Genomic DNA, 56,732 nt, shown 5'->3' on the forward strand with positions numbered 1-56,732 from the left:
GAGGCGGGCAAGGCCGTGGTCGTCGGCGGTGTCGCGCAGGCCCCGACCGACCTGATCACCGCGATCGCCGCGTCCGCCTCGCCGGAGGTGGACGAGGACGGGCTGGCGGTCGTCGAGCGTTCGGCGTGCCCGACCTGCGGTTCGTGCTCCGGCATGTTCACCGCGAACTCGATGAACTGCCTCACCGAGGCCCTGGGCCTGTCGCTGCCCGGCAACGGTTCCACGCTGGCCACCCACGCCGCGCGCCGCGAGCTGTTCTCCGGCGCCGGGCGCACGGTCATCGATCTGTGCAAGCGCTGGTACGGCGAGGACGACGACTCCGTGCTGCCCCGGTCGATCGCCACTCGCGAGGCGTTCGAGAACGCGATGGCTCTCGACATGGCCATGGGCGGCTCGACCAACACGGTGCTGCACATCCTCGCCGCCGCGCAGGAGGGCGAGGTCGACTTCACGATCAGCGACATCGACGAGATCGGCCGGCGCGTGCCGTGCCTGTCGAAGGTCGCGCCGAACTCCGACTACCACATGGAAGACGTTCACCGGGCCGGCGGAATCCCCGCCATCCTGGGTGAGCTGTACCGCGGTGGCCTGCTGAACACCGGTGTCCACTCGGTCCACTCCCCCGACCTCGACTCGTGGCTGAACGAGTGGGACATCCGCGCGGCTTCGCCGTCGGCCGCGGCTCTGGAGCTCTTCCACGCGGCGCCGGGCGGCGTGCGGACGACGAAGGCCTTCTCGACGGAGAACCGCTGGTCGTCGCTGGACACCGACGCCGCCGGCGGCTGCATCCGCGACGTCGAGCACGCCTACACGAAGGACGGCGGCCTCGCGATCCTGCGCGGCAACCTCGCCGAGAACGGCGCCGTCATCAAGGCCGCCGGCATCGACGAGGACCTGTGGCACTTCGAGGGCCCCGCGCGCGTGCTCGAAAGCCAGGAGGAGGCCGTTTCGGCGATCCTCAACAAGGAGATCCAGGCGGGCGACGTGCTGGTCATCCGCTACGAGGGCCCCGCCGGCGGGCCGGGCATGCAGGAGATGCTGCACCCCACGGCGTTCCTCAAGGGCTCGGGCCTGGGCAAGAAGTGCGCGCTGATCACGGACGGCCGCTTCTCGGGCGGCTCGTCCGGCATCTCCGTCGGCCACATCTCCCCGGAGGCAGCGGCGGGCGGCCTGATCGGCCTGGTCGAAAACGGCGACCGCATCCTGATCGACGTCCACGAACGCCGCCTCGAACTCCTCGTCGACGCCGAGATCCTGTCGGAGCGGCACTCGAAGATGGAGGCCGCGGAGCGTCCGTGGCAGCCGAAGGACCGTCAGCGTCCGATCACGGCGGCGCTGCGGGCGTACGCGCGAATGGCCACGTCCGCGGACACGGGCGCGGTGCGCGACCCGAACAAGTGAGCTTGACGCTTCGCTGAGAAGGGCCGTCCATCCTCGATGGGGTGGACGGCCCTTTTCGTTCGTCGCCGCTGAGTGGCGACGGCGCGTCTGCGCTGGTCGGGGGCCTCTCGCCACCCAGCGGCAACAGCAGGTCTGCGCAGGCCGGCGACCTCTCGCCGCCCAGCGACGAGAGCGGATCTGCGCTGATCGACGGCCTTTCGCCACCCGGTGGCCACGGTTGATCTGCGACGGTCAGCGGTTTTCGCCACCCAGTGGTGACAGCGGACCTGCGCAGGTCGCCGACCTCCCGCCACACAATGGCGACAGCGGGCCTGCGCCCGTCAGCGACCTCCCGCCGCTCAATGGCGACAGCGAGCCTGCGCTGATCGAGGGGTTTCGCCACCCAACGGCGACGGCGGGTCAGCGCTCGCCAGCCCCTCTCGCCAACCGGCGGCGAACCACAGGTCAGCGCGTCAGAACGATGACCACCACCGAGGCCGCGGCGGCCAGCAGCAGCGACACGATCCCGAGGGGCAACGGCCGCTTGCGCCACGGCGTGTTCTTCTCCAGCGAGATCCGGCCGGCACCGGTGAAAATCAGGGCGAGGGCCACGACGCCGACGAGGAGCTCGAACTCCCAGCCCCGGCCGTCACCCTGGAAGAAGCCACCGTGGAACTTCGCGAACACGGCGCTGGCGGCGACTCCCAGGATCCCGGCGGCCGCGAGCGGCGTGAAGAGGCCCACGAGCAGTAGCGCGCTGCCGCCGACCTCGACGATGCCGGTGATCCAGGACAGCAGCGTGGTCTGCTTGTGGAAGCCGAACGTCTCCAGCAGGTGCGCGAACCCCGTGATGCCGGGTCCCCCGAACGCGCCGAACAGGTGTTGCAGGCCGTGCGCCCCCACGATCGCGGCCAGGCCCAGGCGCAGGATCAGCAGGCCGAGGCCCAGGCCGCCCTGGCGGACCTCGTCGTCGTTGTCGTTCGTCGTGTCCCCGACCCCGGACAGCAGGCCGCTCTGGTAGTCATCCCCTTGACTGGTCACGCGCGAAGGGTAGGGGATCCCGACCCCGGCCGCGAGCGAGCGCGCCGAGGTCAGGGACCCCTTCGCGTCAGTATTCGCCGCGCACGAGGTTCTCGGGCAGTTCGCCGCCGGCGTAGCGCGCGATCTCGGCCGCAGCGACGGCGTACGAACGTCGCCGCACACCGGCGACGGCCCCGCCGATGTGCGGCGTGAGCAGCAGGCCCGGCGCGCTCCACAGGGGGTGGTCGGCCGGCAGCGGCTCGGGGTCCGTCACGTCGAGCGCCGCCCGCAGACGCCCAGCCGTGAGCTCGGCCAGCAGCGCGTCGGTACGCACGACCGGTCCCCTCGCGGCGTTGACGAGGACGGCGCCGTCGGGCATCGCGGCGAGGAACTCGGCGTCGACCATTCCCCGCGTGCGCGACGTGAGGGGGACCATCAGCACCGCGATGTCGTGGTGCGGCAGGAGCTCGGGCAGCTCGGCGACGCCGTGGACGCCGTCGCGGGCCGACATGCCCACCATCGTGCAGCGGACGTCGAACGGTTCGAGCCGGCGTCGCAGCTGCCGCCCGAGGTCGCCGGCGCCGATGATGAGCGCGCGTTGCCCTTGGAGCGTCTCGGCGGGACGGCGTTCCCAGTGGTGCTCGCGGTGGGCGTCGGCGAAGACGTCGAGCTTCCGGTACATCGACAGCAGCACGGCGACGACCCATTCGGCCGTGCTCCCGCCGTGCGCGCCGCGGCAGGTGGAGAGCAGGACGCCGTCGGGCAGCTTGCCGACCCAGTCCTCGGCGCCGGCCGAGAGCAGCTGCACCAGCTTGAGGTTGGGCAGCTCGCGCCACAGCTCGTCACCCGCCGGGTGCCGGCCGGGGATGAGCACCTCCGCCTTCGCGGCTTCCGGCGGCACGGGTTCGCCCCATTGGTAGCGCACGGCCTGCACCATCGGGAGCTCCGAGAGCGCCTGGACACCCTCGTCGTCGGGGACGAGCACGGTGAGCGTCATGATCGCCACGTTAGCCACTTACTCCCCGCTCACGCGGACGCACCTAGGCTGGAGCATCATGCGTACCCGGTACCGGTGGTCGGCGCCGCTGGCCCTCCTCGCCTGTGGCGGACTTCTGCTGTCGGGCTGCGCGCGGTTCGACGACACCGCGGCCGGCCAGACGTTCAGCCCCGCCCCGGTGCCCAGCCCCGAGTCGCCGCCCCAGGTGCAGGACCCGGGCGACCCGTCGGGCGACGGCCAGGGCCAAGGTCACGGCGGTCAGCAGCAGGCGCCGACGCCGATCCCGCCGCCACAGGGCTGCAAGGACTTCGACAAGGCCGTCATCGCCACCTGCCTGGACACGGTCGCGGCCGTCGCCGGCCTCCCGGGCGACGGCTCGACCCCCGCGGCTCTCGCCGGTGAACGGAAATCCGGCCGCGTGCTCCTCGCCACGGCAGGCCGCGACGCGGCGCCGTTCGAGCAGCTCGACGTCGTCGCCACGGGTGACGGCGGCCTGACGTCGCTGGCGCTGTCGCCGAGCTACGTCGAGGACCAGCTGGTCTTCGCGTACATCACGACGGCAACCGACAACCGCGTCGTCCGCTTCGCCAAGGGCCAGCCGCCGAAGCCGGTGCTCACAGGCATCCCGAAGGGCGCCACCGGCAACCGTGGCGCCCTCGTCGGCGACGGCCGCGGAGCCCTACTCGTCGCAACTGGCGACGCGGGCAACCCCGCGTCCGCCGCCGACCCGAAGTCGCTGGCTGGCAAAGTGCTGCGCATCGACACGTCGGGCAGCCCGGCCGCCGGCAACCCGACCGCGGGCTCCGCCGTGTTCGCCTCGGGCCTCCACGCCCCCGGCGGCCTCTGCACCTCCGCCGACGGCAAGCGCGTGTGGGTCACCGACCAGACCGCCGGCCCGGACGCCCTGTACCGCGTGCAGGCGGGCCAGCCGCTGGCGACGCCCGCGTGGACCTGGCAGGACAAGCCAGGCCTCCGGGGCTGTGCCGACTTCACCGACCTGAACGGCCTCCTGGCCATCGCGTCGTCCACCGGTCTGCAGAGCCTCCCGGTCAACCCGGACGGCGCCGTCACCGGCAAGCCGACCGTCACCCTCGACGGCAAGGGGACGCCCCCCACCACGTACGGCCACCTCGCCGCCATGAGCATGATCAGCCCTCAGCTGGCGGTCGCCGGCACCACCAACAAGGACGGCGGCACACCCGTCTCCAGCGACGACCGCGTTGTCCTCATCACGATCGTCCAAACCAGCGGCACGCAGGGGAAGGACTGAGGTCCGCTCCTCGCTTGACCTGCGAGCTTGGGTTGTCGCCACTGAGCGGCAACACGGCCGCGCCGGACTTCTTGTCGCCCGATGACCGGCGGCGGACCGCATCGGCCGTCGCCATTCAGTCGCCATTCAGCGGCGACTACGGTTTCGCCCCTCACCGACAACCGCGGTGTCGCCCCTCACCGGCGACGGGGTGCCACCACTCGAAGGCAGCTGCGGTTAGCCAGCCAAAGACGACAGCGGCGTGGCCGCTCAACGGCGAAACCGCGGAGCCCGGCTTTCTGCCCGCAACGCCCGGATGTCCAACGTCGCTGCGGCAACCGACACCAACGCGGCCAACAGCCCGAGATACCGCCCGACCCCCGGGTTGATCATCACGCCGGCCGCTTCCAGAAACGCCCGCTGGTCACTGTCGAAAACCCAGTCCAGCGTCGTCCAGCCGATCACCATGAGCAGCAGCGCCGCCAGACCCGCGACGAGCCACAGGTGCGGCAATCCACTGATCCGCACCTTCCGGACCTGCCCGAAGACCACCACCACGATCCCGGCTAGCAGCACCACCAACGGCGGGAACCACGAAAAGAAGTCCGAGTGCCAGGCCGACCGCACGACGTCGTCGTGGGGCAGGGAGTTGAAGGCGTCCCGGACGTCGTCCGTCGCGGTGTCGGCCGTGAGGACCGTCCAGGGCAGGAACAACGTCACGAGCGCGAGCAGCCCGGCCCCCAGACCGAGCCACTCGCGCCACGTGACGCGTTTGACGGAGAACGCCACTCAGGAACCGACGCGCTCGACGATGAGCTCGCGCACGCGCTTGGCGTCGGCCTGGCCCTTGGTGGCCTTCATGACCGCGCCGACGATCGCGCCCGCCGCGGCGACCTTGCCGCCGCGGATCTTGTCGGCGATGTCGGGCTGGGCGGCCAGCGCCTCGTCCACGGCGGCGATCAGCGCGGAATCGTCCGAAACAACCTTCAGCCCGCGCTTGTCCACGACCTCACGCGGCGAACCCTCGCCCGCGAGCACACCCTGCACGACCTCCTTGGCGAGCTTGTTCGTCAGCTCCCCCGAGGACACGAGCGCGATCACCTCGGCCACCTGCGCCGGCGTGATCGCCAGCTCGGCGAGCTCGACCTCGCGCGTGTTCGCCTCCTGCGCCAGCGTGTTGACCCACCAGCCGCGCGCCTCGTCCGGCTTCGCGCCGGCCTCGACCGTGGCCGCGACGAGGTCGACGGCGCCGACGTTCAGCAGGTCGCGCAGCGCCTCGTCCGACAGGTTCCACTCGGTCTGGATCCGCTTGCGCCGCTCGGCCGGCATCTCCGGCAGCGTCTTGCGCAGTTCCTCGACCCACTCACGCGAAGGCGCGATGGGCACCAGGTCGGGCTCCGGGAAGTACCGGTAGTCCTCGGCGGTTTCCTTGGTACGGCCGCCGGAAGTGGTTCCGTCGGCCTCCTGGAAGTGCCGCGTCTCCTGCTTGATGGAGCCGCCGTCCGCGAGGATGGCCGCCTGGCGCGTCATCTCGTACCGCACCGCGCGCTCGACGCTGCGCAGCGAGTTGACGTTCTTCGTCTCCGTGCGCGTGCCGAACTCGGTGGCGTTCTTGTCCATCAGGGACACGTTCGCGTCGCAGCGAAGGGACCCCTGGTCCATGCGGACGTCGGACACGTCGAGCGCTCGCAGCAGGTCACGCAGCGCCGAAACGTACGCCCGCGCCACCTCCGGGGCCCGCGCGCCCGTGCCCTCGATCGGTTTGGTGACGATCTCGATCAGCGGCACGCCGGCACGGTTGTAGTCCAGCAGCGAGTAGTCCGCGCCGTGGATGCGACCGGTCGCGCCACCCATGTGCAGCGACTTGCCGGTGTCTTCCTCCATGTGCGCGCGCTCGATCTCCACGCGCACGATCTCGCCGTCGTCGAGCGTCACGTCGAGGTAGCCGTTGAAGGCGATGGGCTCGTCGTACTGCGACGTCTGGAAGTTCTTCGGCTGGTCCGGGTAGAAGTAGTTCTTCCGCGCGAACCGGCACCACTCGGCGATCTCACAGTTGAGCGCAAGGCCGATACGGATCGCGCCTTCCACGGCCTTGCCGTTCACCACGGGCAGCGCGCCGGGCAGGCCGAGGCACGTGGGGCACGTCTTCGTGTTCGGCTCGCCGCCGAACTCGTTGGCGCAGCCGCAGAACATCTTCGTGTTCGTGTTGAGCTCGACGTGGACCTCGAGCCCGAGCACCGGGTCGAACCGCTCGATGACCTCGGCGTAGTCCATCAACTCGGCCACGGCAGTCACTTCGTTCCTCCCAGCTCCGGGACCTTGTGCACGAGCGATCCGCCGGCGGCGGCGTCACGCGCGGCCTCGTACGCGGCGCCGACGCGATAGAGCCGGTCGTCGGCGAGCGCCGGGGCCATGATCTGCAGGCCGACCGGCAGGCCGTCCTCGTCGGACAGTCCACTCGGGACGCTCATGGCGGCGTTGCCCGCGAGGTTCGACGGGATGGTGCAGAGGTCGGCGAGATACATCGCCATCGGGTCGTCCACGCGTTCGCCGATCTTGAACGCCGTGGTCGGCGTGGTCGGCGAAACCAGGACGTCCACCTGCTCGAATGCGGAGGTGAAGTCCTGCGTGATGAGCGTGCGCACCTTCTGGGCCGAACCGTAGTAGGCGTCGTAGTAGCCCGACGAAAGCGCGTAAGTGCCCAGCATGATGCGGCGCTTCACCTCGGCGCCGAAGCCCTTTTCCCGGGTCAGCGACATGACTTCTTCGGCGCTGTGCGTGCCGTCGTCGGCCACGCGCAGGCCGTAGCGCATCGCGTCGAACCGCGCGAGGTTCGACGACGCCTCGCTCGGCGCGATCAGGTAGTACGCGGGCAGCGCGTACCCGAAGTGCGGGCACGAGACCTCGACCACTTCGGCGCCCAGGGCGCGCAGCTGCTCGACGGCGGCCTGGAACGACCGCAGCACGCCGCCCTGGTAGCCGTCGCCGCCGAACTCCTTCACCACGCCGACGCGAACGCCCTTGAGGTCCCCGTTGGCGCCCTCGCGCGCCGCCGCGACGACCGGCGGGACCGGTGCGTCGATCGACGTCGAGTCCAGCGGGTCGTGCCCGGCGATGACCTCGTGCAGCAGCGCGGCGTCGAGCACCGTCCGCGCACAGGGGCCGGCCTGGTCCAGCGACGACGAGAACGCGACGAGGCCATACCGCGAAACCCCGCCGTACGTCGGCTTCACGCCGACCGTCCCCGTGACGGCGCCCGGCTGGCGGATCGAGCCACCGGTGTCCGTCCCGATGGCCAGCGCCGCCTCGAACGCCGCGATCGACGCCGACGAGCCACCGCCCGAACCACCCGGGATGCGGGCGTGGTCCCACGGGTTGTGCGTGGGGCCGAAAGCGGAGTTCTCGGTGGACGAACCCATGGCGAACTCGTCCATGTTCGTCTTGCCGAGGATGACGATGCCGGCTTCGCGCAGCTTGCGCGTGACGGTCGCGTCATACGGCGGGATCCACCCCTCCAACGTGCGCGAACCGCACGTGGTCGGGATGCCCTCGGTGGTCAGCACGTCCTTGAGCGCCAGCGGCACGCCCGCCAGCGACGACTGGGGCTGCTCCCCCGCGGCCAGCTTCTCGTCGACGGACTTGGCCGCGCCGAGCGCGCCTTCCGTGTCGACGTGCAGGAACGCGTGGACGTGGTCGTCGACCTCGGCGATCCGGTCCAGGTGCGTCTGCGTGACCTCGACCGCGGAAACCTCGCGCGCGTGGATCTTCGCCGCCAGCTCGGCGGCGGTCAGCTTGACGAGTTCACTCACTGTTCTTCTCCCAGAATCCGCGGCACCCGGAACCGGCCCTCTTCGGCGGCCGGCGCACCGGCCAGCGCCTGCTGCTGCGTCAGGCAGGGGCGGAGCTCGTCCTCGCGGAAGACGTTCGTGAGCGGCACGGAGTGCGAAGTCGGCGGAACGTCGGCCGCGGCGACCTGGCTCACCTTCGCCACCGAGTCCAGGATCTGGTCGAGCTGGCCCGCGAAGACGTCCAGCTCGTCATCGGTGACGGCCAGCCTGGCCAGCTTGGCGAGGTGCGCGACCTCGTCTCGGGAAATGTTGGGCACGCGGGTGACTCCCGGGGTGTGCTGTGCGGGTGCGGTCGGAAGCTGCAAGTCTATGGTGACGGCGCCGGACGGCTCGACCGGGTTACGGCCGGACCTGCTGTGACCCGGGTGTCCCGTTCCCCGGACGGCGGGTCCCCGGCACTACCCGGTCTGTCACAATCGGCGCCCGGTTACCGCGTTCCGCGACAAGGCGGAACGCCTGAGGCGAGAGGGGCGTGTGGTGTCGTTCCTGCTGCGGGTCCAGCTTCCGGACTCCCCCGGCACCCTCGGCGCCGTCGCGACGGCGCTGGGCACCGTCGGCGCCGACATCCTCAGCGTCGACGTCGTGGAGCGCGGCGGTGGGGTCGCCATCGACGACCTCGTGGTCGAGCTCCCGTCCGGCCGCCTGCCCGACGCCCTCATCACCGCGGCCGAAAGCGTCGAGGGCGTCGAGGTCGACGCAGTCCGGCCGTACGCGGGCATCCTCGACACCCACCGCGAGCTGGAGCTGGTGGAGGAGATCGCGGCGCAGCCGAAGGCCGGACTCGATCTGCTGGCAGAGGGTGTGCCGAAGATCATTCGCGCCGGCTGGGCGGTCATCGTCGAACACCGTGAGTCGGGCACCCGCCGGCTGGCCTCGTCGAGCGCGGCGCCCGAGAACCCGTTCACGGACCTGCCCTGGCTGCCCCTCGAACGCGCCACCGTTCTCGACGGCGAGGAGGACTGGATCCCGGACACGTGGAAGGAGCTGGGCACGGAGCTCGCGGCCACGCCGCTGGGCAAGCCGGGCAAGGCCCTGCTCGTCGCCCGTCCCGGGGGGCCCAATTTTCGCGCCGCCGAGGTCGCCCGCCTGGCCCACTTCGCCGGCATCGTCGCCGTCGTCCTGGACGGCTGACGCTCCCTCGGATTCCGGCACTGACCTGCGGTTCGCCACCCAGCGGCGAGAGCCTCGCCCCGTGGACCTCTCGGTGACCAATGCCTTCCGGCGGCCGCGGTCGGTCGTCGGCATTGGCCACCGAGAGGCGACGGTATGCCGTCCGACAGCTGCCACGGTCCGACCGCGCGAGCATGGTCGAAGATCCGATCGATGGCGGCAAACGGCGGCCCCGCTCAGCCCACCCGCGAATAGCGGCGGCTCCGTCGTCACGAGGCCGACCGGCGGACACGCGCGGCACCCACTATTGGGCGCCTCGAGTCCAACAGGCGGCACCCGAGACCCTCGCGATTCGCCGTCAGGAGGCCGTCAAGCGACGCCGGCGGCCCCCGCGATCGCCGCCACGACGCCAACACACGACGCGTGAATTCCACGCGATTCGCCGCCACGACGCCGCCAGGCGAACACCTGCGGCCCCCGTGATTCGCCGACAGGAGCTCAGGCGGCGCCCACCCCAGGCAGCCGTCAAGTCCTGCCCGAACCGTCGTCACTCAGCAGCAAATCCCCCTGACCAGCCGAAACAATGTGTAAATCGTACTCGTAAGCGATCAACCTGACGCTCGGAAACGGCCACCAGTCCCGCTCGGGCAACCTCCGAAACCCGATGCGTTCGTACAGCCGATGAGCCGCCCGCATCTCGTCGAGGCTGCTCAACACGATCTTCTCCAACCCCAGATCCCGCGCCCGCCTCAGCTCCGCCCGCGTGAGCGCCTCGCCGATCCCCCGCCCCCGCGCGGGCCCGGCAACGGCCAGCATCCGGAACTCCAGCTCACCCTCACGCGAAATCTCCGCGTACGACGTACCTGGCCGCACCACCGCGACGGTCCCGAGCACCGGCCACCAGCAGCTCGGCTTGCTCCGCCCGCCGGGCGACGTCGCGCAGCTCGGTCTCTTACCCGACGTCCGCGGAAAGCGGACCGGCCAACCGATACGCCTCGACCGTCAGCTCCCCCACCGCCGCGAACTCCTCGACCCCCGCGGCGGCCTGATCTCGACGTCACTCATCCACCGGCTCCTCCTCGGCACCGGTGTCCAGCGCCACCTCGGCAGCCGCGTCGGGCCCTTGCTCCAGCAGCACGCGGAAGCCGTCCTCGTCGAGCACCGGCACCTTCAGCTGCACGGCCTTCTCGTACTTCGACCCCGGCGCCTCACCCGCCACGACGAACGCCGTCTTCTTCGACACCGACCCCGCCGCCTTGCCGCCGCGGGACATGATGGCCTCCTTGGCCTCGTCGCGCGAGAACCCGTCGAGCGAGCCCGTCACCACGATCGAGAGCCCTTCGAGGTGCCGCGGGATCGAGTCGTCGCGTTCCTCTTCCATCCGCACGCCGGCGCGTCGCCATTTTTCGACGATCTCCCGGTGCCAGTCGACCTCGAACCACTCCTGCACGGCGTGCGCGATCGTCGGCCCCACGCCGTCGACGTCGGCGAGCTCCTCCTCGCTCGCGTCCTCGACGCGCTGGATCGACCCGAACTCGCGCGCCAGCGCCTGCGCCGCCGTCGGCCCGACGTGGCGGATCGACAGCGCGACGATCACCTTCCACAGGGGACGGTCCTTCGCCGCGTCGAGGTTCGCCAGCAGCTTGCGCGCGTTGGCCGAGAGGTCGCCCGCCTTGGTGCGGAACAGTTCCACCTCCGACAGCGCGTCCTCGCCGAGGTCGAACACGTCACCCTCGTCGGCGACCACGCGCGCGTCGAGCAGCGCGACGGCCGCCTCGTACCCGAGCACCTCGATGTCGAACGCACCACGCCCGGCCAGGTGGAACAGCCGTTCGCGCAGCTGCGCGGGGCAGAACCGGGTGTTCGGGCAGCGGATGTCCTTGTCGCCCTCCTTCTGGTAGGCGAGCTCCGTGCCGCATTCCGGGCAGTGCGTGGGCATCACGAATTCGCGCTCGGCGCCCGTCCGCGCGTCGACGACCGGCCCCATCACCTCGGGGATGACGTCGCCCGCCTTGCGGATCACGATGCGGTCGCCGATCAGGACGCCTTTGCGTTTGACCTCTTCGGCGTTGTGCAGCGTCGCGCGCGCCACCGTGGAACCCGCCACCTTCACCGGCTCCGTTACGGCGAACGGCGTGACGCGCCCCGTGCGCCCGACACCCACCTGGATGTCGAGCAACGTCGTGATCGCCTCTTCCGGCGCGTACTTGTACGCGATCGCCCAGCGCGGCGCGCGCGAAGTGGTGCCCAGCCGGCGCTGCTGCGCGACCTGGTCGACCTTGATCACGACGCCGTCGATCTCGTGCTCGGCGTCGTGCCGGTGCTCGCCCCAGTACGCAATGTGGTCGGTGAGCTCCTTCGCCGTGTGCAGCACGCGCGTGTGCGGCGAGACGGGCAGCCCCCACGCCACCAGCGCGTCGTACGCGTGCGACTGCGTGACCGGTTCGAAGCCCTCGCGCTTGCCCAGGCCGTGGCAGATCAGCCGCAGCCGGCGTTCCTTGGTGATGCGCGGGTCCTTCTGCCGCAATGATCCCGCGGCCGTGTTGCGCGGGTTCGCATACGGTGGCTTGCCCGCCTCGACCATCTTCGCGTTGAGCTCCAGGAAGTCCTCGACGCGGAAGAAGACCTCGCCGCGCACCTCGATGAGCTTCGGCACGGGGAAGTCGTCGGTGCCGGTGAGCTCGTCGGGGACCTGCTCCAGCGTGCGGATGTTGAGCGTGACGTCCTCGCCCGTGCGGCCGTCGCCGCGGGTGAGGCCGCGGGTGAGCTTGCCGTTCTCGTACAGGAGGTTGATGGCCAGGCCATCGATCTTCAGCTCGGCCAGGTACTCCGTGGAGCCGATCTCCTTCTCGACGCGCTCCACCCAGGTGAGGAACTCCTCGGTGTCGAAGACGTTGTCGAGGCTCAGCATGCGTTCGAGGTGGTCGTACGCGTTGAACTCGGTGGAGAACGTGCCGCCGACGTTCTGCGTCGGCGAATCCGGCGTGACCAGCGCCGGGTACTGGTCTTCGATCGCCTGCAGCTCGCCGAGGAGCGCGTCGAACTGGCCGTCGGACACGATGGGCGAATCCAGCACGTAGTAACGGAACTGGTGCCCGCGGACGTCCTCGGCGAGGGCGCCGTGGCGTTCGCGCACGTCGGCAGGGACGTCGGTCACGTCCTGCACCCCTTCGGAGGGCGCGGCCGGCTGGTCGTGGGGAAGGTCGCTGCTCACGGGTGGTAACACTAGCCGGAGGTGCCGACAGTTTCGTCTTCTTGCTCGTCCAGGCCCCGGACCAGGTCACGGAGCTCCAGCAGGCTGATCGTGCCGGCCGGCTCGGTCTCCGCCGTCTCGACGCGGCGTAGCCGTTCGGCGGCGACGCGTTCGCCGAGCGTCGCGTCCAGCGGCAGGAACGTCATGGTGGTGCGCGCCGCCGGCTCCAGTTCGGCCAGCGCGGGGTGGTAGACGGCCACGTCGACGACGCCCTCGTCCACCTGCGCGACGACGCGCACGTCGGCCAGCGCGATGTGGTGGTCGCCGAGGTTCACGGTGACCTCGGTCGGGTCCGGGACCGGCGGGACGGAGTCGTGGTGCTCCCAGATGGCGTCGTCCGGCGGGGCGGCGGCCTTCCAGGCGTCGGTGAACGGCCGCAGCTGCGGGTCTTCCTGCCCGGTGACGACGAGGGCGTAGATCGCTTGACGGCCGCGTTCCAGCGAGAAGTGCAGCCGCGGGTGCAGGGCCTCGACGAGCACGCACAGGTCGTGTTCCACGCGGTGGGGTTCGCGGTCGCCCAGGGCCGCGTTGACCTCGGGGAGCAGCTCGAACCAGCCCTGCCAGAACCTCACCGCGGCCGCCTCGACGTCGGACGGCACGGGCTGGGCGGGCCAGGGCGTGCGCGGGTCGGGCGGCGCTGCCGGGTCTTGACCTTGGCTTTGGCGCGCGCGACGGCCGCGGAACAAACGCATGGGACATCCCCCGTTGTCGATCGTTCCCGACACGCTACTCCGGGCTCACCACGTCTCGGGCGGCTCCACGAAGGCCTTGCCGACGTCCCGGGTCAGGGCGAGCGCGCGGCGCATCCACTCGTTCGTGGCGCCGGCCATACCGCAGGTCGGCGTCGGGACGGCGCGCTCGGCCAGGATCGACCGGTTGAAACCCAGGCGGTCCACGAGCCGGAACGCCGGCTCGGCGACGTCCTTCAGCGTGGGGCGCGTGCCTGGGTCCAGCGCCGGCACGAGCCCGAGGAACAGCGACGTGCCGCTGTCCCACGTCTCCCCGATCGCGTCCAATGTCTCGGCCGACGCCTTCCCGAGCAGCGTCAGGTCGAACGCGATCGCGTCCGCGCCGGCCCTGCGCAGGAGTTCGAGGGGCGGCTTCGGCGCGCAACAGTGCACGACGACGGGCTGCTCCGTGATCGCCCGGACGCCCTCGATCATGGTCGTCAGGAGGTCCCGCGCCTCCGGCTCGGGCACGGCCGGCACGTTCCCGTAGCCCGACGGCGTCGGCAATCCCCCGCCGAGCACCGCCGGCAACGACGGCTCGTCCAGCTGCACCACGATCGGCGCGCCGATCCGCGCCTTCAGCTCCGTGACGTGCTGAGCCAAACCGTCCAGCAGAGAGGACGTGAAGTCCCGCATGGCGCCACGGTCAGTGAGCACGCGGTGCCCTCGCGGCAACTCGATGCCGGCGCCCAGCGTCCACGGCCCGGCCACCTGCGTCTTGAACACGGGCGGCAGGACGCCCGCCTTGTCTCGGGCTTCCTGCACGGCATCGAGATCCCACTGCAGGAGGTCTCGCCCCCGCCGGTGATCGTGCCCGGGCCGCCCCGCGACGCGGTATCCGCTCGGCACGACCTCGACGGCCAGATCTACAAGCAACGCAGCGGTTCGCCCGAGCATGTCGGCCCCCACCCCACGCCCCGGCAACTCCGGCAGGTGCGGGAACTCGGGCAGCTCCCCGAACACGACGGCGGCCGCCTCACCCGGGTCCGCTCCGGGCATCGAGCCGATCGCGGTGGCCGCACCGTCGGGCCAAGCTCGTTCAGTCACGGGCGAATTCTCGCCGAACGCACCCCGACGCCTCCCACCGCCCTCTCCAGGGTCACCCGACTGAGCCGGACATTCGCCGCATATCCCTTTGCCAGCCCCGAATTCGAGGAGACAGCGATACTCTGGATGGCCATGACGAGCTCCTCGCCATCACCGCCGGGCCGGCACCCCGACGAGGTGAGTCCCACCCGGCTACCCAGGTGGGACGACGGGCCGCGCATCCCGGAACGCCGCTCCGCCAGCCGATCCTTCGGCGGCACTCTGTTCACCGAGACCGTCCTGCTCGTGAGCCGCCGAGCCGAACTCGCCGAGACCGACGAGGAGTTCAGCGTCCTCGATCGCGGCGGCGCCCGCATCGGTGGCGTGGCCGACGTCAGCCAGGGCTTCCTCCACAAAGCCGCTCGCCTTTTGCCGAAATACGACCAGTACGTGACCCACAAATTCGAAATCCGCGACGCCAACCACAGCACCGTCCTGAAAGTGGCCAGGCCATCCAAGGAACTGCGCACGCGCTTCGTCGTCACCCGCGCCGACGAAACCCCGATCGGCGAAATCGTCCCGACCCGCGCTCCGGGGGACACTCGCTTCACCCTCGTCGTCGAGGGCCGCACGGTCGGCCGCGTCGCCACCGCTGGCCGGCACCCGTGGGACGTCGTTATCAGGAACCACGCCGGCTCCGAGGTCGCCCGCGTCGGCGCCCCGCCGGCCGGCCTTTCGCCGATCCGCGGCGACTCCTACCTCGTCGAAACCCCGCACCAGCTGCCGGAACCCCTGGCCAGCATGGTCGTCGCCACGACCCTCACGATCGACACCGCCCTGACCCGCGCGACTGCCTGAGCACGTGACCGTTGTCTCAGGCCGTCCAGGTGGACACCACGCCGGTGACGGCCCAATGTGAGGCGAGAGGCCGGGACGCCGGAGTCCTGCCTGGACGGAGGTCACCGTGGAGCCGTTGCCCGAAGACAGCAACCGGAATTGGACAGAGCCCGGCGTCTACGAAGTGGCCGCCGGCGTCTACCGGATCCCGTTGCCGTTGCCGAACGACGCCCTCCGCGCAGTGAACGTCTACGCCGTCACCGACGGGACCACCCTCGCCCTCGTCGACTCCGGCTGGGCCCTCACCGAAGCCCGCCAACTTCTTGCCGAAGCCCTGAAAGGCATCGGCGCCGAACTCGGTGACGTGCGCGAGTTCCTGGTCACCCACGTGCACCGCGACCACTACACGCAGGCCGTGGCCATTCGGCGCGAATTCGGCAACAAGATCGCCTTGGGCCAACTCGAGGAACCTTCACTCAAGATCACCGCCGACCCGGACCAGCTGCCGCTGCAGGCCCAGGTCGAACTCCTTCGCCACTCAGGCGCCGACGAGGTTGTCGCCGCCCTGGGGAAAATGTTCGCCGACATCCCTCGCCGCACGGATTTCGACCTGTGGGAAGACCCGGACGAGTGGCTCACCCCCGGCCGCCGCCAGGTCCTGCCCAACCGGGAGCTCGAAGTGGTCCATACCCCAGGCCACACCACCGGCCACGTCGTTTTCCTCGACGAGGCTGCCGGTTTGTTGTTCTCGGGCGACCACGTCCTCCCCCACATCACGCCTTCGATCGGTTTCCAGCCTGTGCCGGCCGAGTTACCGCTCAACGACTACCTCGACTCACTGCGCTTGGTCCGTGCGCTGCCCGATCAGCGCATGCTCCCGGCCCATGGCCCGGTGGCCGACAGCGTGCACACACGGATCGACGAGCTCCTCGAACACCACCGCCAGCGCCTCGCGAAGATGGCCGCCCAGATCGACGCCGGCGCCAGCACCGCGTTCGAAACGGCGAGCAGGATGGGCTGGACCCGCCGCGGCCGCACGTTATCCGAGATGGATGCGTTCAACCAAATGCTCGCCGTCCTCGAAACGGGCGCACATCTCGACCTTCTCGTGTCACAGAACAAGCTGAAAGTCCAGCAGATCGACGGAGTTCGCCACTACCGGACGAACTGACGCTCCGGCCGGACCAACCACAACGCCGACATTGCGCTGGAATTGACCACCATGCCCGACCTCACCGTGCGAAAAGCCCGTCGCGATGACGTTGAAGCCATCGTCCGCATGCTCGTGGACGACCAACTCGGCGCGACCAGGGATTCAGCCGACGACCTCGAGCCTTACCTTCGCGCGTTCGAGGCCATCGACGCCGACCCGCAGCAGCTTCTGATCGTCGCGACGTCGAGCGACGAGCCCGTGGCGACGCTGCAGCTGACGATCATCCCCGGCCTCGCCCGCCGGGGCGCCCTCCGTGGCCAGATCGAAGCGGTGCGCGTTCGCAGCGATCAGCGCAGCGCAGGACTCGGTCGAGCGCTCGTCCAATGGGCGATCGAAGAATGCCGTCGACGGGGATGCGCCCTGGTGCAGCTGACCTCCGACACCTCCCGAAACGCGGCGCACAGGTTCTACGAGCAACTGGGTTTCACCGCCAGCCACACGGGTTTCAAGCTGCACCTCTGACCTCTCCGACCGTCCATTCGGAACAGATTCCCGGCCCTCACGCCTGGGGCTCATCCACGGTGACACGAAGCGACCGCGATTCCAAGAAAATGGCACGAACGGCCCGTTCGTGCCATCTTGATGATCGATCACCGACTCTTGCGTATCGTCGCCGCCATGACCAAATCGACACCGGCGCACCCGGCAGCCGACGATTCCAGCACCGCCCCCGAAACCGCTGACCTCGACTTCCTTCTCCGTGCCATGCAGGCGAAACTTGAGATCTTCGAGCGCTTGCAAGGACCGCAGCTGATGCAGGTGGCCAAGGACGCAAGCTTCCAGATCGCGCGGTTGCAAGCGCTGCAGCTGCACTGTCTCGCCGGCCTGCGAAGACGAAGATCGGACGCACGTGAACTCGCCTCTGAAGTCGCGTTGGCCCTCCACCTCACGGACAACCGCGCCGGCGCCATGATTTCCGCGGCCGAGGCGTTGACGAACCGTCTCCCGCGGACCTTCCGCCTCATGGACAACGGATTCGTCGATCTCTACCGTGCCATGAAAGTCACCGATGGCACCGTGTGGCTGTCCGACCACCACGCACGGATCGTCGACACCCTGCTCGAAGACCGTCTGGCCGTCAAGAACCCGACACAGATCCGCAAAGCCACCGCGTACGCGGCGATGAAAGCCGATCCCGAAGGCGCCGCGAACCGCGTGACACAGCGGCGCACCGAGCGGCGGACGGTATTACACCACCAATCCGAGGGCATCTCGCAGCTGTCCATCGACAACGCACCAACGGAGAAGGCCACCGCCGCTTATCTCCGTATCGACAAAATCGCCCGAACGCTCAAGAAGAACGATGAGAAGCGGACGCTCGACCAGATCCGCGCTGACGTCACGCTCGACCTCCTGCTGACCGGCAAAGGCGGGGTTCCCGAGCAGACCGAGGTTTACCTCTACCTCGACCTTCACACCTACCTGGGTCTCAACGACAAACCTGCCGAGATGTCCGGGCACGGGCACGTCCCGGCCGAACTCGCCCGGCACATCGCCACCGGCCCCAACACGACATTGCGCCGGATCATCACCGACCCGTTGACCGGGCAGGTGATCGAAGTCGGCAAGTTCCGCTACCGGCCGAGTATCGACGTCGGCGAGTTCGTGCGGGTGCGGGACCGCGAGTGCCGTCAACCCGGCTGCCCGCGCCCTGCGCATGACTGCCTGACCGAACGGACACCGACGAAAGCCGACTCGGCAACCGACGCCGACGGAACCCTGAGCTACTGCCTCCGCCACCGTCGCCTCAAGAACCGCGCCGATTGGCATTACCAGGTGATCGACGATGGGAAGCTCGTCATCACGACGCCGACGGGCCAAGAAGTCGAGAGCATCCCACCGCCGCTCCATGAGCCCGACCTGCAGGTCGAGCACCCTGAGCAGACGCGCAAGGGGGCTTGAGCGCCGAGGTCAGCGCGTGCTGTAGATCTTCGCGCTGCCGAGGACAAGGTCACCTACGCCGGCGTCTGGCCGATACAGGACCACGACCTGCCCCGGAGCAACGCCTCGCAACGGCTCGCGCAGCTCGATACTGACGTGCTCGCCATCGGCCTCGGCGACGGCCTCGGCAATGCCGCCGTGCGCGCGCACCTGCACAACGCACTCGGTCGGACCATCGAGCGCGCGCCCGTTGGGCCAGATCGCCCGGTCGGCCTCGATCACATCGACGCCAAGACCGGTCGACGACCCGACCTTCACCGTGCCCGAAACTGGCTCGAGCGAGAGCACATACCGGGGCCGCCCGTCATCGGCCGGCGCGTCGATGCCGAGACCCTTGCGCTGTCCGACGGTGAAGCCGTGCACACCCGTGTGCTGCCCGAGGACGGCGCCGGTCTCGGCGTCCACAAGCTGACCTGGACGCTGCCCGAGCCGGTTCTCGAGGAACTGCTTGGTGTCGCCGTCGGGAATGAAACAGATGTCGTGACTGTCGGGCTTGTTCGCCACCGAAAGACCACGCTGCTCCGCCTCGGCACGGACATCCGTCTTCCACGAGTCGCCCAGCGGGAACATCGCGTGGCTGAGCTGCTCCGGCGTGAGGGACGCCAGCACATACGACTGGTCCTTGCCTTCGTCGGCACTCCGGCGAAGCTCAAGCACGCCGTCGACGGTCTCGAGGCGTGCATAGTGGCCGGTGGCAACGGCGTCGAAGCCGAGAGCCATCGCCTTCTCCAACAACGCCTCGAACTTGATCTTCTCGTTGCAGGTCACGCACGGATTGGGAGTCCGGCCCGCTGCGTACTCACCGACGAAGGTCTCCACGACCTCTTCGGTGAAGCGCTCGGCAAAGTCCCAGATGTAGAAGGGAATTCCGAGGATGTCGGCTGCGCGGCGGGCATCGTGCGAGTCCTCGATCGTGCAGCAGCCACGCGAACCAGTCCGAAGCGTGCCCGGTTTCGCCGACAGCGCCAAGTGCACGCCGACGACCTCGTGGCCGGCGTCAACGGCCCGCGCCGCGGCGACGGCCGAGTCGACGCCTCCGCTCATTGCGGCCAGTACTCGCATCGCTTACACCTCTTGCTTCTGGGTCTGCTTGCGCATGCCGGCAAGTCCCGCCTGCCGAGCCCTGGCGACGACCCCGCCAATCTCCCGCGCGAGCGCGGTCACGTCTTCCAGTGTGGATGTGTGGCCCAGCGAGAATCGCAGTGAGCCACGGGCTGCCGCGGCGTCGGCGCCCATCGCAAGCAGCACGTGGCTCGGCTGGGCGACACCTGCGGTACAGGCTGAGCCGGTCGAGCATTCGATTCCCTTGGCGTCGAGCAGCATCAGCAAGCTGTCGCCGGCACAGCCAGGGAAAGTGAAGTGGGCGTGGCCGGGCAGCCGCTCGCCTCCGCCGTTGAGGATCGCGTCGGGGATTTCGCGCTGGACCGACTCGATGAGCTGGTCGCGAAGTTTCTCGACGCGGGCGGCGTACTCGGCGCGCGTCTCGATCGCGGCGCGGACTGCGGCGGCGAAACCGACGATGGCCGGGACGTCGAGGGTTCCGGAACGGACGCTGCGCTCTTGGCCGCCACCGTGGAGGACGGGCGTGCATTCGGTGTCGCGGCCGAGGAGGAGAGCGCCGACGCCGTACGGGCCGCCGAGCTTGTGTCCTGTCAGGGTGAGGGCGGCGGCGCCGCTGGCAGCGAAGTCAACGGGGACGGCGCCGACGGCCTGGACGGCGTCGGTGTGCAGCGGGATGTCGTGCTCCGCGCAGATCGCGGCGAGTTCGGCGATCGGGTTGATGCTGCCGACCTCGTTGTTGGCCCACATCACCGTTGCGAGGGCGACGGTGTCGGGCGAGGACTCGACGGCGGCGCGCAAGGTGTCCGGCAAGACGCGGCCCTCGCTGTCGACCTCGAGCCAGGTGATTTCGGCACCGCACTGGGACTCGAGCCATTCGACGGTGTCCAGGACGGCGTGGTGCTCCACGACGCTGCACAGAATCCGGCGGCGCTCGGGGTGAGCGCTCTGGCGGGCCCAGTAGATGCCCTTGACAGCGAGGTTGTCACTCTCCGTGCCACCGCCGGTGAAGATGACTTCGGAAGGGCGGGCGCCGAGGGCTTCGGCGATGATTTCGCGTGATTCCTCCACCACGCGGCGTGCGCGGCGTCCCGAAGAGTGCAACGCGGAGGCGTTGCCCACGGTGGACAAAGCCTCGGTCATCGCCGCTACGGCTTCGGGCAGCATCGGGGTGGTCGCCGCGTGGTCGAGATAGGTCATCGCCCCATCAGGGTAGTCCGCTCCAGCCCGTTACGAAGTCCGGCCTGGGGCCGGAAGTGGCCTGTCACACCTTCTGAGGCCATCGGCTGGTCACGCGAGCTCCCCAAAGAGCGAGCAGAACGAGGGCGGCGACCAGAATTGCCATCGCCGGCGACGGATCGGCGGCCGAGGCGACCATGGCCAGCAAGACACCGCCGAGTCCGATGAGCAGGGCCGAGCCGACCCAGTCGGCGAGCTGCATGGCCGAGGTGTTGAAGCCGCGTTCGCCTTCCGGGGAGTAGCGGAGCAGGAGCACGGAAATCGCGGGCATGGCGATGCCCATGCCCGCGCCGCCGATGGCGCAGACGACGAACGCCAGCCAGGCGGGGCACCAGGGCTGCGCGACGAAACCGAAGCCCAGCAAAGCGACCGCGACCAGGGCGAAGCCGATGCGCAGCGTCGCTTCGCGGGACCAGTCCAAGAACTTGCCCTGGAGCCCGGAGGCGGCCGACCAGCCGAGGGCGGTGATCGTGAGCGGCAGGCCGGCCAGGGCGGGGCCGTATCCGTGGACGGCGGTCATCGTGAGGGGCAGGTAGGCCTCCATCCCGGCGTAGGCGCCGGAAAGCAGCGCGCGGGAGGCCACGACGGTGGGCAGGCCGGGGTGGAACGTCATCGTGCCCGCGGGCAGAAGCCTGCGAAGGGCCAGAGCGAGAGCCGCGAGGCCGACGGCGCCGTAAGCGAGGGCGACAGGCGAGGGATGCTGAGCGGCCCAGGTCAAGGCGGCGATCCCGAGCGCGGCGATCACCGCGGGCAGGACGCCGGCGCGGCGGGCCTCTGCGGCCGGCACGTGATCGGGCAGCTTGCGGACGACGACGAACAGCAGCGCCACCCCCACGGCGACCAGCGGAACCAAGCCGAGGAACACCCAGCGCCAGCCGACACTGACGGTGATCAGGCCGGCGACCGACGGACCGATCACGGCCGGCAAGACCCAGGCGGCGGCGTTCGCGGCGTAGATGACGGGGCGTTCGCGGTCGGTGAACGTCAGGGCGATGAGCAGGGACACCGCGACCAGCAGGAAGCCCGAGCCGAGGCCCTGGAGAGCGCGGCCAGCCAGGAGCATCGGCATGGACCTCGCGGTGCCGGCCACCACCAGGCCCGCGGCGAACAGCACCGGGCCGGCCAGGAGGGCGGGCGCCGGGCCGCGGCGGTCGCCCATGCGACCGGACAACACGGTCGCGACGACGCTGGCGATCAGGAACGTCGTGAACGGCCACGAATACAGCGTGAGTCCGTGCAGATCCGCCACCAGCGTGGGCATGGCTGTGGCGACGCCCATGCTTTCGAACGCCACCAACGTGACCACCAGCAACAAGCCGATCGTCGTGAGCCGGTGATCACGGTTCCACAGCACGCTTCTTCGGGGCTCGGCATCGAGGATCGGCGTCATGATCGACAGCCTGCTACCTCCAGCATTGTGGAGGTCAAGTCGATTTCAAGCTGTTCGGTTCACAGCGACTGGATCGAGCCTCAGGTCTCGTGCCAGCGCGGCGGCCTCACCGCGGGAGCTGACCTCGAGCTTCTCGAGAAGGTTGCGCACGTGGAACTTCACCGTGTGCTCGCTGAGCTGCAGTTGCGTGGCGATCTGACGGTTTCGCAGACCCTGCGAAATGCCCGACAGAACTTCGAGCTCCCGAGCGTTGAGGCGGTCGAGCGGCCGAAGCTCGGGCGGTTCGACGGTGTCGAGCGGCAGTGCGGCGGTGATCGTCGCGCCCCAGCCGGGGACGGCGTCGACCTCCCAGCTGCCGCCGAGGGGCGTGATGCGTTCGGTGAGGCCGGGGTCGAGAACGACGTCGGGGACGTCTGGGGCGTCGTCGCGGACGGTGATGCGGAGGGTGGCGGCGGCGAGGCGCCAGGAGGCACGAATTCGAGTTGTGCCGGGGCGGTCGAGGGCGGCGATGACGAGGCCGCGCGTGACGGTGCGCGCCGTGTGGGCGATGTCCTGCCGAAGTTGGCGGTCGTCGGTCGGGCCGGCGAGGTCCACGGTGACGTCGGCGTGGCCGACCAGTGGCGAAAGCTGGTCGGCGAGCACGCCGAAGGCGGCACGGGCGGACTCGGCGGACAACGCCTGGTCACGATCGGCCACGGCCCGCAGGTCGAGGAGTGCACGAGCGGCCAGGTCGGTCGCGGTCTGGCGGGCCGCCGCGTCGCTCAGGCGGCCCGAGCGCAGAACGGCCAGGAGTGCGACGAGCGTGGCCGCGTGCGTCTGGCCGAGGTCGGTGGCGGTCTGGGCGCGTGCGGTGGCCGCGGCGAGGTTGCTGGCGAGGACGTCGGGACCGGGGTCGACGGCGCGTTGCCCGGCGTCGGTGCTGGTCAGGTGCCACAGGCGGGCCGCGAGTCCCAGGGCAGTGGCGGACGGCTTGGCGTTGGCGGGCACGAGGGCGATCACCGCGCCGTTGCCGATGGCGGGGCGGGAGGCGAGGAGGACGACGCGACGTTCGGCACCGGCGAGCACGGCGCCGAGGACCACGGCCTCGCCCGGGACGGCGTGCCCGGCGAGGTGATCCAGCTCCGCGCTGGTGACGGCGGCCGTGATCGACGTGTCGCCGGTGACCTTGAACGGGCTGCGCGGGCAGTCGCCCGTCTGCATGGCGGCCGCGCGGTGGGGCAGCACGGCGGCGAGCTCCTTCGAGAAGCGCGGCAGCATCTCGGGCCGCGGCGCGGAGATGACCCGAACGGCGACGTCGAGCACGTGCGCCGGATCGGTCCAGGGGGCGTCCATGTGTCCACGGTAGGCGCGTGCGAGCGGTCCCGTCCTGCTCGTCCGGCTAGTGAACGCTACTCGTCCGAGCGGTTCGGATCGCGACGCGGGACAGTTGACTCGAAGCAGGACGAACGACCGTCCCGAATCGAAGGAGAGTACGAACAACCATGCGAGCCATCACCTTCGCCGCGTACGGCGGCCCGGACGTCCTGCAGCTGAGCGACGTCCCGGTGCCGGAACCCGGCCCCGGACAGGTCCGCGTCGCCGTGCGGCGTGCGGGCGTGAACCCCATCGACTGGAAGATCCGCAGCGGCGCCATGGCCAAGGGCGACGCGCCGAAGAGCCCGCAGATCCCGGGCGCTGAGCTGTCCGGCGTCGTCGATGCGGTGGGCGACGGCGCGGACTTCGCTGTGGGCGACGAGGTCTTCGGGTGGGCCGCCACCGGCTCGTACGCCGAGTACGCGCTGGCCACGGCCGTCGCGCGCAAGCCGGCGAGCTTGTCGTGGGACGACGCCGCGGCGTTGCCCGTGGCCGGCGAAACGGCGTTGCGCGTGCTGCGGCTGCTGGACGTGAAGGCCGGTGACCTGCTGCTGATCCACGGCGCGAGCGGCACCGTCGGGCGCTTCGCCACGCAGGCGGCCGTCGCGATCGGCGCGACCGTGATCGGCACGGCGGGGCAACGCAGCCTCGACGACGTGAAGTCGCTGGGAGCCATCCCCGTCCTCTACGGCGACGGCTGGCCGGAGCGCGTGCGTGAAGCGGCGGACCGGCCCGTGGACGCGGTGTTCGACGCATCGGGTCACGGGGTGCTGCCGGCCTCCGTTGAGCTGCGCGGGTCGAAGGAGCGGGTGGTGACCATCGCGGACGGGGCGGCGTTCGAACTGGGGTTGCCGTTCTCGGCCGGCGGCGCGGACGACCAGAAGCCGGAGGTGCTGGAGGAGATCCTCGAGTACGCCGGGCGTGGGTTGCAGATCGCACAGGGCGAGAGCTACCCGTTGGAGGAGGCCGCGGCCGCGCAGGAGGAGAGCCAGATGGGGCACCCGGGAGGGAAGATCACGATCGTCGTTTCCTGACGAATCGGCGGGGCCGGCCCCTCCTCGGTCGGCCCCGGCGAGGCCCGGACAGGTGAACTCGATCGTGTGGCGATGGTCGATCGTCGAGCAAATGGCGTGGCACGATTGCCTGGTCAGAACGTTTTGCCGCTGAATGGCGACGGGGTCGGGCGTTACCTCAGAGCGGTTCGCCGGGTGTCGCCGGTCGAGGCTGGGACCCGGTAGCGGTGGGGGCGCGACGGCAGCGAGTCAACAGCAGTCGTGGGGGTGTTGCCGTTCAGTGGCGACGGCAAGGCGCGGACGTCGCCGCTCAGTGGTGACAGCAGGTCGAGGGTGTTCGCCATTCAGCGCGACGGCAAGGGGGGACGTCGCCGTTGAGTGGCGACAGCAATTCGCGAGCGTCGCCGCTCAGAGGCGACAGCAAGTCGAGGGTGTTGCCATTCAGTGCAACGGCAAGGCGCGGACGTCGCCGTTGAGTGGCGACAGCACGGTGCGAGCGTCGCCGTTGAGTGGCGACGGCAATTCGCAGGCGTCGCCGCTCAGAGGCGACGCCCGCGAATCCGCAGGTCGACCGAGGATTTCAGTGAACCGAGTGCGCCTTGGCCGGTTCGGCCGCAGTCTGGTCAGCTACGGTCGGCACGGGAACCGAGGACGTCCGACGGCGCCCCTGGGCCGGAATCCGGACCGTCCCGAGAGCCGAGTGCACCGACGCCTCCGCGAGGGCAGCCAGTGAGCGGCGGTCCTCGGCGCGCCCGGGGGCGATCTCGGGGCAGACGTGTGCCTCGAGGACCAGACCACGCAGCGAGGCCACTCGCCGCAGGGAGGCGATGAGGGACTCGGGGCCGATGAAGGCCGGCATGCTGGTTTCGCGGCCGTCGGCTAGGCGGTAGCGCAACGCGATCGGCCGGACGGGCACGCCGCCGTCGATGGCGGCCTGGAACGTGGCCGAGGTGAAGCGGCCCGAGGCGAGGCCGCACCACGTCGTGCCTTCGGGGGTGACGTTGACGAGCGAGCCCGCGCGCAGGGAGTCGGCGAGCTCGGTCATCGTGGCGGGCAGGGTGCGCAACCGTTCGCGATCGAGGAAGATGCTGCCGCCTCGGCGGACGAGGGTGCCGAGGACCGGCCAGGAGCCGATCTCGACCTTCGCGAGGGCGCGCATGGGGCGCAGGGCGTTGATGGCGACGATGTCCAGCCACGAGATGTGGTTGTTCACCACGAGCGCACCACGGCCGGCGGGCGCGGCGAGGAAATCGGCGCCGCCCCGCACGACCAGCTTCACGCCGAACGCGCGCAGCACCGAGCGGAAAATGGTGCGCACGAAGCGTTCCCGGCTCCGGCCGCGGAGCATGAGCAGCAGTGGCGCCGTCAGCAGGGCCGCCAGGACGACCGTGATCGCCGAAACGAAGCGAAACACGCGACGCGGGAACGACACCGTGGCGGCGCCTTCGGTGAGGCAGCCGTCGCCGCAGGGGGACGTCGGCATCCAGGCGTGGCTCATACCTGCACTCCGAGGAAGAACTTGAGGTAGCGCTCGTCGATCTTGTGGAGGTCGAGCAGCACGAAGAAATCGGCGACGCCGAAGTCCGCGTCGAGCGCCGGCGGGCCGCAGACCTCGGCGCCGAGCCGCACGTAGCCCTTGATGAGCGGCGGCAGCATGGCGCGGTCCGGACGCGCGACAGACTCGGCGTCCCACGGGTGCAGCGGCGAGACGCGCCGCGACTCGCCGGCGTAGTGCTTGGTGCGCAACACATCCCAGACGCCCGCGGCATAGCTGCCACCGTCGCTCAGGGGCACCGACGCGCAGCCGGCGAGGTAGCGGTGGCCGGAAAGCAGCATGTAGCGAGCGATCCCTGCCCACACCAGGCTCACGACGGCGCCGCTGCGGTGGTCCGGGTGCACGCAGGAGCGGCCGGTTTCCACGAGCGTCGAGCGCAGATCGGAAAGGGCCGTGAGGTCGAATTCGCTGTCGGAGTAAAGGCTGCCGGCCTCCGCCGCGCGTTCCGGCGGCAGCATGCGGTAGCAGCCGACGATGTCACCGGTCTTGTCGTCGCGCACCACGAGGTGGTCGCAGAACTCGTCGAAGTAGTCGACGTCGAGGCCGGGTTTCAGCGAATTGAGTTGAGCCCCCATCTCCTCGGCGAAAACCTGGTGCCGCAGCTTCTGCGCGGCGAGCACCTCTTCGTTCGCGTGGGCCACGAGCAGGGAGTAGCGCGGCGCATCGGCCGGGAGCTCGACACCCGCCTGATCAGTGCTGACGAGGAGCTGAGACGACGTCATGAACACTGTGTACCTGCGAGCTGGAAACCGCGGAGAGTACCAATCGATGACCGATTAGTGCACGTTGAGTTAATTGCAGGTTCTCAGGCTTTTCTCAGGGTCGAACACACACCGAAGGCCGCTGAGCGGTACATCACCCAGCGGCCTTCGGAGCGGGAAACATCAGCCCTTGCGCTTGTTGACGGCCTCCGTCAGCTGCGGCGCGACGTTGAACAGGTCGCCCACGATGCCGAAGTCGGCGATCTCGAAGATGGGCGCCTCGGCGTCCTTGTTGACGGCGATGATCGTCTTCGACGTCTGCATGCCGGCGCGGTGCTGAATGGCACCCGAGATGCCGAGCGCGATGTACAGCTGCGGCGAAACCGTCTTGCCGGTCTGGCCCACCTGGAACTGCGCCGGGTAGTAGCCGGAGTCGACGGCCGCTCGCGAAGCGCCGACGGCCGCGCCCAGCGAGTCGGCCAGCTTCTCGACGACGTCGAACTTCTCCGCCGAACCGACACCACGGCCACCCGAGACGACGATCGACGCCTCGGTGAGCTCCGGCCGGTCACCACCGACGATCGGCTCGATGCCGGTGATCTTCGCCGACTTCGCCGCGTCCTGCGCCGGAATCTCGACCGACTCCTCGGCCGCGGCACCCTCGGCGGCCTCGGCCTCGACGGCACCCGGACGCACCGAGATCACCGGCGTGCCCTTGGCAGCCTTGGACTTCACGGAGAACGCGCCGCCGAAGATGGACTGGTCCACCGAACCGTCGGCGTTCACGCCCACCGCGTCGTACAGCAGACCGGAACCGAGGCGGACGGCCACGCGCGCGGCCACCTCCTTGCCCTCGGCACCGGCGGCGACGAGCACAGCCGCGGGCGAAGCCTGCTCCGCGAGCTTCGTCAGCACGTCGACCTTCGGGGTCACCAGGTAACCCGTGGCGTCGTCACCCTCGGCGACGTACACCTTGGCGGCGCCGTGCCCGGCGAGCGCGTCCTTGGCCTTGGCCGCGGTGCCCGTAGGCCCCACGACGACGGCCGAGGGCTCACCCAGCGCGCGGGCGGCGGTCAGCAGCTCGAGCGTGACCTTCTTGACATCACCGTCGACGTGGTCGACGAGGACGAGTACTTCAGCCATTTTTCGTGATCCTCCTCGAAACCGTGTCTCAGATGAGCTTCTGCGCGACCAGGTACTCGGCGACCTTCGTGCCGCCGTCACCCTCGTCCTCGACCTTCTCGCCCGCGGTGCGCGGCGGCTTCGGCGAGGACTCGAGCACGGTGGACCACGCGTTGGCGAGGCCGACCTCGCCCGCGTCGATGCCGAGGTCGGCGACGGTCAGCGTCTCGACCGGCTTCTTCTTGGCGGCCATGATGCCCTTGAACGACGGGTAGCGCGGCTCATTGATCTTCTCGCCGACGCTCACCAGCGCGGGCAGGTTCGCTTCGAGGTGAGTGATGCCGTCCTCGGTCTCGCGGTCAGCCTTCACACTGGAGCCCTCGACGGTCAGCTGACGCACGTAGGTCAGCTGCGGCAGGCCCAGCAGCTCGGCGACGATCGCCGGCACGGCGGCGCCGCGACCGTCGGACGCTTCGTTGCCGGCGATGACCAGGTCGTAGCCCTCGACCTTGCCGATCGCGGCGGCCAGCACCTTGGCGGTGGCGATGGCGTCGGAGCCGTGCAGCGACTCGTCGGAGACGTGGATGGCCTTGTCGGCGCCCATGGACAGCGCCTTGCGGATGGCGTCGGTGGCGCGGTCGGGGCCGACGGAGATCACGGTGACCTCGCCCTCTCCCGCTTCTTTGATCTTCAGCGCCTCTTCGACGGCCTTCTCGTTGATCTCGTCGAGCACGGCGTCTGCGGATTCGCGGTCAAGCGTGTTGTCGGCACCGGAGAGCTTCCGCTCCGAGTAGGTGTCCGGTACCTGCTTGACCAGGACAACGATGTTCGTCATGGGTCTTCTTCGACCTCCCGGTTGGGGCCGGCTCTCGGCCGCGGGACAGTGCTCTACTGGCCGGTAGATTAGGGCCATTCCGGCGACGCGACCCGCCGAGGTGACGGCATTCACCTGGATGAGCAATTTTCTGAGACCATCGTCCCGGTAGCCTGCCGGTTAACCCGTCCAGCACACCGCTCGCCCGATCGGACCAACGGTGGGCTACTGGCAGTAGGCCGACAGGCGTTAACCTCCCCCACCATGCCCGCGCACATCGCCGTAGTCACGGACTCGACCTCGTGCCTGCCCGACAAACTCGCCGCCCGCTGGGGCATCGGCGTGGTGCAGGTCCAGCTGCACGTCAGGGATCAGACGGACGACGAACACCGGTTCGACCGCAACGAGCTCATCGCCGCCATGAAGTCCGGTCACAGCGTCACGACCTCGCCGCCCGATCCGGGTGCGTTCTTCTGGACGTACCAGGACGCCGCCGCACGAGGGGCGTCCGCCATCGTCAGCCTGCACCTCTCCGGTCGTCTCTCGGAGACGGTCCAGTCGGCACGCGAGGCGGCACAACAGGTCCGCATCCCCGTGCACATCATCGACAGCGGCACAGTCAGCATGAGTCTCGGCTTCGCGGCGGTGTCGGCCGCACGCGTCGCCGGCGCCGGGGGCCAGCTCGCACGCGTGCTCGAAGCCGCCGAGCGCCGGGTGCGAGGCGCCACCGAGCTGATCTACGTGGACACGCTCGAATACCTCCGGCGCACGGGACGGGTCGGAGCCGCCCAGTCGCTGGTGGGTACGGCGTTCTCGATCAAGCCGTTGCTCACTGTCCGTAATGGTGAGGTGTCGCCGCTGGCTCGGGTGCCGGGCACGAAACGCGCCATGAACCGGCTGGTGGACCTTGCGGTGAAGACCGCGGGTGACCAGCGCGTGGACATCGCCGTGACGCGCTTCGGCGCCGACGAAACCGAGGTCGTCCGCCGGCTGAGGGACCGGATTCCCCAGATCGACGACGTCGTGATCGGCGACGCGAGCACGGTGATCGGCGCGCACGTCGGCCCGGGCGCGCTGAGCATCACGGTGTCGCCGACCTGACCTCCTCCCGGCGGCTCGGCGTGAACAGCACGACGAGCGGGACCGCGACGGTCAGCGCGAGCGTCGTCAGGATCAGTACCCGGTCGATCGTCGCGAAGTGGCCGGCGTGCCCGAGGTGATAGGCGAAGTGCGGCACGGCGAACAGCAGTGCCGCCACCGCCGCCAGCCGCGCGACGGCTGTGGTGCCGATCACGGCGGCGCCGATCAACGTCGCCGCCAGCGCGAGGTTGAGAGCGCCGAAGTCGCGGATGAGGTGTTCGTCGAAGGCTCCGTCCATGCTGACCCAGCCGTGGCGGAAGCCGGGAAAGTCCTGGTAGAAGCCCATGGGTGACAGCAGTGGCCACAGCCCGGTCGCCGCCGTGGCGACGCCGAGCAGCACCAGCAGTACGCGCGTGAAGGTCCGTTGCATGGGGCTGGAACGAGCCGGCGAACGGGAACGTGACACGCGCTAGGGTCGCGCAGGTGACCAACGCAGCCACCCGGGCCGAGGCACTTCACCTCACCGGCGAACGGACCGTCCCCGGCGTCCCCGAGGAGAATTACTGGTTCCGTCGCCACGAGGCCGCCTACGTCGCCCTGCTCCCCCACTGCGCCGGCGCGACGGTGCTGGAGGCGGGCTGCGGCGAGGGTTACGGCGCGGGGCTGATCGCGACGACGGCGCGGCGCGTGCTGGCGCTGGACTACGACGTGCCGACCACCGAACACGTCGCCCGGCGTTATCCCGACGTCGCGGTGGCCCGGGCGAACCTCGCGTATTTGCCGTTGAGCGGCGCATCCGTGGACGTGGTCGCGAACTTCCAGGTCATCGAGCACCTGTGGGACCAGAACGGGTTCCTCACCGAGTGCTTCCGCGTGCTGCGTCCGGGCGGGAAGCTACTGGTCACGACCCCGAACCGGCTGACGTTCACGCCGGATTCCGACACGCCGCTCAACCCGTACCACACGCGGGAGCTGACACCGTCCGAACTGGACGGTCTGCTGCGCGCGGCCGGGTTCGCCGTCGAATCGCTGCACGGGCTGCACCACGGCGACGGCCTGCGGGAGCTCGAACGCACGTATGGCGGCTCGATCATCGACGCGCAGCTCGACGTGGTGCTGGGTTCGCTGCCTGGGCAGGCCGTGTGGCCGGCGAGGTTGCGCGCCGACGTCGCGGCCATCCGGGCGGAAGACTTCTCGGTCCGCGATGACGACCTGGACGCGAGCCTCGATCTGGTCGCGGTGGCGGTGCGCCCGTGACCTCTTCCGAAGGCACCTTCTGCCTCGTCCTGCACAGCCACCTGCCCTGGTTGCCGCACCACGGCAGCTGGCCCGTCGGCGAGGAATGGCTCTACCAGGCGTGGGCGCATTCGTACCTGCCGGTCGTCGACCTTTTGCAGCGTTTCGCCGCTGAGGGGCGACGCGATGTGCTCACGCTCGGCATGACGCCCGTGCTCGCGGCGCAGCTCGACGACCCGTACGCCATCCGCGCGTGCCACGACTGGCTCGGCCACTGGCAGCTGCGCGCGCAGCACGCGTCGACGCTGTGGGGCGGCGACCCGCTGCTGCGCGACCTGGCCGCGGCCGAGCACCGCGCCGCCGTGCGCGCGACCGAGGAGCTGGAGACGCGCTGGCGCCACGGGTTCTCGCCGGTCCTGCGGTCGCTTGTGGACAGTGACACGATCGAGCTGCTGGGGGGACCGCTCGCGCACCCGTTCCAGCCGCTGCTGGACGGAGACGTGCGCGCGTTCGCTTTGCGCGAAGGTCTAGCCGACACGCGGCTGCGCGTCGGGCGGCGGCCGGAGGGCATCTGGGCGCCCGAATGTGGCTACGAGCCCGGGATGGAGCAGGGGTACGCGGATGCGGGAGTGCGGCGTTTCCTGGTCGACGGACCGTCGCTGCACGGTGACACGTCGGCCGCGCGCACCGTCGGCTCGTCGGATGTCGTGTGTTTCGGGCGCGATCTCGAGGTGACGTACCGCGTCTGGTCGCCGAAGGCCGGCTACCCCGGCCACGCGGCGTACCGCGATTTCCACACCTGGGCGCACGAAGTGGGGTTGAAGGCTTCGCGCGTCACCGGCAAGCAGGTGCCGCCGCACGAGAAGGCGCCTTACGACCCGGCGCTGGCGGCCGGCGTGCTGGGTGACCACGTGAAGGATTTCGTGGACACGGTCGTCGCGCGACTGCGTTCGCTGAGGGCGCAACAGGGGCGGGAGTCGCTCGTGGTCGCGGCGTACGACACCGAGCTGTTCGGGCACTGGTGGCACGAGGGTCCCGCGTGGCTCGAAGGAATTCTGCGCGCGTTGCCCGAGGCGGGCGTGCGGGTGACGACGCTGCAAGGCGCGCTGGAGGCCGGCCACCTGGGGGCGCCGATCGACCTGCCGGCGTCGTCGTGGGGGTCGGGCAAGGACTGGCGCGTGTGGGACGGCGAGCAGGTGGCCGACATGGTCCAGGACAACACCGCACTGCAGAAACGCTTGCTGGACCTCGTTTCCGGGCACTTCGGGGAGCACGGGGGGACCGCTCGTGACACCGTGGCCGACCAGGCCGTGGCGGAGGCGATGCTCGCGCTGTCGAGCGACTGGGCGTTCATGGTCACGAAGGACTCCGCCGCCGACTACGCGCGCCGGCGCGCCCGCACGCACGCCTCGCGTTTCGACGAGCTCGCCGGGCTGCTGCGCGCCGGCGACCGTGCCCGCGCGCACGAACTCGCGGCGGAGTACCGCCGCGCCGACGGACCGTTCGGACAGCTGGACGCACGACAGCTGCTGGCACCGCACAAGTGAAAGGGACACCGAGGAATGAGCATTCGCGACATCCCGCTGAAGACGCTCTCGGGTGAGGACACCACCCTGGGCGCGCTCGGCGGCAAGGCGCTGCTGGTGGTCAACGTCGCCTCGAAGTGCGGCCTGACCCCGCAGTACACCGGCCTGGAGCGGCTGCAGGAACGCTACGGCGACAAGGGTTTCTCCGTCGTCGGGTTCCCGTGCAACCAGTTCGCCGGCCAGGAGCCCGGCACGGCCGACGAGATCCAGACGTTCTGCTCCACCACCTACGGCGTCACCTTCCCGCTGTTCGAGAAGCTCGAGGTGAACGGCGGGGGCCGTCACGCGCTGTACTCCACGCTCACCCAGACCGCCGACGCCGAGGGTGAAGCGGGTGACGTGCAGTGGAACTTCGAGAAGTTCCTCGTCAACGCCGATGGTGACGTCGTGGGCCGGTTCCGTCCGCGGACCGAGCCCGAGGACGACGCCGTGGTGAAGGCGATCGAGGCCGCGCTGCCTGCCTGAGTTTCTGAACGGCGACGGGGCGGGGACTCACGGGTCCTCGCCCCGTCGCCGTTCAGTGGCAACGGCGTTCTAGCTGGGGGTTTGCGGTTCCTCGGTGGGCTCGGGGACGGTTTCGACGGTCGGAAACGACCCCTGGGCGATCACCGCGCGATTGCGGAGCGCTGCGGTTTCGGCGTCCAGCTTGGTCACTCGGCGGTCGTAGGTGAGCAGCCCGTTGACTTCGTTTTCCACGTCCGTGGTCTGGGTGTAGACCGCCCCGGACAAGCCCAGTTCGCCGATCAGGGACTCCAGCCGGGTGCTGATCTCCGAGTAACGGTGCGTGAGCTGGTCGGCGTCAGCGGTCATCTCGTACGCGTTGGGCGGGCCGGGCCAGCGGTGGTCGTCGAGGACGAGCCCGAGGCCGCCGTACTCCCCGTCGACCAGCGCCCGGTGGTCCTGCACCCGCGGCGCACCAGGACCGACGTACGTGTGGTCGTCGTAGATGTCGCCGGCGCCGACGTCGGGACGCGAAAAACAGCAGTTGACGCCGCTGTTGGCCGCGACGAGGCGAGTCGGGTCGAGTTCCTTGACGAGGTCGGCGATCCGCGCCGTGTCGAACTCGCCCCACCCCTCGTTGAAGGGCACCCACGCGATGATCGACGGCACGTTTCGCAGCTGCCGCACCATTTCCCGCAGCTCTGCCTCGAAGCGCTCCTTGCCCTCGGGTACCGGGTCCGGCGCCGGCCCGGGCGGCCCGTCGAACGACACCACCAGCGACGGCATGTCCTGCCACACGAGCAGCCCCAGCCGGTCGGCCCAGTGGTACCAGCGCGCGGGCTCGACCTTCACGTGTTTGCGGACGAAGTTGAACCCGAGCTCCTTCGTCTTCTCGAGGTCGAACCGCAGGGCGTCGTCGGAGGGCGCGGTGTAGCCGCCGTCGGGCCAATAGCCCTGGTCGAGTGGACCGTGGAGGAAGGTGATTCGGCCGTTGAGGGCGATGCGGGAGCGGCCGGCGGAATCCGGAAGAAGCGTCACCGTACGCAGTCCGCCGTAGCTCGAGACCTCGTCGAGGACGTCGCCGTGGTGGTCCGACAGGCGCACGGTGAGGTCGTAGAGCCAGGGGTCGTCGGGAGTCCACCAGTGGGGCTCGGGGATGTCCGCCCGCAGCCGCGTGCCAACGGCCCCGCGGACGCTGACGACTTCGTCGCCGCTGGGTGGCGAAACGCTGAGCTCGACTTGAGAACCGCCTGTGACCTGGAGAAACACCGCAAATCCCGCGAGGTCCGGCGTGATCTCCAGGTTGTCGATGCGCGCGGCGGGCACCGGTTCGAGCCACACCGTCTGCCAGATCCCGGACGTCGGGGTGTAGCAGATGCCGCCCGGTGCGTTGCGCTGTTTTCCGAGCGGGAACGGCGAAATGTCAGTCCGGTCCTCCGCGCGAACGGTCAGTTCTTGCGGTCCCGACGCACGCAGCGCGTCCGTCACGTCCGCGGAGAACGCCGTGTACCCACCCTCATGGGTGACTACGAGCTGGTTGTTCACCCAGACCTTCGCCGTCTGGTCGACCGCACCGAAATGCAGCAGCACGCGGTCGCCGCGCCAGTCGTCCGGGATCTCGAACAGCCGGCGGTACCAGAGCACCTCGTCGCGCCGGTTGATTCCGGAGAGCGCCGATTCCGGTGCGAACGGGACCATGATGCGCTCGCTGTAGCCGACCGGCCGTGGTTCCTCCGGCGACGACGGCCACCCCGCGTAGTCCCAGACGCCGTTGAGGTTCAGCCACCGCGGCCGCACGAGCTGCGGTCTCGGATATTCGGGGAGCGCGGCGCCGGCGCCGACGAGGTCGGTCCACGGCGTCGTCAGGGGCGGGTCCGCGCGCTGCCACTCGGGCTGGCTGGAAGTCATCACCTTCGATGGTGACAGAGATCAGCGGCCGCGACAGCCGGGCGCCCAGGCGATATTGACTGGCGAGTAACCTCTGCCCATGCGCGTGCTGATGCTGTCGTGGGAGTACCCGCCCGTGGTCATCGGCGGGCTCGCCCGGCACGTGCACGCGCTGGCCCGGCACCTCGTCCGGCAGGGTCACGACGTCGTCGTCCTCTGCCGCCACCAGGCCGGCACCGACGCGTCGACGCACCCGCGCAGCGACCGCCCGATCGACGGCGTGCGGCTGATCCGCGTGGCCGAAGACCCGATGCACCTGACGTTCGAGCGCGACCTCGTCGCCTGGACGCTCGCCATGGGCCACGCCATGATCCGCGCCGCGCAGGACCTGTTGCGCACGTGGCAGCCTGACGTCGTCCACGCGCACGACTGGCTCGTGACCCATCCCGCCATCGCCATCGCCGAGGCCGCGCGCGTGCCACTGGTCGGAACCGTCCACGCGACCGAGGCCGGCCGTCACTCCGGGTGGCTTTCGCACCCGCTCAACCAGCAGGTTCACTCGGTCGAGTGGTGGCTAGCCAACCGCGCGGACGCCGTGATCACGTGCTCGCAGGCCATGCGCAAGGAAGTGGCGCACCTGTTCGAGATCGAGGCCGCCGACGTCACGGTGATCCATAACGGCATCGAGGAACGCAGCTGGCGCGTCTCGGCGGCCGAGGTGGCGAAGATGCGCGAACGCCACAGCCCCGACGGCGCGCCGTTCCTGCTGTTCTTCGGCCGGCTGGAGTGGGAGAAGGGCGTGCAGGATCTGCTCGCCGCGCTTCCCCGCATCCGCCGGCAGTTCCCGGGCACGCGCGTGGTCGTCGCCGGTAAGGGGCGACACCACGACGAGCTGGTCGCGCAGGCTCGCAAGCTGCGGATTCGCCGGGCGGTGGACTTCGTCGGCCACCTGCCCGACCGTGACCTGCGCGCATTGCTGGCCGCGGCCGATGCCGTGGTGCTGCCGAGCCGGTATGAGCCGTTCGGCATCGTCGCCTTGGAGGCCGCGGCCGCGAAGGCGCCGCTGGTCGCTTCGACGGCCGGCGGTCTGGGCGAAGTGGTCGTCGACGGGGAAACAGGCCTGGCGTTCGAACCGGGCGACGTCGCGGGCCTGGCCACGGCGGTCACCGCCGTCCTGGGCGACGCCGCCGCCGCGACCCGGCGCGCACGAGCGGCCCAGTCGCGCCTCGCGGCCGACTTCGACTGGGGACGCATCGCCGAGGCGACCGCGGAGGTCTACGGGCGCGCACGCATGGGCGAACCGGTCGAGCTGGGACGCCCGAAAATCGCGACGGGCAACGCGTTCGAACTCTGAGTGGGACCGCCGTCAGAAGTGGCCGGGCCGGACGCACGCTGGGTGCGTCTGTGGGAGCGCCGAAACCCCCGGTACAGCGTTGAAACCAGGGCGAAAACTGCGGGCAAGGCAGTGGCGACGGCTCCGGATCGGCTGGTCACGACGGCGCCCAGAGGATTCGGTGGGTTGCCCGAAGCATCCGTCGGGCGCCGAGCGCGAAACAATGGGGGAAGCAGTAGGCAGGGCTACCTGAACGCGGTGGTTGACGGGTTCGTCCGGCGTCGCCGCGGGAATGCGGGACGCATGGTGTCGCCGTTCATCGACCACAGCTCCGGGCGGGTTCCGGCCGCCGGCACGAGCCTTGATGTGACGCGCGCCGTTCGCCGAGTTCTGACCTACGGATTGTTCAACGATCCTTCGCGTGGTCGGAAAGCGGCTACGAGGTGGTCACGGTGAGGACGCTGTTCCACGACCGAATCGACGCCGGACGCCAACTCGGCCGGGTGCTGGCCCGGCAGTCCTGGGTCGAGCCCGTCGTGCTCGGCCTGCCCCGTGGTGGCGTGCCGGTGGCCGCGGAGGTCGCCCGTGCGCTCAAGGCTCCACTGGATGTCGTGGTCGCCCGGAAGATCGGGGCCCCCGGACGGCGGGAGTTCGGCGTCGGCGCGGTGACGGCGGAAGGGCCGCCCTACTACTCGGCGCCGGCGTTGCGCGCGTTCGGGCTCACGCCCGAGGTGATGGCGCCGGCGTGCGCTCGCGAGCGGGCCGAGGCGCGTCGCCGTTTGGTGGCCTATCGCGACGGGCGCCCGGAGATCGCGGTGGCCGGCCACGACGTGCTCGTGATCGACGACGGGCTGGCCACCGGCGTCACCGCCACGGCCGCCGTGCGCAGCCTTCGCGAGGCGCGCAGCGTGGTGCTCGCCGTGCCGGTGTGCGCGCCCGACGCGATCGCAGAGTTCGAAGGTGAGGTGGACCAGTTCATCGCCGTCGCCGCTCCGAGGCGATTCGAGGCCGTGGGGCGCTGGTACACCGACTTCACGCAGGTTCCGGACGCGACCGTGGTGCGGCTCCTCGGGAAGGAATGAACGGGACCTTCATCCCACCCTCCACAACGGACGGTGACGAGAGCCGCCATCATGCGCGCTGGTCGGTGAAAATCTCTGGCGCGTCAGGGGTTCTTCGCGCAAGGTAGGCCTGAGTCGTCACTCCGGGCGATGAGCCGACGTCGGCAACGAAGGAGACACCCGATCATGGACGTCTGGTTCACCGCCGACACCCACTTCGACCACCAGCTCGTGGCCGGCCTGCGCGGGTTCGAAACACCGGCCGAGCACGACGCGTTCGTCGTCGAGAGGTGGAACGCCACCGTCCGGCCGGACGACCAGGTGTGGCACCTGGGTGACGTCGGCATGGGCCGGCTGGCCCGGTTCGCCGACACGCTGCGGCAGCTCAACGGCGAAATCCACCTGATCACCGGCAATCACGACGAGCCGTGGCCCGGGCTGCGCCAGGCGTACCGGCGCCAGCGCGCGTGGCTGGAGCATTTCGCCACGGTGCAAGCGTTTGCGCGTCGGCGGATCGAGCGCCAGAACGTGCTGCTGAGCCACTTCCCGTACGAAGGCGACCACGTCGGCGAAGACCGTGGGTCGCAGTACCGCCTGCCGGACGAGGGGTTGTGGCTGCTGCACGGTCACGTCCACAGCGCTTGGCGGAAGCGCGGCCGGCAGTTGAACGTCGGGATGGACGTCAACGACCTACGTCCGTTGCACCTCGACGCGGTGGCTGCCGAGCTGGCGAGCTAGGCGTGTCCGGCGTTCAAGTGGGCGAGGGGCGTACTCCGGTCACACGCGACCCGTCAGGATCGTTACGCGGACCGGTTCCCGGAACGGCGCGTGGGGCTCGATCGCTGTGCGGAGGCGATTTTCGAAGGCCGGCCGTTCGCCGCTGGATGGCAACTCGTCCTCACCCATCGCCGAGTAGAGGCCACCGATGATCTCCTCGGCGGTGAGGTCGCCGGCGTAGTCGACGGTGCGGAGGGCGACGTCGTAGCCGGCGGTCGCGAGGGCGGCGCGGTAGCGGTCCTGGTCGGCTTCGGCGGTTCCGCAGGTGGCGGTAAAGGCGTGACCGTACCAATCGGACAGCACACCGAGCAGTGCGCGCGACCAGGCGCTGTCCTGCAGCCACAGCGGCGAACCGTTGGTGACCACGGCGATGCCGCCGCCCGGACGGAGCATCGGCTTCACGGCGGCGAACAACGTCGCGTGGTCCATCCAGTGCAGCGCCTGCCCGATGGTGACGGCGGCGAGCCCACCGATCAGGGAATTCAGCGCTGTGACGTCGGTGTCGCCGCCCAGGAGCCACGAGGCGTTGGTCACGCCGGCGTCGGCCGCGGCGCGGCGGGCGCGCGTGAGCATGTCGGGTGAGGGGTCCATGCCCGCGACGGCCCGGACGCGCGCTGCCATCGGCACGGCGAGCTGCCCGGTGCCGCAGCCGAGGTCGAGGACCACGTCGTCCTCGCCCAGGGCGAACTCGGCGGCGATCGCGTCGAACGCCGCGCCGGGGTAGCCGCGACGGTATCGGTGGTAGAACTCCGTGACTTCTCCGCTGAATCCCAGGCTCATGCCTGGATCCTGACGCCACGTCGGGGGGAAATCACGCGCGTTCGCTCACGGCCGAGAGCTCAGAAGATCGGGAACTCCCTGCCGTATTCGGCTTCCGGGCGCTTGCCGAAGATCCACCGTTCGCTTTCGGCGATCGGGCGGTCGTTGATGCTCGCCTCGCGACGAAGCATGAGGCCTTCGTCGCTGAATTCCCACAGCTCGTTGCCGTAGCTGCGGAACCACTGGCCATCGGCGTTGTGCGACTCGTACTGGAAACGCACGGCGATGCGATTGCCGTCGTAGCTCCACAGCTCCTTGCGCAGCGCGTAGTCGAGCTCGCGCTCCCACTTCTGCGTCAGGAACTTGACAATCGCGGGCCGGCCGACGACGTATTGGTCACGGTTTCGCCACACGGAGTCCTCGGTGTAGGCGAGCGAGACCTTCTCGGGGTCGCGGGTGTTCCAGGCGTCCTCGGCGGCCTGGACTTTCTGGCGGGCGGTGTTCTCATCGAACGGCGGGAACGGTGGGCGCGGTGCCATGGGCTCCTCCACGAAGTCATTGGAGAACGCTCGTTCTCCGCGTGTCGGCTAGCATAGAGAACGTTGATTCTCCACACCAGAGGGACCTGACGTGAACACCGTGGAAGCCACCGAACGGCTACTCGAGGCAGCCGAGGACCTGTTTTACGCCCAGGGCGTGCAATCTGTGGGCATGGACGCCGTGCGCAGCCGGTCGGGCGTGTCACTCAAGCGGCTCTACCAGGTGTTCCCTTCCAAGGACGAGCTCGTGGCCGCCTACCTGAACACCCGCGACGAGCGTTGGCGCCGGTCGCTGCGCGAGTTCGTCGCCGCGAGGGGGGACGATCCGCTGGCCGTGTTCGACTGGTTGCACGAGTGGTTCAGCGAGCCCGGCTTCCGGGGCTGCGCGTTCGTGAACTCGTTCGGCGAGTTCGGCACGCTTGCTCCCGGCGTGGCCGCGGCCATCCACAACCACAAGGACGAGGTGCGCGCGTACCTGCGCCGCCTCGTCGCCGACGAAGATCTAGCCGACCAGCTCTTCTCACTCGTGGAGGGTGCCACTGTGCTGGCCGCCATCAAGGGCGACCCCGGCGAGGCCCACACGGCCCGGGCTGCCGCGGCGACGCTACTGGCTGCGCGCCGCTGATCCCGGGCTTGGCCTGGTGTTGTCGGCGGCGGGTTTGTTGTTGCCACTGGGCGGCGACGACCAGGTCGAGGGGCAGATCCGCTGCCTGATCGGCGTCGAGGTTCCCGCCGTTCCCCCGCGATTCGCGGGCGGCGAATCCGGCTCACCGGTCGCCGGTGTTGCCGCGAGAAATGGTCGTCGAACGGCAAGTAGGCAGAGATCCTCGGAGTCACTCGCTGAGGGCCTGGTCACGTAAAACACGGCTGCCCGGCCGCATTCCGCGGCGCCCGATGCCACTTGCCGGCGAACAGAGCAACGCAAGGCATGGCCGTCTGACGGACAGATTCGCAGAACACCAGACGTCACTCACCAACCGCCGAGTCACCCGAGGCACGGTTCTCCAGCCGCATCCACAGGTGCACCCGATGCCACTCGCCGGCGAACCGAGTCACGCGAGGCACAGCCGTCCAAAGGCAAATTCGCAGACCGCCCGACATCACTTACCAACCGCCGAGTCATCCAAGGCGCGGCCCTGCAGCCGCAATCCGCAGAAGCGCTCGATGCCAGTCGCCGACGACCAAGTCACCCGACGCGCAGCCGTCCGAGGGCAAATCCGCCGAAGCATCACTTGCCGGCTGCCGAGTCAACCAAGGCATGGCCGTTCAGCGGCGAGTACGCAGAGGCGCCCCGCCCGACGTCACTCACCGGCAGCCGACTCAAGGCAGCGCAGGCCGGCCGTCCACCGCAACTTCGCCGAGTCCCCGATGCCATCCGCTGACGACCGGGTCACTCAAACACAGCCGCCAGATCCGCAGGAGGGCTCACCTCGCTCGCTGACAGAGCCGGCCGCCGACGTTCAGTGGCAACAGCGTCGGCCCACCCGGCACCAAAAACCCCGCCCACCAGCGGATAGCCGTTGGACGGCAACACGCAAAAACCCCGGGTCCGGTGGCGGGGAGCCTCCGCCACCGGACCCGTCTCGCCGCACCGTCCCAAATGCGGTGCGGGGAAACCGGCCGCCCCCGGTCAGGTCGGGGGCGGCCGGAGTGTGGTCACCGCGCGTCGCACAGGTGGCGGGCGTAGGCGCTCGTCGTGAGGAAGCTCGGGAGCTTCTCGCCGAGGGCCGTCTCGGTGAAGATGGCGCGGGCGTCGTCGAGGCGGTGGCCCGCGGGCGATTCGGCGCGGATCGACGAGAACTCGTCGGCCAGGAACTCCTCCGCGAGCTCGCGGGTGAGGGCCGTGCCGTCGGCGAACTTCGTGCCGTTGCGGATCCACTGCCAGACCTGGCAGCGCGCGATCTCGGCCGTCGCGGCGTCTTCCATGAGGTCGTGGATCGCGGCGGCGCCGGTGCCGCGCAGCCAGGAGTCGATGTAGCGCAGGGCGACGTTGATGTTCGCCCGGACACCGGCCTCCGTCACTTCGCCGCCGGCGGACGCGACGTCGAGCAGGTCGGCGGCGCTGACGTCGACGTCCTCACGCAGCCGGCCGAGCTGGTTGGGCCAGCCGCCCAGCGCGCTGTCGAAGACCTCGCGGCAGACGGGCACCAGGCCGGGGTGCGCGACCCACGAGCCGTCGAACCCGTCGCCCGCCTCGCGTTCCTTGTCCTGGCGGACCTTCCGCAGCGCATTGTCGTTGACCTCGGGGTCCTTGCTCGGGATGAACGCCGCCATGCCGCCGATCGCGTGGGCGCCGCGGCGGTGACACGTGCGCACCAGCAGCTCGGTGTAGGCGCGCATGAACGGGACCGTCATCGTGACCTGCGCACGGTCCGGCAGCACGAAATCCGCGCCGTGCTCGGAGAAGTTCTTGATGACGCTGAAGATGTAGTCCCAGCGGCCCGCGTTGAGGCCGGCGGCGTGCTCGCGCAGCTCGAAGAGGATTTCTTCCATCTCGAACGCCGCGGTGATCGTCTCGATCAGCACCGTCGCCCGGACCGTGCCGCGCGGGATGCCGAGTTCGTTCTGCGCGAACAGGAAAACGTCGTTCCACAGCCGTGCCTCGAGGTGGTTCTCCAGCTTCGGCAGGTAGAAGTACGGGCCGCTGCCGCGGGCGATCAGCTGGCGCGCGTTGTGGAAGAAGTACAGCCCGAAGTCGACCAGGCTCGCCGACAGGGGGCGGCCGTCGATGCGGATGTGCTTCTCCACCAGGTGCCAGCCGCGCGGGCGGGCCACGATCGTCGCGGGGTCGTCACCGATCGTGTAGCGCTTGCCCGACTCGGTGGTGAAGTCGATGTCGCGGCGAATGGCGTCGAACAGGTTCAGCTGGCCGTCGACGATGTTGCGCCACGTCGGCGAAGTCGCGTCCTCGAAGTCCGCGAGCCAGACCTTCGCGCCGGAGTTCAGCGCGTTGACGGTCATCTTGCGGTCGGTGGGGCCCGTGATCTCCACACGACGGTCCTCGAGCCCGGGTGCCGGCGGCGCGATGCGCCAGCTGTCGTCGGCGCGGATGCGGCGCGTCTCGGGCAGGAAGTCCAGCTGCTCCTCCCCCGACTGCACGCGTTCACGACGACGGCGGCGCTCGTCGAGCAGCTCGCGGCGGCGTCCGGCGAAGGCGTTGTCGAGCTTGGCCACGAACTCCAGCGCGGCCGGGGTCAGGATCTCGGCGAACCGGTCCCCGGCGGGACCGGTGATTTCGATGCGGTAGTTCAGCTTGTCGGCCATCTCGTACCTCCGCGAGGGAAAGAATGGGCGCGGGCCGGCGACCGGGTCACCGGCCCGCGGGGAACGTCAGTGGAACTGGTCTTCTTCGGTCGAGCCCTTGAGCGCCGTGGTCGAGCTCTCCGGGTTCAGGGCCGTGGACACCAGGTCGAAGAAACCGGTGCCGACCTCGCGCTGGTGCTTGGTGGCGGTGTAGCCGCGCTCCTCGGAGGCGAACTCGCGCTCCTGCAGGCCGACGTAGGCGGTCATGCCCTCACGGGCGTAACCGTGGGCCAGGTCGAACATCGAGTAGTTCAGCGCGTGGAAGCCGGCGAGGGTGATGAACTGGAACTTGTAGCCCATGGCACCGAGCTCGCGCTGGAACCGCGCGATGGTGTCGTCGTCCAGGTGCTTCTTCCAGTTGAACGACGGCGAGCAGTTGTAGGCCAGCATCTGGTCCGGGTACTCGGCCTTGATCGCCTCGGCGTACTTGCGGGCGACCTCGAGGTCCGGCGTGGACGTCTCCATCCACAGCAGATCGGCGTACTGCGCGTAGGCCAGACCGCGGTCGATGCAGGGCTCGATGCCGTTGTTGACCTCGTAGAAGCCCTCGGCCGTGCGACCGCCGGTCAGGTACTTCTGGTCACGCTCGTCGACGTCGCTGGTGAGCAGCGTCGCAGCCTGCGCGTCGGTGCGGGCGACGACGAGGGTCGGCACGTTGAGCACGTCCGCGGCGAGGCGGGCGGCGTTGAGGGTGCGCTCGTGCTGCTTCGTCGGGATCAGCACCTTGCCGCCGAGGTGACCACACTTCTTCTCGGACGCGAGCTGGTCCTCCCAGTGCACACCCGCGGCACCGGCGGCGATCATGCCCTTCATCAGCTCGAACGCGTTCAGCGGGCCACCGAAGCCGGCCTCGGCGTCGGCGACGATCGGCGCGAACCAGTCGATAACATCGCTGCCGGTGTTGGCGCTGTTGAATTTTTCAGCCCAGTTGATCTGGTCGGCGCGGCCCAGCGCGTTGTTGATGCGGCGGACGACGGCCGGGACCGAGTTGGCCGGGTAAAGGCTCTGGTCCGGGTAGGTCTGGCCGGCGAGGTTGGCGTCGGCCGCGACCTGCCAGCCGGACAGGTAGATCGCCTTCAGGCCGGCGCGGACCTGCTGCACGGCTTGGTTGCCGGTGAGGGCACCCAGCGAGTGGACGTAGTCCTCGGTGTGCAGGAGCTCCCACAGCCGCTCCGCGCCGCGGCGGGCCAGCGTGTGCTCCTCGACGACCGAACCGCGAAGCTTCACCACGTCGGCGGCGGAGTAGGTCCGCTGGACGCCCGCCCAGCGGGGGTCGGTCTTCCACTGCTCGGCCAGCTCGGCCGCCGCCTGGTCGAGCTGCTTGGCCTGCTCGGTCATCGGACTCTCCCGTGTTGCGAAGTTTGCGATTGCTCGCCTTGCCTGGTTACGACCCTGACACGAGCACGAAAAAGCAGTCCATAGCTCCAATTTGCCAATTTGTGCGAAGAATGCGTAGCATCTTGCAAAGCTTGCAAATCCTTGATTGGCAAGTGAAGCGAAAAATCACGGCCTTGATCGTTCACGTAATCGTTCAGGGCCGGAAACCTTCCGGCCGATCGGAGGAGCGATGGACAAAACTTTCGCCGGGGCGCGGCTCCGGCATCTGCGCGAGAGCCGGTCGATGAGCCAGGCGGACCTCGCTCGTGTGCTCGAGATCTCACCCAGCTACCTGAATCAGATCGAGCACAACTCCCGGCCGTTGACGGTGCCGGTGCTGCTGCGGATCACGCAGGCGTTCGGCGTCGACACGGAGTTCTTCGCCAACAACGACACGTCTCGCCTGGTCGCGGATGTGAAGGAGGCGTTGCTCGACGAGGTCATCGGCGTCGAGGTGACCACGAGCGAGCTCAACGAGCTGGCTTCCAACTTGCCGTCCATCGCCCAGGCACTGGTGAAGCTGCACCGCAGCTACCGCAACGCCGTGGAAAGCACAGTGGCCCTGACCACGGAAAACGGCCTCGGACTGCACGGAAGCGCCGCCGCGCCGTTGCCGCACGAGGAGGTGCGCGACTTCTTCTACGAGCGGGAGAACTACGTCGCCGAGCTCGACGAGCGCGCGGAACGCATGGCCGCGGAGATTCCCCTGCGCCGCGGGACGGCCCTCACCGCGTTGAAGGATCGCCTCTGGCAGCGCTACGGCGTGGAGGTCACGAGCGAGGGACTGAACGAAGCCGCAGGTCAGCAGCACCGTTACGAGCCGGCGACACGCGTGCTCCGGCTCGCGCCGAGCCTGCGCGTGGGGCAACAGGCGTTCCGGATGGCCTCGCAGATCGCGCTGCTCGAGTACGACGACCTGATCACCGAGCTGGCCGACGCACGGGCCTTTTCGGGGCCGGCCGCGCGGACGCTGGCGCGCGTCGGCCTGGCGAACTACTTCGCGGGCGCGCTCATCCTGCCGTATGGCCCATTTCTGGCGACGGCTGAGAAGTTCCGTTACGACGTCGAGCGGCTGTGCGACCACTTCGGCGTCGGTTTCGAGACTGTGTGTCACCGGCTTTCGACGCTTCAGCGGCCGAAGCAGCGCGGCATCCCGTTCTCGTTCGTGCGGGTGGACCGGGCGGGGAACATGTCGAAACGCCAGTCCGCCGCGGGGTTCCACTTCTCGCGTGTGGGTGGGGCGTGTCCGTTGTGGAACATCTATGAGGCGTTCGCTTCGCCGGGCAAGATCCTCACTCAGATCGCGGCCCTGCCGGACGGCAAGCGCTACTTCTGGATCGCGCGCACGGTCTCGCGCAACATCGGTGGCTTCGGCAGCCCGGGCAAGACGTTCACCGTCGGCCTCGGCTGCGAGCTGCGCCACGCGGGCCGGCTCGTCTACTCCACCGGCCTCGACCTGGACGAACCTGCCGCGGCGACGCCGATCGGCATGGGCTGCAAAGTCTGTGAACGCCCGGCGTGCACCCAGCGCGCGTTCCCGGCGATCGGCAAGCCGTTGACGGTCGACGAGAACACCAGCACGTTCGTGCCGTACCCGGCGGTGCCGAAGGGGTCATGAGCCGCGGCGGCCCTGCCGGGTCCGTCCGGAGCTTGCCCCGACCGCGCGAGTTCGGCCGTTCTCATCACATTCGGTGACGGCCGACCGCACGCTGCCACCCGCACCGCCTCGAGCGTCGCGATGAGCGGGAAGTACATTCAACGATCGTGCAACGGATCGATACCGTCAGTGCCCAGATGGTGGAACAGGCCGCTGAGCGGCTCACGGGTGTGGTCACCCGGACGCCGCTCGAGCCGAACGCCCGGCTGTCGTCCCGGCTGGACGCGCGGGTGTGGCTCAAGCGGGAGGACCAGCAGACGGTCCGCTCGTACAAGATCCGCGGCGCGTACAACTTCATCATCCAGCTCGACGAGGCCACGCGCTCGCGCGGCGTCGTGTGCGCGAGCGCCGGCAACCACGCGCAGGGGGTCGCCTATGCGTGTCGCCGTTTGGGGGCGAATGGCCGCGTGTACGTGCCCGGCACCACGCCGCGGCAGAAGCGCGAACGCATCGCGGCACTGGGTGGCGCGCACATCGAGGTGATCGTCGTCGGCGAGACGTACGAAGACGCCTTCGCCGCCGCCAACGACGACGCCAAGCGCACCGGCGCCACGCTCGTCCCGGCGTTCGACGACCCCCGTACCGTCGCCGGTCAGGGCACGGTGGCGCTGGAGGTCGTGGACCAGCTCGGCTTCGTGCCCGACGTGCTCGTGGTCCCGGTCGGCGGCGGTGGCCTGCTGGCCGGCGTCGCGACATGGGTGCACGAGCGGCACCCGGAAATCCGCGTCGTGGGCGTCGAGCCCGAGGGCGCGATGTGCATGGCCGCCGCGGTCAAGGCCGGCGAGCCGGTGCGGATCGACGCGGTCGACCCGTTCGTCGACGGCGCCGCGGTGCGCGAGGCGGGCGCCGTGACCTACCCGCTCGTGCGCGACAGCGGCGCGGAGCTCACGCACGTCCCCGAGGGGGCCGTGTGCACCGAAATGCTGGCGATGTACCAGTCCGATGGCGTGATCGCCGAGCCCGCGGGCGCCCTGGCCTCAGCGGCGCTGGGGACGACGGTGCTCGTCGAGCCCGGGCAGACGGTGGTCGCGATCGTGTCGGGCGGCAACAACGACGTCAGCCGCTACAGCGAGATCCTCGAGCGCTCCCTGATGCACGAGGGCCTGCGCCACTACTTCCTCATCAACTTTCCCCAGGAGCCCGGCGCGTTGCGGCGGTTCCTCGACGAGATCCTCGGGCCGGAAGACGACGTCACCCGTTTCGAGTACGTCAAGCGCAACAACCGCGAGCTCGGGCCGGCGCTGATCGGCATCGAGATCCCCCGGCCGGCGGAGCTGCCGGGGCTGCTCACGCGGCTCGAGGCGAGCCCCTTGAAGGTGGAGCGGGTTGAGCCGGGGAGCCCGTTGTTCCACTTCTTGCTCTGACGTTTCTACTGGTCAGAGCCATTCGCCACTGAGTGGCGACGGAATTCAAGCCAGTTCGGCGCTGCCCTCACGGTAGATCTTGGCGGAGGCGATGCGGCCGTCGCGGAGGTCGTAGAAGCCCGCGATCGGGAACGCGCGCTCCTCGCCGCCGTGCGTCAGCCGCTCGGTCAGCTGGGCGGCCACGCGGTCGCCGTCGGTGAGAACGGCGTCGATCGTCAGCGTCGGCAGGAGCCGGGTCATGGCGCCGCTGAAGAGCTCGGTCAGCTCGGCACGCCCACGGGCGACCGTGGTGCCCGTGATCCAGACGGCGTCATCGGTGAAGCCGGCGAGCAGAGCGTCGAGGTCGCGGGTGTTGAACGCGGCCACGTGACGCCGCAGGAGCTCGCACATGAAACGAGGTCATCCGCGGCGTCACGTGGTTTCGCCTCTCAGCGGCTACGCGTTCGGTGCCGGAATCGGTTCGCCGGGGCAGGATTGGGTGGTCGTGTTGCCGGTGTCGAAGAACGTCACGGCCGCGGCGGCGCAGGGCAGGCCGGACAGGGAGCCGTGGGCGTCGTCCTCGATGGTCATGAGGGAACCGCCGATTTGCCGCTGCATGGCGAGGGCCCAGCCGATCGGCGTGACCGGCTCGAACGCGTGGCCGACGAGCTGCAACGGGCTCTTGCCTGCGGTGAATTGCCACTGCGTCGCGGGCACGGGCCAGCCGACGCACATCTGTTCGTAGACGCCGAAGGAGCCGGCGACCGGGTTGGCCTTGATGCGGTCGAGGCGGTCCTGCCAGACCGTGTCGAAGTCGCGTGGGCTGGGTGATTCGTTGCAGAGCAGTGCGTTCTGCTGGAAGAAGTTGCCACCGGTCCGTTCGGTGTCCCAGCCGAAGCCGGTTTTCGGTGACGTGCCGGCCTGCGTGGCCGGGGCGCCGCCGCCGCGGATGGCCGCGAGCTGGCCGGCGGCTTCGGTCCACTGCCGACGGGGGTAGGCGAAGAACTGGTTGACGGTTTCGCCGTTCAGCGGCGAACCGTCGGGGCCGGTGCGCGGATGGGCGGTGAGGTCGGCGCGCAGGTCCAGCAATGCCTTCTCGACCTGGGGTTCGACGGTGCCGAAGTGGTAGACGGAGTCGTAGCGCGCGAGCCACGCGGCGAACTCGCGGAACGTGTTCTCCCCCGCGGCGGCCTGGTCGTCGTCCATCGTCTTTACGCTCAGCTGCGGCGGCATGACGGAGTCGAGCAGCATCTTGTCGACGTGGTTGTCGAAGAGCGTGCGGTATTCGGCGCCGAGGGCGGTGCCCCACGATACGCCGTAGTAGCCGATCTTCTGCTCACCCAGCGCTTCGCGGATGCGGTCGACGTCGCGGGCGATGTTGGGCGTGGTGAACGACTTCACGAGCGCCGGGTCCTTCGCGAAGCACGCCTGGTTGGCCGCGGCCTTGTGCTCCGCGAGGAACCGCGCCTGGTCCTTTTCGGACGACGACGGATCGGGCTGGGCGTCGTCCTCGTCGCACTGGAGGCCGGCGCTGTAGTCGACACCGCGAGGGTCGAACCCGATGAGGTCGTGGTGTTCCAGCAGCCCGGACGCCTTGCTTTCGGCCATGGTGAGCGGCATTTTCATGCCGGACTGGCCAGGGCCGCCGGGGTTGAAGACGATCGCGCCGGTGCGTGCGCCCGTCGCGCGGATCCGGCTGACGGCGATGTCGATCGTGCGACCGGCGGGGTCGGCGTAGTCGAGCGGCACGGTCACGAGTGCGCACTCGGTGCGCTGGTCGTCGGCGTCCCAGCCCTTCGCGATGGACACGCAGGGTTTCCAGTCCAGCCCTTGCGCGGAGGCGAGCGACGGCACGAACGGGACCATCGCGACGGCCGCGACAACCGGGACGAATAAACGGAACTTCGGCATGCCGATGATCATCGAGCCCACGCGGGAGGACCAGGATCAGCCGATCGGCTGATGTGCGTCACCAATCAGCCGGAATCAGTCCGCAGTGGACTGTCGCGCGTCAGGAACCCGACAAGCCGACGAACATCGTCCGGTGCAGATCCCCGACGTGGGCGCGGGTCATGATCGCCGCCTCGTCCGGGTTCCGGTCGGCGATCGCGTGCATGATCACCTCGTGCTCCCGGTTCGACGCACGCAGCGCCGACATCCGGTACGGCAAGTAGAAGCGGTATAGCTCCCGCAGCACCAGCTCGTACTGCTTCACGGCCGCCGCCGGTGCGCCCGAGGCGGCCACCGCGAGGTGGAACTCCGCGTCGAGCTCGTGGAACTCGGCCCACCCGGCGGCTTCGTCCATCCGGCGGACGAGGTCCTGCAGCCGCTCGACGTCCTCGTCGGTTCGCCGCGTCGCGACGAGCTGAACGAGGCCCGCCTCGATCACCAGCCGGTGGTCGATCAGGTCGTGGACTTCCTCCGACGACTCGCGGTACGCGTTCACCGCGCCGACCCGGCCCCCCGGCGCGTCGGTCGCCACGTGGGTGCCGCCAGTGCGACCGCGGCGGCGCACGAGCACGCCGTCTTCGCACAACGACACCAGCGCCCGGCGCACGGTGATGTCACCGACGCCCAGGGCGCGCGCGATTTCGTCGTTGGGCGGCAACCGCTCCCCTGGGGTCAACAACCCCAGCTCGATCGCGAGGGCGATGCGGGCCCGCACGGTGTCGAGCGCGGACAGGCGCCGGATGCCCGTCAGCGCGGGCGAACCCAGGTCGGCAGCCATGCGGAGACCATACCCAACAAAACATCTCAAAGTGAACACTATTGTTTAACTGAGCAAGATGGACTATTTTTCGGCGCATGCCCCGCCCCTTGCCGATCGCGCTGGCGCAGCTGCCACCGCGGCCGTACACCGACCCCGTCACGACGTTCGCGGACCAGGTCGGCGCCGTGCTGGCCGAGCACCCCGGAACGCGGCTCGTGGCGTTTCCCGAACTGCACCTCTGCGGTGTCGAAGGGACCACCGACGAACGCACCGAGCAGCTCAACGCCGCCGCCCAGCCCCTCGACGGACGACGGACCCGCGAGCTGGCCCAGCTGGCCGGCGACCTCGGCGTGTGGCTTTCGCCGGGCAGCGTCTGCGAACGCGGCGAGCGCGGCGAACTGTTCAACACCGCCCTCGTGTTCTCTCCCGATGGCGAGCTGGCCGGCAGCTACCGCAAGGTGTTCCCGTGGCGTCCTTATGAGCCGTATGACCCGGGTGACCGTTTTGTGGTCGCCGAACTCGAAGACGTCGGCAGGCTCGGGTTCTCGATCTGCTACGACGCTTGGTTTCCCGAGGTCACCCGCCACCTCGCTTGGCTCGGTGCGGAACTCGTGCTCAACCCGGTGCAGACCACCACGTCCGACCGCGCGCAGGAGCTCGTGCTCGCACGAGCCAACGCGATCACCAACCAGGTTTTCGTCGCGAGCGTGAATGCGGCCGGCCCCGTCGGGGTAGGAGACAGCATCCTGGTCGGCCCGGAGGGCACCGTGCTCGGCGAGCTGCCGGGTGCCGCGTCCGGGGTGCTCGCGAAGACGATCGACCTGGACGAGGTCGCGCGCGTCCGTCGCGAAGGGACTGCCGGCGTCAACCGGATGTGGGATCAGTTCACACCGGGTGACAAACCGCTGGAACTCCCCCTGTACGGGGGCCGCATCGAGCCGGACCGGTGGCGTCCGCGAGGAGAAGGAGCCCGATGAGCACCACGAAGGTGGCACCCGGAGCGCAGCTCGAACGTCGGCTGGGCTTGCCCGGCGTCGTCCTTTTCGGACTCGCGTACATGGCGCCGCTGATCGTGCTGGGCACGTTCGGCATCGTGGCGACGACGACCGAAGGCACGGCGGCGTCGGCGTACGTCGTGGCGCTGGTCGCGATGCTCTTCACCGCGGCGAGCTACGGCAAGATGGCCGCGACGCACCCCGTCGCCGGCTCGGCTTACACCTACGTGCGCAAGGCCATCGACTCGCGGCTCGGCTTCCTGGTCGGCTGGGCCGTGCTGCTCGACTACTTCTTCCTGCCGATGGTGATCTGGCTGATCGGCGGCGCGTACCTGTCGGCGCAGTTCCCGGGGGTGCCGAGCTGGCTGTGGCTGATCGCGTTCATCGTGCTGACGACCCTGCTCAACGTGCTCGGCATCAAGATCGCGGAGAAGGCCAACTTCATCCTCATGGCCTTCCAGGTGCTGGTAATCGTCTTCTTCGTGGTCCTTTCGCTCAAGCAGGTGCTCACCGATGGCCACTCGGTGGCGAGCGCAGATCCGTTTTTCCACGCGGGCACCACTTTCGGCGCGATCTCGGGAGGCGCCGCGGTGGCGACGTACTCCTTCCTGGGCTTCGACGCCGTGACGACGTTGACCGAGGAAGCCATCGAGCCGAAGCGGACGATTCCGCGCGCGATCCTGCTGACGGCCCTGATCGGCGGCGGCGTGTTCATCGTGCTCGCGTACGTGACGCAGCTCGTGCACCCGGGCTTCACGTTCGTCGACGAGTCGTCGGCCGCGTTCGAGATCGCGCGGCACATCGGCGGCGCGTTGTTCGGGGCGTTTTTCCTGGCCGGCTTGGTGGTGGCGCAGTTCGCGTCGGGCATCGCCGCCCAGGCCAGCGCGTCGCGGCTGATGTTCGCGATGGGCCGGGACGGGGTGCTGCCGCGGATTTTCGGGCGGTTGCAGCCGAAGCTGAACACGCCGACGTTCGCGATCGTGCTGACCGGCGTGGTCGGGCTGATCGCGCTGGCGCTGGACGTGACCACGTCGACGTCGTTCATCAACTTCGGCGCGTTCACAGCCTTCACCATGGTCAACGTGAGCGTGATCGCGACGTGGATCCGCACGCGACGCACGACTTCGCGCAACGTGCTGACCTGGCTGGTCGCTCCGGTGATCGGCGCGCTGGTGGATCTGTGGCTGCTCGTGCACCTCGACGGGCTCGCGCTGACGTTCGGCCTGGTGTGGCTGGGGATCGGGATCGTGTATCTCGTCGTGTTGACGCGGGGGTTCCGGCGGCCGCCGCCGGAGATGTCGTTCGAGGAGTGAGGGATGCGCCGCTGGATGGCCCCGGCGTGGCCGTTCAGCGGCGCAAGCCGGCGTTGCCGTTCAGCGGCGAGATGCCGTCGCGGGATGGCAACGCCTCGTGAGTCCGACGGCAAGAGGCTTTGCCGCTGAGTGGCGAGTCGTTGCCCTTCAGTGGCAAGACGGCCTGCACCAGGAGATTCAGGCCTCGCCGAGCGTCTTCTGCAGCGCCTTGTTCGCCTTGCGCGCCATGTCGGCGACGGCTTCGCGGCGGGCGGCGTCCGCGGCGTAGTCGTCCTTGCGGTTGCGGACGACACGCGCGGGCGACCCCACCGCGATGGAGTACTCGGGGATGTCGCCGCGCACCACGGCGTGGGCGCCGAGCACGCAACCGCGGCCGACACGGGTTCCCTTGAGGACGCTGACCTTCGTGCCGAGCCACGTGTCGGGCCCGATGCGCACCGGCGACTTGACGATGCCCTGGTCCTTGATGGGCACGTGGATGTCGGCCGTCACGTGGTCGAAGTCGCAGATGTAGACCCAGTCGGCCACGAGGGTGGCCGCGCCGAGCTCGATGTCGAGGTAGCAGTTGATCACGTTCTGCCGCCCGAACACGGACTTGTCGCCGATGCGAAGGGACCCCTCGTGGCAGCGGATCGCGTTTCCGTCACCGATGTGGACCCAGCGACCGATCTCGAGGCGACCGTAACCGGGGCGGCAGTGGATCTCCACGTCCTTCCCGAGGAACACCATGCCGCGCAGGATGATGTGCGGGTTGGCGAGCCGGAACTTGAGCAGGCGGTAGTAACGCACGAGGTACCACGGCGTGTACGCCCGATTGCGCAGCACCCAACGCAGCGATTCGGCCGTCAGGAACTTCGCCTGGTGCGGGTCGCGCCGGGCCCGCCGCCAGGCGCGCACGCGGGACAACGCGGGCGCACCCCACATCGACGTCATGCCGATGACCGTAACCTGTGACGGGACGCCCGCCACAGGCAAGGGGAGCACGGATGGGGAGCAAGCTGATCATCGACACCGACCCCGGTGTCGACGACGCCTTCGCGATCGCGCTGGCCGCGGTCTCCGACGACGTCGAGCTGCTGGGGGTGACCACGGTCTTCGGCAATGTGCCCCTGACCAGCACCACCGCCAACGCCCGGCGCCTGCTCCAGCTGTGTGACCGCCCGGACGTGCCGGTCGCCGCCGGCGCCTCGCGGCCGCTGGTCCACCTGAGCAAGCGAGGTTCGGGCCACGTCCACGGCAGCGACGGCCTCTCGGGCCACGCGTCTTCCCTGCCCGAAGCGACGCGGCCGCTGGAGTCGCTCGACGCCGTGGGGCTGATGGTTTCGCTGCTGGAAGCGTCGGACGAACCGGTGACCATCGCGCCGATCGGCCCGCTCACCAACATCGCCGCGCTGCTCGCGGCGCACCCTGGCGTGAAGTCGAAGATCTCGCGCATCGTGCTGATGGGCGGGGGCGTCGCGCGCGGCAACAGCACGGCCGTCGCCGAGTTCAACGTCTGGGCGGACCCGGAGGCCGCGCGCCGCGTGATCGCCGAGGACGACGTGCCGTGCGTAATGGTGCCGCTCGACCTCACGCACCGCTGCGCTGTGGACAGCGCTTGGCTGGCGAAGCTCGCCGCGTCGGGGCCGTTGGGGCAGGTGCTCGAGTCGCTGACGCCTGATTACCTCGCGCACTACCGGCAGGTCCTGGGCTTCGACGGGATCGTGATGCACGACGCGGTGGCCGTCGCGGAGGCGATCAACCCGGGGATTCTCCAGACAGCGACTTATCCGGTGGACGTCGACGTGACCATGGGGCCCGCCCGGGGGATGACGCTCGTCGATCGCCGGGCAGTGGCGACGGATACGGGTGCAGCGGGGCGGCCGATCGAGGTGGCTGTCGATACGGATCTCGACGGGCTGCGTGAGTTCGTACTGTCGAGACTTGGCGGGGGTCGGTGATGGCGGGGCCGTCGTCGGGCGATTCGCAGTCGTCGCCGTTGGGTGGCGAGGGCGACGGAGCGGTGTCGCCGATTGGTGGCGATGGGCAGGTCGGGGGCGTTTCGCCGGTAGATGGCAACGGGGTTGCGAGCGCTGGGACGTCGCCGATCATTGGCGACGGCGAGGTCAACGACGTGTCGCCACTCAGTGGCGACAGCATGGCGGACGCCGGGACGCCGCCGATCGGCGACGCGGGCAAGGCTGCCGAGGTTTCGCCACTGGATGGCGACGAGCCGGTGGGCGCCGGCGTGTTGCCGCTCGATGGCGAAAGGCAGGCGGGCGTTTCTCCGTTGAGTGGCGACGACCAGACCATGGCAACGTCGCCGTTCACGGACGGTGTCGGGGAGGCATTCGGGTCGTCGCCTCGGGACGGCGAAGGCGCCATCGAAGCGCCGCCGCTCGACGGCGACGAGGAGTCCGGAACGTCGCCAGTCAGTGGCGACGGCCAGCTCACGCGGGATTTCTCGGCTCCGGTCGAGCCGTTGCCGCCGTTCTCCGCGGCGATGACCGAACATGGGTCGCCGCTGAGTGGCGACACCGGGGAGCCTCGAGGCGAGAAGCGGAAGTCTCGCAAGGGACGGGCGGCGGTCGTGGTTGCGGCGGTCGTCGTGGCGGTGGCGGCGCTGGTGGCGGCCGTGCAGTTCGCGCCGGGGTCGGAGCAGCCGGCGACGACGGCGGCTGTGGCCTCGTCGTCCGCACCGGCGCCTTCGGTAGCGGCGTCGAGTGCGGTGGTGCCGACGACTCAGCCGAACGTGCCGAAGCCGAGTGAGTTCGACGCGTGGGCGTCGAAGACGAGCCAGTGGCTGGACATCCCGCTGCGGGCGATGACCGGGTACGCGCAGGCGACCGTCACGCTCACGAAGGAACAACCAGCGTGCCACCTGTCGTGGGTGACGTTGGCGGCGATCGGCAAGATCGCGAGCGACCACGGGCGTGCGCAGGGCGACCAGGTCGGCACCAACGGCGTGCTGACCAAGCCCCTCGGCACGGTCGAGGTCCGCGACTTCTACGGTCACGTCGTGTCGACCGCCAACGCCTCCGGGCCGATGCAGCTGGCGCCGGCGGTGTGGTCGAAGTGGCAACGCAGCGCGTCGGGTGGCAAGCCCGATCCGCAGAACATCGACGACGCCGCGCTCACGGCGGGCCGCGCGCTGTGCGCCGGTGGCCGCGACCTGGCGACGGACTGGTGGAACGCCGTTTCGTCGCTGCAGGGCGCGCCCGTTTTGCTGCACCGGATTCTGGCGACGGTGAACGTCTACGGCACCGTCGGGCAGGGCAGCCAGGCGCCGAACCCCGCCGTGCTGAGCGCGGTCGACTTCGCGATCGACCAGATCGGCCTCCCCTACGTGTGGGGCGGCAACGGCAGCGGTGACCGCGACCCGGGCTTCGACTGCTCGGGCCTCACGACGGCCGCGTACGGCAGCGCAGGCGTGAAACTCATGCGCACGGCGGATACGCAGTTCCACAGCGTCCCTCACGTGAGTGAACCCCAGCTGGGTGACCTGATCTTCTATGGCGGACCGGCCACGAAGATCCATCACGTCGGTCTCTACATCGGCAACCAGCAGATGATCGACGCACCGCAGACGGGCCAGGCCGTGCAGGTGCACCCGTACCGCAAACCCGGCGACGACTACGCGGGCGCGGGGCGGCCGACGTCCTGATCAGCCTCGGGGCTTCCCGCACGGGCGGCGAGGGCCGAAAATGACGCGCTTCGACCTGTGGTCCGCTGCTGGCTTCGCCTCGTTCGTTCCGACTCCCGATGAGGAATTCGAGCTATGCGCGCCAGCCTTCGTGCCGGCCTGAAGACGGCACTCAAGAACCGCGACCGCGTCGCCACCACCGCCCTGCGCGCGGCGCTGGCGGCGATCGACAACGCCGAAGCTGTGCCGGTTGATCAGCCGCTCTCCACCGCGAGCGGGACGGAACACGTCGTGGGCGCGGCGTTGGGCGTGGGCGCCGCGGAGGCCGCGCGTCGTGAGCTGAGCGATGCCGATGTGCGAGCGATCGTCGAGAACGAGGTCGTGGAGCGCGCTACGGCTGCCGCCGAGTACGCGGGATTGGGTCGGGCTGAGGCGGCCGAGCGGTTGCAGGCGGAGGCCGAGGTGCTGACGTCGTACCTGGACGACTGAGTTCAGTGACGGTCGTCTTTGCCGAAAGCCGGCGTTGCCTCGGTGTCGCCGGTTTTCGGCAACGGCCTGGGTTGGTGGCGCGCCCGGGACGCCGTCGTCACGCAGGGGCGAAGGGCCGCTCGCCGGTACGCCCGGCGGAGCGCCGCCGTTCATCGGCGAGGGGTGGTCGGCAGCGAAGGCTGGCGGGGTCGCCGTTCAGGGGCAAGGCACGGCCAGCCGCAGATCGGCCCCACCGTGCTCGTACTGGCGTAGGTAAGTGGCGATGGTGCCGGTGGTCGACGGCCGACTGGGTGTGGATCCGACGGCCACGGTGGACTGCGCCACGAATTCGGCGAGCGGACGCTTTCCGAAGGGTTGCGGCGGGAGAACACGAACA

At 69.6% G+C, this 56,732-nt stretch carries 50 protein-coding genes and 1 pseudogene; 23 read left to right on the plus strand and 28 right to left on the minus strand.

Translation table 11 applies throughout. From position 1 onward, the window contains the following. Window positions 1–1,401 (plus strand): dihydroxy-acid dehydratase (gene ilvD, locus ACWEOE_RS34950; protein ID WP_452016843.1); only part of this gene is annotated, 1,401 nt, incomplete at its 5' end. Window positions 1,402–1,845: 444 nt separating this feature from the next. Here ilvD and ACWEOE_RS34955 read toward each other — a convergent pair. Further along, window positions 1,846–2,421, minus strand: coding sequence for a DoxX family protein (locus ACWEOE_RS34955; protein WP_452016845.1), 576 nt, complete (start codon window positions 2,419–2,421; stop codon window positions 1,846–1,848). Window positions 2,422–2,488: 67 nt separating this feature from the next. Further along, complete coding sequence (locus ACWEOE_RS34960) at window positions 2,489–3,397, minus strand: 2-hydroxyacid dehydrogenase (RefSeq protein WP_452016847.1); 909 nt, start codon at window positions 3,395–3,397, stop codon at window positions 2,489–2,491. Between the two features lie 58 nt (window positions 3,398–3,455). Between ACWEOE_RS34960 and ACWEOE_RS34965 the strand changes: the two genes are divergently transcribed. Then, on the plus strand, window positions 3,456–4,667 hold the full coding sequence (locus ACWEOE_RS34965) for a PQQ-dependent sugar dehydrogenase (protein ID WP_452016849.1): 1,212 nt from the start codon (window positions 3,456–3,458) through the stop codon (window positions 4,665–4,667). A 249-nt stretch (window positions 4,668–4,916) separates the two neighbouring features. Here ACWEOE_RS34965 and ACWEOE_RS34970 read toward each other — a convergent pair whose 3' ends face one another. Genes ACWEOE_RS34970 through gatC form a run of 4 tightly spaced genes read right to left on the minus strand, consistent with a single transcriptional unit; the run spans window position 4,917 to window position 8,751 of the window. Beyond that, window positions 4,917–5,435: a hypothetical protein gene (locus ACWEOE_RS34970; RefSeq protein ID WP_452016851.1), complete on the minus strand. Its 519-nt coding sequence runs from the start codon at window positions 5,433–5,435 to the stop codon at window positions 4,917–4,919. Beyond that, a complete protein-coding gene (gatB, locus tag ACWEOE_RS34975) occupies window positions 5,436–6,941 on the minus strand; it encodes an Asp-tRNA(Asn)/Glu-tRNA(Gln) amidotransferase subunit GatB (RefSeq protein ID WP_452016853.1) in 1,506 nt (501 codons plus the stop codon). Continuing rightward, complete coding sequence (gene gatA, locus ACWEOE_RS34980) at window positions 6,938–8,455, minus strand: Asp-tRNA(Asn)/Glu-tRNA(Gln) amidotransferase subunit GatA (RefSeq protein ID WP_452016855.1); 1,518 nt, start codon at window positions 8,453–8,455, stop codon at window positions 6,938–6,940. The genes gatB and gatA overlap by 4 nt, the downstream gene beginning before the upstream one ends. Then, window positions 8,452–8,751, minus strand: a complete 300-nt coding sequence (gatC, locus tag ACWEOE_RS34985; RefSeq protein WP_364055905.1) for an Asp-tRNA(Asn)/Glu-tRNA(Gln) amidotransferase subunit GatC — start codon at window positions 8,749–8,751, stop codon at window positions 8,452–8,454. The genes gatA and gatC overlap by 4 nt, the downstream gene beginning before the upstream one ends. Before the next feature lie 220 nt (window positions 8,752–8,971). Between gatC and ACWEOE_RS34990 the strand changes: the two genes are divergently transcribed. Beyond that, window positions 8,972–9,625, plus strand: coding sequence for an amino acid-binding protein (locus tag ACWEOE_RS34990; RefSeq protein WP_452016858.1), 654 nt, complete (start codon window positions 8,972–8,974; stop codon window positions 9,623–9,625). Window positions 9,626–10,129: 504 nt separating this feature from the next. On the opposite strand, the pseudogene ACWEOE_RS34995 reads toward ACWEOE_RS34990, so the two are convergent. From ACWEOE_RS34995 to ACWEOE_RS35010, 4 genes and pseudogenes are all read right to left on the minus strand, one after another. After that, window positions 10,130–10,669 (minus strand): annotated as a pseudogene (locus ACWEOE_RS34995) (GNAT family N-acetyltransferase). After that, entirely contained in the window at window positions 10,662–12,818 is a 2,157-nt protein-coding gene (gene ligA, locus ACWEOE_RS35000; RefSeq protein ID WP_452016860.1) for an NAD-dependent DNA ligase LigA, read from the minus strand. Before ligA ends, ACWEOE_RS34995 begins: the two are co-directional and overlap by 8 nt. 11 nt (window positions 12,819–12,829) lie before the next feature. Continuing rightward, complete coding sequence (locus ACWEOE_RS35005; RefSeq protein WP_452016862.1) at window positions 12,830–13,549, minus strand: hypothetical protein; 720 nt, start codon at window positions 13,547–13,549, stop codon at window positions 12,830–12,832. A gap of 45 nt (window positions 13,550–13,594) precedes the next feature. Further along, entirely contained in the window at window positions 13,595–14,632 is a 1,038-nt protein-coding gene (locus ACWEOE_RS35010; protein WP_452016864.1) for a methionine synthase, read from the minus strand. 285 nt (window positions 14,633–14,917) lie between these two features. On the opposite strand from ACWEOE_RS35010, the gene ACWEOE_RS35015 reads away from it, so the two are divergent. From ACWEOE_RS35015 to ACWEOE_RS35030, 4 genes are all read left to right on the plus strand, one after another. Next, window positions 14,918–15,469, plus strand: a complete 552-nt coding sequence (locus ACWEOE_RS35015) for a hypothetical protein (protein WP_452016866.1) — start codon at window positions 14,918–14,920, stop codon at window positions 15,467–15,469. Between the two features lie 106 nt (window positions 15,470–15,575). Then, entirely contained in the window at window positions 15,576–16,619 is a 1,044-nt protein-coding gene (locus tag ACWEOE_RS35020) for an MBL fold metallo-hydrolase (RefSeq protein ID WP_452016868.1), read from the plus strand. A gap of 51 nt (window positions 16,620–16,670) precedes the next feature. Next, entirely contained in the window at window positions 16,671–17,123 is a 453-nt protein-coding gene (locus ACWEOE_RS35025) for an N-acetyltransferase family protein (protein ID WP_452016870.1), read from the plus strand. 156 nt (window positions 17,124–17,279) lie between these two features. Further along, window positions 17,280–18,563, plus strand: coding sequence for a DUF222 domain-containing protein (locus tag ACWEOE_RS35030; protein WP_452016872.1), 1,284 nt, complete (start codon window positions 17,280–17,282; stop codon window positions 18,561–18,563). 9 nt (window positions 18,564–18,572) lie between these two features. Here ACWEOE_RS35030 and mnmA read toward each other — a convergent pair whose 3' ends face one another. From mnmA to ACWEOE_RS35050, 4 genes are all read right to left on the minus strand, one after another. Then, window positions 18,573–19,664 (minus strand): tRNA 2-thiouridine(34) synthase MnmA, encoded by a 1,092-nt coding sequence (mnmA, locus tag ACWEOE_RS35035; RefSeq protein WP_452016874.1) that lies wholly within the window; start codon window positions 19,662–19,664, stop codon window positions 18,573–18,575. 3 nt (window positions 19,665–19,667) lie between these two features. Then, complete coding sequence (locus tag ACWEOE_RS35040; protein ID WP_452016876.1) at window positions 19,668–20,861, minus strand: cysteine desulfurase family protein; 1,194 nt, start codon at window positions 20,859–20,861, stop codon at window positions 19,668–19,670. Window positions 20,862–20,925: 64 nt separating this feature from the next. Then, the gene (locus tag ACWEOE_RS35045; protein WP_452016878.1) at window positions 20,926–22,290 is read right to left on the minus strand and encodes an MFS transporter; all 1,365 of its coding nucleotides are present in this window, start codon (window positions 22,288–22,290) and stop codon (window positions 20,926–20,928) included. A gap of 45 nt (window positions 22,291–22,335) precedes the next feature. Beyond that, a complete protein-coding gene (locus ACWEOE_RS35050; RefSeq protein WP_452016880.1) occupies window positions 22,336–23,622 on the minus strand; it encodes a helix-turn-helix transcriptional regulator in 1,287 nt (428 codons plus the stop codon). A gap of 149 nt (window positions 23,623–23,771) precedes the next feature. On the opposite strand from ACWEOE_RS35050, the gene ACWEOE_RS35055 reads away from it, so the two are divergent. Then, the gene (locus ACWEOE_RS35055; RefSeq protein ID WP_452016882.1) at window positions 23,772–24,677 is read left to right on the plus strand and encodes an NADP-dependent oxidoreductase; all 906 of its coding nucleotides are present in this window, start codon (window positions 23,772–23,774) and stop codon (window positions 24,675–24,677) included. 559 nt (window positions 24,678–25,236) lie between these two features. Here the strand turns inward: ACWEOE_RS35055 and ACWEOE_RS35060 are convergent. The 4 genes from ACWEOE_RS35060 to ACWEOE_RS35075 form a co-directional block, all read right to left on the minus strand. Continuing rightward, window positions 25,237–26,154, minus strand: coding sequence for a lysophospholipid acyltransferase family protein (locus ACWEOE_RS35060; protein ID WP_452016884.1), 918 nt, complete (start codon window positions 26,152–26,154; stop codon window positions 25,237–25,239). Continuing rightward, on the minus strand, window positions 26,151–26,933 hold the full coding sequence (locus ACWEOE_RS35065; protein ID WP_452016886.1) for a GNAT family N-acetyltransferase: 783 nt from the start codon (window positions 26,931–26,933) through the stop codon (window positions 26,151–26,153). Before ACWEOE_RS35065 ends, ACWEOE_RS35060 begins: the two co-directional genes overlap by 4 nt. Window positions 26,934–27,095: 162 nt before the next feature. Then, window positions 27,096–28,055, minus strand: a complete 960-nt coding sequence (locus ACWEOE_RS35070) for an electron transfer flavoprotein subunit alpha/FixB family protein (protein WP_452016888.1) — start codon at window positions 28,053–28,055, stop codon at window positions 27,096–27,098. Window positions 28,056–28,083: 28 nt separating this feature from the next. Beyond that, window positions 28,084–28,869 (minus strand): electron transfer flavoprotein subunit beta/FixA family protein, encoded by a 786-nt coding sequence (locus ACWEOE_RS35075; RefSeq protein WP_452016890.1) that lies wholly within the window; start codon window positions 28,867–28,869, stop codon window positions 28,084–28,086. A 243-nt stretch (window positions 28,870–29,112) separates the two neighbouring features. Here ACWEOE_RS35075 and ACWEOE_RS35080 point away from each other — a divergent pair, with 243 nt between their 5' ends. After that, window positions 29,113–29,949, plus strand: coding sequence for a DegV family protein (locus ACWEOE_RS35080; RefSeq protein ID WP_452016892.1), 837 nt, complete (start codon window positions 29,113–29,115; stop codon window positions 29,947–29,949). Here the strand turns inward: ACWEOE_RS35080 and ACWEOE_RS35085 are convergent. Continuing rightward, on the minus strand, window positions 29,930–30,358 hold the full coding sequence (locus ACWEOE_RS35085; RefSeq protein WP_452016894.1) for a hypothetical protein: 429 nt from the start codon (window positions 30,356–30,358) through the stop codon (window positions 29,930–29,932). The two genes, ACWEOE_RS35080 and ACWEOE_RS35085, sit on opposite strands and share 20 nt — an antisense overlap. Window positions 30,359–30,411: 53 nt before the next feature. On the opposite strand from ACWEOE_RS35085, the gene ACWEOE_RS35090 reads away from it, so the two are divergent. Genes ACWEOE_RS35090 through ACWEOE_RS35100 form a run of 3 tightly spaced genes read left to right on the plus strand, consistent with a single transcriptional unit; the run spans window position 30,412 to window position 33,215 of the window. Further along, the gene (locus ACWEOE_RS35090; RefSeq protein WP_452016896.1) at window positions 30,412–31,185 is read left to right on the plus strand and encodes a methyltransferase domain-containing protein; all 774 of its coding nucleotides are present in this window, start codon (window positions 30,412–30,414) and stop codon (window positions 31,183–31,185) included. Next, entirely contained in the window at window positions 31,182–32,711 is a 1,530-nt protein-coding gene (locus ACWEOE_RS35095) for a 1,4-alpha-glucan branching protein domain-containing protein (RefSeq protein ID WP_452016898.1), read from the plus strand. The genes ACWEOE_RS35090 and ACWEOE_RS35095 overlap by 4 nt, the downstream gene beginning before the upstream one ends. A 15-nt stretch (window positions 32,712–32,726) precedes the next feature. After that, complete coding sequence (locus ACWEOE_RS35100) at window positions 32,727–33,215, plus strand: glutathione peroxidase (protein ID WP_452016900.1); 489 nt, start codon at window positions 32,727–32,729, stop codon at window positions 33,213–33,215. 69 nt (window positions 33,216–33,284) lie between these two features. Here the strand turns inward: ACWEOE_RS35100 and ACWEOE_RS35105 are convergent, their stop codons facing one another. Continuing rightward, window positions 33,285–35,099, minus strand: coding sequence for a glycoside hydrolase family 2 protein (locus ACWEOE_RS35105; RefSeq protein WP_452016902.1), 1,815 nt, complete (start codon window positions 35,097–35,099; stop codon window positions 33,285–33,287). A 79-nt stretch (window positions 35,100–35,178) separates the two neighbouring features. On the opposite strand from ACWEOE_RS35105, the gene ACWEOE_RS35110 reads away from it, so the two are divergent. The 3 genes from ACWEOE_RS35110 (at window position 35,179) to ACWEOE_RS35120 (ending at window position 38,210) form a co-directional block, all read left to right on the plus strand. Continuing rightward, window positions 35,179–36,432 carry a glycosyltransferase family 4 protein gene (locus ACWEOE_RS35110; RefSeq protein WP_452016904.1) on the plus strand — a complete coding sequence of 418 codons (1,254 nt, stop codon included), beginning with the start codon at window positions 35,179–35,181 and terminating at the stop codon, window positions 36,430–36,432. 431 nt (window positions 36,433–36,863) lie between these two features. Continuing rightward, window positions 36,864–37,493: a phosphoribosyltransferase gene (locus ACWEOE_RS35115; RefSeq protein WP_452016906.1), complete on the plus strand. Its 630-nt coding sequence runs from the start codon at window positions 36,864–36,866 to the stop codon at window positions 37,491–37,493. A 165-nt stretch (window positions 37,494–37,658) separates the two neighbouring features. Then, window positions 37,659–38,210: a metallophosphoesterase family protein gene (locus tag ACWEOE_RS35120; protein ID WP_452016908.1), complete on the plus strand. Its 552-nt coding sequence runs from the start codon at window positions 37,659–37,661 to the stop codon at window positions 38,208–38,210. A gap of 39 nt (window positions 38,211–38,249) precedes the next feature. Here ACWEOE_RS35120 and ACWEOE_RS35125 read toward each other — a convergent pair whose 3' ends face one another. Further along, entirely contained in the window at window positions 38,250–39,029 is a 780-nt protein-coding gene (locus ACWEOE_RS35125; protein ID WP_452016910.1) for a class I SAM-dependent methyltransferase, read from the minus strand. Window positions 39,030–39,088: 59 nt separating this feature from the next. Beyond that, a complete protein-coding gene (locus ACWEOE_RS35130) occupies window positions 39,089–39,547 on the minus strand; it encodes a nuclear transport factor 2 family protein (protein ID WP_452016912.1) in 459 nt (152 codons plus the stop codon). A 91-nt stretch (window positions 39,548–39,638) separates the two neighbouring features. Here ACWEOE_RS35130 and ACWEOE_RS35135 point away from each other — a divergent pair, with 91 nt between their 5' ends. Continuing rightward, window positions 39,639–40,172: a TetR/AcrR family transcriptional regulator gene (locus ACWEOE_RS35135; protein WP_452016914.1), complete on the plus strand. Its 534-nt coding sequence runs from the start codon at window positions 39,639–39,641 to the stop codon at window positions 40,170–40,172. 1,031 nt (window positions 40,173–41,203) lie between these two features. On the opposite strand, the gene aceB is transcribed toward ACWEOE_RS35135, so the two are convergent. Continuing rightward, window positions 41,204–42,811, minus strand: a complete 1,608-nt coding sequence (gene aceB / locus ACWEOE_RS35140; protein ID WP_452016916.1) for a malate synthase A — start codon at window positions 42,809–42,811, stop codon at window positions 41,204–41,206. A gap of 66 nt (window positions 42,812–42,877) precedes the next feature. Continuing rightward, window positions 42,878–44,188, minus strand: coding sequence for an isocitrate lyase (gene aceA / locus ACWEOE_RS35145; RefSeq protein ID WP_452016918.1), 1,311 nt, complete (start codon window positions 44,186–44,188; stop codon window positions 42,878–42,880). A gap of 229 nt (window positions 44,189–44,417) precedes the next feature. On the opposite strand from aceA, the gene ACWEOE_RS35150 reads away from it, so the two are divergent. Both ACWEOE_RS35150 and ilvA read left to right on the plus strand, forming a co-directional pair. Continuing rightward, entirely contained in the window at window positions 44,418–45,845 is a 1,428-nt protein-coding gene (locus tag ACWEOE_RS35150) for a short-chain fatty acyl-CoA regulator family protein (protein WP_452016920.1), read from the plus strand. A gap of 146 nt (window positions 45,846–45,991) precedes the next feature. Further along, window positions 45,992–47,248: a threonine ammonia-lyase IlvA gene (gene ilvA, locus ACWEOE_RS35155; protein WP_452016922.1), complete on the plus strand. Its 1,257-nt coding sequence runs from the start codon at window positions 45,992–45,994 to the stop codon at window positions 47,246–47,248. 45 nt (window positions 47,249–47,293) lie between these two features. On the opposite strand, the gene ACWEOE_RS35160 is transcribed toward ilvA, so the two are convergent. From ACWEOE_RS35160 to ACWEOE_RS35170, 3 genes are all read right to left on the minus strand, one after another. After that, window positions 47,294–47,638, minus strand: coding sequence for a nuclear transport factor 2 family protein (locus tag ACWEOE_RS35160; RefSeq protein WP_452016924.1), 345 nt, complete (start codon window positions 47,636–47,638; stop codon window positions 47,294–47,296). A 45-nt stretch (window positions 47,639–47,683) separates the two neighbouring features. Beyond that, window positions 47,684–49,138, minus strand: coding sequence for an alpha/beta fold hydrolase (locus tag ACWEOE_RS35165; RefSeq protein WP_452016926.1), 1,455 nt, complete (start codon window positions 49,136–49,138; stop codon window positions 47,684–47,686). Between the two features lie 100 nt (window positions 49,139–49,238). Next, window positions 49,239–49,955 (minus strand): FadR/GntR family transcriptional regulator, encoded by a 717-nt coding sequence (locus tag ACWEOE_RS35170; RefSeq protein WP_452016928.1) that lies wholly within the window; start codon window positions 49,953–49,955, stop codon window positions 49,239–49,241. A gap of 77 nt (window positions 49,956–50,032) precedes the next feature. Here ACWEOE_RS35170 and ACWEOE_RS35175 point away from each other — a divergent pair, with 77 nt between their 5' ends. Both ACWEOE_RS35175 and ACWEOE_RS35180 read left to right on the plus strand, forming a co-directional pair. Further along, window positions 50,033–50,914 carry a carbon-nitrogen hydrolase family protein gene (locus ACWEOE_RS35175; RefSeq protein WP_452016930.1) on the plus strand — a complete coding sequence of 294 codons (882 nt, stop codon included), beginning with the start codon at window positions 50,033–50,035 and terminating at the stop codon, window positions 50,912–50,914. After that, window positions 50,911–52,245 carry an APC family permease gene (locus ACWEOE_RS35180; RefSeq protein ID WP_452016932.1) on the plus strand — a complete coding sequence of 445 codons (1,335 nt, stop codon included), beginning with the start codon at window positions 50,911–50,913 and terminating at the stop codon, window positions 52,243–52,245. The genes ACWEOE_RS35175 and ACWEOE_RS35180 overlap by 4 nt, the downstream gene beginning before the upstream one ends. Before the next feature lie 177 nt (window positions 52,246–52,422). On the opposite strand, the gene ACWEOE_RS35185 is transcribed toward ACWEOE_RS35180, so the two are convergent. Then, the gene (locus ACWEOE_RS35185) at window positions 52,423–53,178 is read right to left on the minus strand and encodes an acyltransferase (protein ID WP_452016934.1); all 756 of its coding nucleotides are present in this window, start codon (window positions 53,176–53,178) and stop codon (window positions 52,423–52,425) included. A gap of 53 nt (window positions 53,179–53,231) precedes the next feature. Between ACWEOE_RS35185 and ACWEOE_RS35190 the strand changes: the two genes are divergently transcribed. The 3 genes from ACWEOE_RS35190 (at window position 53,232) to ACWEOE_RS35200 (ending at window position 56,356) form a co-directional block, all read left to right on the plus strand. Beyond that, window positions 53,232–54,185, plus strand: a complete 954-nt coding sequence (locus ACWEOE_RS35190) for a nucleoside hydrolase (protein ID WP_452016936.1) — start codon at window positions 53,232–53,234, stop codon at window positions 54,183–54,185. 542 nt (window positions 54,186–54,727) lie between these two features. Then, window positions 54,728–55,888: a C40 family peptidase gene (locus ACWEOE_RS35195; protein WP_452016972.1), complete on the plus strand. Its 1,161-nt coding sequence runs from the start codon at window positions 54,728–54,730 to the stop codon at window positions 55,886–55,888. A 114-nt stretch (window positions 55,889–56,002) separates the two neighbouring features. Next, a complete protein-coding gene (locus tag ACWEOE_RS35200; protein ID WP_452016938.1) occupies window positions 56,003–56,356 on the plus strand; it encodes a GatB/YqeY domain-containing protein in 354 nt (117 codons plus the stop codon). Window positions 56,357–56,732: the final 376 nt, after the last annotated feature.

The organism is Amycolatopsis sp. NPDC004368, assembly GCF_053602515.1.

Coding starts and splice junctions, on each gene's coding strand:
- ACWEOE_RS34960 (WP_452016847.1), bottom strand. CDS start 3,397: ATGACGCTCACCGTGCTCGTCCCCGACGACGAGGGTGTCCAGGCGCTC.
- ACWEOE_RS34965 (WP_452016849.1), top strand. CDS start 3,456: ATGCGTACCCGGTACCGGTGGTCGGCGCCGCTGGCCCTCCTCGCCTGT.
- ACWEOE_RS35005 (WP_452016862.1), bottom strand. CDS start 13,549: ATGCGTTTGTTCCGCGGCCGTCGCGCGCGCCAAAGCCAAGGTCAAGAC.
- ACWEOE_RS35025 (WP_452016870.1), top strand. CDS start 16,671: ATGCCCGACCTCACCGTGCGAAAAGCCCGTCGCGATGACGTTGAAGCC.
- ACWEOE_RS35030 (WP_452016872.1), top strand. CDS start 17,280: ATGACCAAATCGACACCGGCGCACCCGGCAGCCGACGATTCCAGCACC.
- mnmA (WP_452016874.1), bottom strand. CDS start 19,664: ATGCGAGTACTGGCCGCAATGAGCGGAGGCGTCGACTCGGCCGTCGCC.
- ACWEOE_RS35040 (WP_452016876.1), bottom strand. CDS start 20,861: ATGACCTATCTCGACCACGCGGCGACCACCCCGATGCTGCCCGAAGCC.
- ACWEOE_RS35045 (WP_452016878.1), bottom strand. CDS start 22,290: ATGACGCCGATCCTCGATGCCGAGCCCCGAAGAAGCGTGCTGTGGAAC.
- ACWEOE_RS35050 (WP_452016880.1), bottom strand. CDS start 23,622: ATGGACGCCCCCTGGACCGATCCGGCGCACGTGCTCGACGTCGCCGTT.
- ACWEOE_RS35055 (WP_452016882.1), top strand. CDS start 23,772: ATGCGAGCCATCACCTTCGCCGCGTACGGCGGCCCGGACGTCCTGCAG.
- ACWEOE_RS35060 (WP_452016884.1), bottom strand. CDS start 26,154: ATGAGCCACGCCTGGATGCCGACGTCCCCCTGCGGCGACGGCTGCCTC.
- ACWEOE_RS35065 (WP_452016886.1), bottom strand. CDS start 26,933: ATGACGTCGTCTCAGCTCCTCGTCAGCACTGATCAGGCGGGTGTCGAG.
- ACWEOE_RS35070 (WP_452016888.1), bottom strand. CDS start 28,055: ATGGCTGAAGTACTCGTCCTCGTCGACCACGTCGACGGTGATGTCAAG.
- ACWEOE_RS35075 (WP_452016890.1), bottom strand. CDS start 28,869: ATGACGAACATCGTTGTCCTGGTCAAGCAGGTACCGGACACCTACTCG.
- ACWEOE_RS35080 (WP_452016892.1), top strand. CDS start 29,113: ATGCCCGCGCACATCGCCGTAGTCACGGACTCGACCTCGTGCCTGCCC.
- ACWEOE_RS35085 (WP_452016894.1), bottom strand. CDS start 30,358: ATGCAACGGACCTTCACGCGCGTACTGCTGGTGCTGCTCGGCGTCGCC.
- ACWEOE_RS35100 (WP_452016900.1), top strand. CDS start 32,727: ATGAGCATTCGCGACATCCCGCTGAAGACGCTCTCGGGTGAGGACACC.
- ACWEOE_RS35105 (WP_452016902.1), bottom strand. CDS start 35,099: ATGACTTCCAGCCAGCCCGAGTGGCAGCGCGCGGACCCGCCCCTGACG.
- ACWEOE_RS35110 (WP_452016904.1), top strand. CDS start 35,179: ATGCGCGTGCTGATGCTGTCGTGGGAGTACCCGCCCGTGGTCATCGGC.
- ACWEOE_RS35120 (WP_452016908.1), top strand. CDS start 37,659: ATGGACGTCTGGTTCACCGCCGACACCCACTTCGACCACCAGCTCGTG.
- ACWEOE_RS35125 (WP_452016910.1), bottom strand. CDS start 39,029: ATGAGCCTGGGATTCAGCGGAGAAGTCACGGAGTTCTACCACCGATAC.
- ACWEOE_RS35130 (WP_452016912.1), bottom strand. CDS start 39,547: ATGGCACCGCGCCCACCGTTCCCGCCGTTCGATGAGAACACCGCCCGC.
- aceB (WP_452016916.1), bottom strand. CDS start 42,811: ATGGCCGACAAGCTGAACTACCGCATCGAAATCACCGGTCCCGCCGGG.
- aceA (WP_452016918.1), bottom strand. CDS start 44,188: ATGACCGAGCAGGCCAAGCAGCTCGACCAGGCGGCGGCCGAGCTGGCC.
- ACWEOE_RS35150 (WP_452016920.1), top strand. CDS start 44,418: ATGGACAAAACTTTCGCCGGGGCGCGGCTCCGGCATCTGCGCGAGAGC.
- ACWEOE_RS35160 (WP_452016924.1), bottom strand. CDS start 47,638: ATGTGCGAGCTCCTGCGGCGTCACGTGGCCGCGTTCAACACCCGCGAC.
- ACWEOE_RS35165 (WP_452016926.1), bottom strand. CDS start 49,138: ATGCCGAAGTTCCGTTTATTCGTCCCGGTTGTCGCGGCCGTCGCGATG.
- ACWEOE_RS35170 (WP_452016928.1), bottom strand. CDS start 49,955: ATGGCTGCCGACCTGGGTTCGCCCGCGCTGACGGGCATCCGGCGCCTG.
- ACWEOE_RS35175 (WP_452016930.1), top strand. CDS start 50,033: ATGCCCCGCCCCTTGCCGATCGCGCTGGCGCAGCTGCCACCGCGGCCG.
- ACWEOE_RS35180 (WP_452016932.1), top strand. CDS start 50,911: ATGAGCACCACGAAGGTGGCACCCGGAGCGCAGCTCGAACGTCGGCTG.
- ACWEOE_RS35185 (WP_452016934.1), bottom strand. CDS start 53,178: ATGACGTCGATGTGGGGTGCGCCCGCGTTGTCCCGCGTGCGCGCCTGG.
- ACWEOE_RS35190 (WP_452016936.1), top strand. CDS start 53,232: ATGGGGAGCAAGCTGATCATCGACACCGACCCCGGTGTCGACGACGCC.
- ACWEOE_RS35195 (WP_452016972.1), top strand. CDS start 54,728: ATGACCGAACATGGGTCGCCGCTGAGTGGCGACACCGGGGAGCCTCGA.
- ACWEOE_RS35200 (WP_452016938.1), top strand. CDS start 56,003: ATGCGCGCCAGCCTTCGTGCCGGCCTGAAGACGGCACTCAAGAACCGC.